Genomic DNA, 57,671 nt, shown 5'->3' with positions numbered 1-57,671 from the left:
CTGACGATAGGGATCCAGCTCGGACAACACATCATCCAGCAGCAGGATAGGATACTCCCCAATTTCCTCATGAATTAATTCTATTTCGGCCAGCTTCAAAGACAGGGCCGTCGTCCGCTGCTGCCCCTGAGAGCCATACGTATGCACTTCTCTGCCGTTAATGGCAAAGGCCAAATCATCACGATGGGGTCCCGCCAAAGTCATGCCACGGCGGATTTCCTGTTCCCTCATTTGGGATAACTTTATCATAAATCGCTCCAATAAGACAGCTTCATCTTCTTCCTCTGGCTCACCGAAGGAGGGAACATAGGTTAATTTTAACTCTTCTGTCCCCCCTGCAATCCCTTCATGAATGGCTTGGGCCCACTTTTGTAGCTTTGTTATAAATTGTTTCCGCTTTTTTACAATTTTAACACCATGCTCAACAAGTTGCTCATCCCATACCTCCAGCATCAGCTGCACGGACGCCATATCTTTACCCCAAGCTTGCTTGAGCAGATTATTTCGCTGAACCAGCACTTTCTGATATTGCTGCAAATGATACAAATATCCTGGCGCAACCTGTCCGATTTCCATGTCAAGAAACCGGCGGCGAACCCCCGGTGTTCCTTTGACAATTTCCAGATCCTCGGGCGCAAACATGACCACGTTTAACGAACCGATAAAATCGCTCAACTTTCGCTGCTCTAGCCCGTTGATCTTTGCTTTTTTGCCTTGTGTGGATAACGAGAGATCCAATCTGATTTTCCCGTATTTTTTATCCACATCGGCAGCTAGATGGGTGGAAGTAGCCCCGAAAGAAATTAATTCCTTATCGCGGGACGTTCGGTGACTTTTAGTCAAGGCCAATACAAAAATCGCCTCAACCAGATTCGTTTTGCCTTGCGCATTTTGTCCGATCAGCAAATTAACGGGCCCGAATTCATTCAGCTCCAACTGTTGATAGTTCCGGTACTGCTGCAAAACAATGTTGTTCACAAACACATAGGGTCCCCCTTGTTATTCCGCACCTAAAAGGAGTCCTTGCCGTTCAGGCGATCATGCTCCTGCCGTAACCTCGAAACGTCCAATGTCCTCTACTTCTACGGTATCGCCTGGGTACAATTTTCTCCCCCGACGTTCTTCTGGCTCACCATTAACGCGGACTTGTCCCTCCTGCAGCAGGGCTTTAGCCATGCCTCCTGTGGATACACAATCGGCTAATTTCAAAAATTGATCGAGCTTGATGTATTCGGTCTGTATAGATATTGGTTTCAAGGCCTGTTCATCCTTTCGCTTGTTCGGGTGGGTGACGCTAGTTGGTTGTGCGATATGGCAGGATGATGTACAGCGCATTGCTAGAATCTGCCGGTTTTAAAATAATGGGGCTCATAATGCCAGTAAAAGCAATCGTCAGCTGCTCGCTATCAATCACCTTCAGCACGTCGAGCATATATTTGGAGTTGAACGAGATTTTGAGTGGCTCTCCCTCAAATTTAGACACATTTACTTCCTCACGCACTTTACCAAGTTCAGATGAGCTGGAGGAAATCTCTAGATCACCGTTTTCCAACGATTGCATTTTTACAATATTCGTTTTTTCCTCACGGGACAACAAATAAGCACGGTCAATAGACTCGCTCAAACTTTTTGTGTCCACAACCAGTTCTGTTTTGTAGGAAGTCGGAATAATTCTAGAAGTATCAGGATAGGTGCCATCCAAGATGCGGGAATAAAATAACACGCGATCCACCTTAAATAATACCTGATTGTCCGCTACGACGATATCCACAAGCATATTTTGATCCGGAATAATTCTGCTCAGCTCATTGAGCGTTTTACCTGCAATGACAACATTGCTAAAACGCAAGCCTTCAGAGGTCTCCAAATGAGCGCTGCGGGTGGCAAGGCGGTGGCGGTCCGTGGCGACAAATTTCAATTCACCCTCAGCCAGATTCCACAATACACCCGTCAAAATAGGTGTCGTTTCATGGGTAGAGATGGAGAATACCGTCTGTTTAATCATATTTTTAAGCAAATCACCTGGCACAGAGATGACTTGATTTTCTTCAATGTTGGGCAGCACCGGGAATTCCTCAGGGTCCAAACCAACGATTTGAATTTCAGTAGCACCGGATGAGATAAAGGTTTGGAATTGGTCTTTTACCTCCATGCGGATCTCCTGAGACGGCAACTTTTTAATAATTTCGACAAAGAATTTAGCGGGCAGCACTACACTGCCAGGTTGTTCGATCTGAACGACAGTTTGGTCACCATCCTCCATCGGAATAAAGGATTGAATAGAGATGTCTGTATCGCTGGCGGTCAGTGTGACTCCCTGGTGATTCACATCCAGCTTAATACCACTCAGAATTGGAATGGTAGTCCGACTGGATATCGCTTTGGATACATGTTGTATAGCCTCGTTCAAAACGTTTTTCAGAATGCTAATCTTCATAAGTTCCTCCTACGGGTTTTAATCCTGCAAGCACGCGTTGACGCGGGCCTTATATAGGTGATGTATATCTTTAAAATATATTAGTAATAGTAATAGGCGCACTGAATATGTGGATAACTATCTGCAACCCTAATAAAATCAAGCCTATCCACATGTGTATAAATTGTGTATAGGCTCTGAACTTGTTCAGGTTGGATTTTTGATTTTTTCTATTAGGTTGTTGATAACTTTAAATAGATCCTGATCCACTTGAATGGATTTGGAGATTTTTTCGTGCGCATGAATGACAGTCGTATGATCACGACCACCAAAAGCTTCGCCGATTTTCGGCAAAGAATAGTCGGTTAGCTCACGGGAAAGATACATGGCAATCTGCCGTGGAAAAGCTACAGCCTTCGTCCGCTTACGTGCTTTGAAATCTTCCAGTCGTAGATTATAAAATTCCCCGACTTGATGCTGTATATCCTGAATCGTGATCATTTTTGGACGGCTGGATGGGATAATATCCTTTAACGCCTCAGCCGCGAGATGGCTTGATACATCCTGATTGGTTAAGGAAGAATAAGCGACAACGCGAATGAGCGCCCCCTCCAGCTCACGGATGTTTGTATCAATTTGATTCGCGATATACATCATGGCCTCATTAGGAATATCCAGGTTTTCTGCCCGCGCCTTTTTCCGAAGAATAGCAATTCTCGTCTCCAAATCCGGCGGTTGAATATCCGTAATAAGTCCCCACTCGAAGCGAGAGCGCAGCCGTTCTTCCAGCGTTGGAATTTCTTTAGGCGGTCGATCGCTTGAGATTATAATCTGCTTGCGTTCCTCATGAAGCGCGTTGAACGTATGGAAAAATTCCTCTTGCGTCGATTCCTTGCCCGCAATGAATTGAATATCATCAATGAGCAAAATATCAATGTTGCGATATTTATTCCGGAAACTCTCTCCGCGGTTGTCCCTGATGGCATTAATGAACTCGTTCGTAAACTTCTCCGACGATAAATAAACGACCTTGCTGGTCGGATTATGCTCCAAAATATAGTGACCGATAGCATGCATCAGATGCGTTTTCCCCAGACCTACACCACCGTATAGAAACAGCGGATTGTAAGCTTTGGCCGGCGCCTCGGCGACGGCCAGCGATGCCGCGTGGGCAAAACGGTTCCCCGATCCAATGACAAATGTATCGAATGTATATTTGGGATTCAGCATATGGGATACAGCTTCTTCTTGAACGACCGGCTGCTGCTGAGGTTGTTGCTGAAGGTCAACCTCGGCGGGCTTGTTCTCTTCAATAACGAACTTGACCTCTAAATGTTTGCCCAAAATCTCATAAACCGTTGCTCCGACTAACTTGGTATAGCGGCTTTCAAGCCATTCCACGGCAAAAGTTGTCGGTGCAGAAATCACAATGGAGTGGTCATTTAGTTTCGCTGCCTTGGTAGCCTTAAACCAAGTGTCGTAACTCGGCTTACTCAGCTTGGTTTGTATGATGGATAGAATTTGCTGCCATAGTTCAGAGGTATGGCTGTCCACAGACGTCACTCCTTTTAAATCCTGACATTTTGCCGAATTAAGCTGCAGAGAGCTGCTCCCGGCGCTTCGGCAAAACGCCTAAAATCACAAAAATATTGTTGAAGGCCATAAAAAGACATACCGCCGCCTAAATCATGCGGCAGTGTAGTGAGAGAACGCAGCACAAAATGCCCTGAAAAATAGTATTGGAAAATTCCACTGCTGATCAGCAGAAGAAAGGCGATATTTCTCAGGAGGGATGTGCGGCACGATCCGTTCTCTTGATCCCGCAGGCCAAAACGGGACTGCAATATGTCGAAATCAAATGAAAAATGTAGAATATATCCCCAGAATCCCGAATCCGCACAAAAATAAAAAGATGGATAAATTGAACTTGTTCACAACTTTATCCACAGGGTGTTGATAATATGGAGGGTAAAACAACATATTCACATTCAAAAGTAATATCATCATAGCAAAAGAAGCCTTGTATTTCAATGACTCGTGGTTATTTATCCACAAATTCAATCTGTTGTGTACAATTTTTATTCACAACACAAGATATTGTTTATAATTTGTTCAGTTTTCGACAATAACTCTTTTTTGCTCTAAAATGTTATGCACAGGTTATGACCATTTAAATCACAATTCCATTCTTTTTGTGGATCTGTGTATAACATCCGTTGCCTTTTGGTTACACCGGGTTGTTTTTGTGTTGAAAATTTCCGGTAACGTTTCCGACAATATTTTTGACGAAACTGATAGTGGGGATTTGGAACGGCCTGGATTGAAGCCGTAAATGAATAGATGAAAAAAAGGGCAGTTTTTAGATAGGAACGTAAGCTACAGTAAAATGCTGATGAATGTTGATCATGGAGAAGAAACGAAAAAATCGGGATTAAAGGGATAGAAAAGAGTAGAGTGGGTGATGCAAAAAGAGGAAGAGGGCTTGTGAATGTGAAAAAGAGGGAGAGAATTCAGAAGTACATTGACTTTGACCGCTATTTGTGGTTAAATGTACAAAGGTGTTTTTTGTGGAGATTGCTATGTTAGGTATATTCCATATAAAACGTATTCCTTGTAAGGAGGTGCAGCACAATGAGACCGACTTTCAGACCGAATGTCAGCAAACGTAAAAAAGTTCACGGCTTCCGTAAAAGAATGAGCACGAAGAATGGCCGTAAAGTTTTGGCAGCTCGTCGCCAAAAAGGTAGAAAAGTATTGAGTGCGTAATGCGTGCATAAAGACCACTACGGTGGTCTTTTTTTTCATAATTGAAGTATTTATGGATCGGATGCTTCTTCTATTGTAGAAATGTAGTGTAAAAAGAGGGACAAGTCCTACATCCTGCTCTATATTAGATGAAGTTTTTGAAAACGGATATAAAATAAGCGAGATTACCATGTTGGAATATTGTCCATACTTCTTACTATATAAGAGGTAAGGATTGCTTACCGATATGTGTAAAAGAAATGAGCAAGGAGAAGCGCCGTGCAAAAAAAATTGCGTCTACGAAACCGGGCGGACTTTGGGCGCGTATACCGCCATGGCAAATCTTTTGCCAACCATCAGTTTGTGGTGTACTGGTTCCGCCGCAGAGAGGTAGAGCAGTTCCGCGTCGGAATTTCGGCTAGCAAGAAGATCGGCAATGCAGTTGTACGCAACCGGATGCGCAGGATCGTTAAGGAAATCGTGCGCCATCATGAGCAGGAATTGGTGGAGCAGATTGACCTGATTTTTATCGTTCGTAAGGGTGCGGTTACAAAGTCGTATCAAGAGCTGGAGAAAAGCGTGCTGCACGTTTTGCGCAAAGCCTCGCTGCTCAAGTCTACGCGCCGATAGTCAGTATCTTTGTCCTACAGGATATGGTATGATTTACGTTGGAATGGATTGGTTAAGAAAGGGGTTATGAAGTGTCGCGTTTGAAGACTCAACGAGGAAAATGGTTCCTCCTGATTGCCTTATTGGCACTTGTTGCTGTGCTGTCCGGATGTACCCAGGCGGCTCACAATTCTTACACGACGGCAGACTTGGCCAATGGATCTTGGTGGCAAAGATATGTCGTTTACTGGTTTTCGTATGCGCTGGATACATTTGCCCAATGGTTCTCTGGAGAATATGGCCTGGCCGTACTGATTCTGGTGATCATTGTGCGTACTATTATTTTGCCGCTTACACTCAAGCAAGTACGCAGTTCCAGAGCAATGCAGGCTATTCAGCCGCAATTAAAAGAAATTCAAGCGAAATACAAGGATACACCTGAGCGAGTCCAGCAAGAAACGATGAAATTGTTTCAAGAAAACAAGGTTAACCCAATGGCGGGCTGTCTGCCTTTGTTAGTACAGATGCCCATTTTCATCGCGCTTTATAATGCCATTTATTATAACTCGGCATTGCGGGATCATGACTTTTTGTGGCTCCAGTTAGGTAAACCGGATCACTTCTTTATCCTGCCGATTCTAGCAGCGATTACGACTTTTGTCCAAACTTGGATGATGATGAAAATGAATCCGACACCGCAGCAAGGACCCATGCAATTTTTGCTGTATGTCTATCCGGTGCTGATTCTATTCATGTCGTATAACTTCCCGTCTGCTTTGCCGTTGTACTGGTTTTTCAGTAATATTTACACGATTGTTCAAAACTATTTCCTTTATCGGAATAATGATAAGGACGCAGCATTGGCTAATGTAAAAACAGCGAGTCTCGCGAAAACAGGTTCCTCTAATAATAGTAAGAAAAAAGGCGGCAAAAACACGAAGGGGGCTAAAAAGTCGAGATGACCAAAGTCGTGACATCAGGAAAAACCGTTGAAGATGCTGTAAGACAAGGACTCTCCCAGCTGGGAGTAAGCCGTGAACGGGTAACCGTAAACGTGTTGGAACAGCCGTCAAAAGGATTCCTGGGGTGGCTAGGGGCCAAAAAGGCGAAGGTGGAGCTTACGCTGCTTTCTGAGCCGTCTCCTGAAACCACACACACGGCTGAACCTCATGTATCGGCTCAAGCACCTTCTGACGTGGGACAGGCTGTATCACAAGCTGGGTCTGTTGCGCAGGAAGCACAGATGAACATGGAAGCATCCAGGGGACATATAGACCCTTATGAAGAGGCGGTGCGTTTCATCCGTGAAACAGCTGCAGGAATGGGACTCGACGTCGAAGTCGATGTCCGTCATCGCAAGGATGAAAGTACACTGGATATCTCCGGTCCATCGCTCGGTATGCTGATTGGCCGCAGAGGACAGACATTAGATGCATTGCAGTACCTGACGAATATTGTTGCTAACCGTCATTCTGATAAATTTATCCGAATTGTGCTGGATGCCGAGCAATTTCGTGCACGTCGGCGGAAAACGCTGGAGGATTTGGCGGAACGATTAGCGAACCAGGCTGTTCGTTACGGCAAGGAAGTGGTACTGGAGCCAATGCCGTCCCAGGAGCGGAAGCTGATTCATGCCAAGCTCCAGCAGCATGCGCTGGTTAGAACATACAGCAAGGGGGACGAGCCTAATCGGCGCGTTGTCATTGCCAAGAAATAATCCGACGCAATGGCTCTCTGCAAGCTGCAGAAGCCATTGCTTTTTTTCTTATATTTCACACTGAAACGGGTGCCGTCCTTGATGAAGGGCGGCAATGCCGTTTTTACTTGATAGGAGGTAGAAACGATATGCTGAGCGATACCATAGCTGCCATTGCAACGGCTGTCGGCGAGGGCGGCATTGCAGTTGTGCGGGTCAGCGGTCCAGAAGCGGTCACGGAAGTGGAGGCTTTGTTCCGTAGTAAAACGCCCTTAAGTAAGGCTCCAACGCACACGGTACACTATGGACATATTATAGATCCTCAAAGCCAAGAGAAGGTGGAGGAAGTTTTAGTTACAGTGATGCGGGCACCACGCTCTTTTACAACAGAAGATGTGGTAGAGATCAGCACTCATGGCGGGGTGGTAGCCGTTAAACGGGTGATGGATTTGTTACTACTGCAAAATATACGTCTGGCTGAGCCAGGTGAATTTACGAAACGTGCTTTTTTGAATGGTCGTATTGACCTGAGTCAAGCGGAGGGCGTTATTGACTTAATTCGTTCCAAATCGGATAAAGCCTTTTCGATGGCTCTGAAGCAGGTGGATGGGCAGCTGTCCCAGAATATTCGTCGTTTGCGTCATGTTTTGGTCGAGACACTTGCTCATATTGAAGTAAACATTGATTACCCTGAGCATGATGTAGAATCCTTTACGTCTGAGTTAATCAAGGATAAAAGCAGCCAGGTTATAGCGGAAATTGATCGGCTGCTGCATACAGCGGAGCAAGGGAAAATTTTGCGTGAAGGGCTGACTACAGCGATTGTCGGAAGGCCGAATGTAGGTAAATCGTCGCTGCTTAACACGTTGGCTCAGGGCGAACGGGCGATTGTGACCGATATTCCGGGTACCACCCGTGACGTTATCGAGGAGTATGTGACGATTAATAATATTCCGCTCAAGCTGTTGGATACAGCTGGAATTCGCGAAACGATGGACGTCGTGGAACGGATTGGGGTAGAGCGTTCGAGAACGGCAGTTAGTGAAGCGGATCTGTTGCTCATCGTTATGAATGCCAACGAACCACTGCACGAGGATGAAATGGCATTAATGGAACAAATCCGCGGTAGACAAGCGATTGTTATTATGAATAAAATGGACTTACCGGCCCAAATAGACCGGGATTTGTTGCTGCGCTATGTTCCTGAAGAGCTTATTGTGCCGATGTCTGTGAAGGAAAATGAGGGAGCAGATCGGCTGGAGCAGGCTATATCGAATTTATTCTTTAGCGGCAAGCTAGAATCAGCGGATATGACGTATGTCAGCAATGTACGGCATATTGCTTTGCTGAAGAAAGCGCGCCAATCGCTGGTAGATGCCTATGAGGCCGCTGATCAATTTGTTCCAATTGACATGATCCAGATTGATGTAAGGCTGGCATGGGAGCATTTGGGTGAGATTGTAGGCGATACTGCGCATGATGCGTTAATAGATCAAATATTCTCACAATTCTGTCTGGGCAAGTAGAACATTCAAGCATGGCTGTTTTAAGCCTGCTATCGTTATAGATACACAAGAGCATATTCAGGGTGAAGACTCGAATGTATAAGGAGGCAAGAGAGGTATGGGATATCAAGGAGGCGACTATGATGTGATCATCGTCGGTGCAGGCCATGCGGGCGTAGAATCCGCCTTGGCAGCGGCACGGATGGGCTGTCGTACATTGATGATCACAATTAACTTGGATATGGTCGCATTCATGCCCTGCAACCCGTCTATTGGTGGTCCCGCAAAGGGTCATGTAGTACGGGAAATTGATGCATTGGGTGGCGAAATGGGTCGGAATATCGACAAGACATTTATCCAAATGAGAATGTTAAATACTGGTAAGGGTCCTGCCGTGCATGCCTTGCGCGCACAAGCAGACAAGTTCTCTTATCAGCATGCGATGAAGGAAACGATGGAGAAAGAACCGAATCTGACCTTACGTCAAGGCATGGTTGAAGAACTGATTATAGAAGACGGCCAATGCGTAGGTGTGATTACGAAGACGGGCACAGAGTATCGTAGTAAAGCAGTTGTCCTGACGACGGGCACCTATCTGCGCGGAAAAATCATTATGGGTGAGCTGATGTATGAGAGTGGTCCGAACAATCAGCAGCCTTCGCTGAGACTTTCTGAACATTTGAGAGAGCTTGGGTTTGATCTCGTTCGCTTTAAAACAGGGACGCCACCACGTGTGCATAAGGATACGATTGATTTTAGCAAAACAGAAATACAGCCAGGCGATGATCAGCCGAAGTTCTTCTCCTATGAAACGAAGTCCTCGGATAATGAGCAGTTGCCTTGCTGGCTGACGTATACTTCAGTGGAAACACATCAGATTATTAATGATAATTTGCATCGTGCACCGATGTTCTCTGGTCTGATCGAAGGAACGGGACCACGTTATTGCCCCTCTATTGAAGATAAAGTGGTGCGTTTCAGTGATAAGCCGAAGCACCAAATCTTTTTGGAGCCTGAGGGTAAAAACACATCTGAATACTATGTTCAAGGCTTGTCAACAAGCTTGCCAGAGGATGTGCAATTAGCAGTACTGCGTACCATTCCAGGGATGGAAAAGGTAGAAATGATGCGTAACGGTTACGCTATTGAATATGATGCGATGGTACCTACTCAGTTGTGGCCTACTTTGGAAACGAAAAAAGTACCTGGCTTGTTCACAGCAGGTCAGATTAACGGGACATCTGGTTATGAAGAAGCTGCGGGTCAAGGAATTATGGCTGGGATTAATGCAGCTCGCAAGGTGCAGGGAAAAGAGCCCGTCGTACTGGATCGTTCTCAAGGCTACATTGGGGTTCTGATTGACGATCTGGTGACGAAGGGGACAAATGAGCCCTATCGCTTGCTGACATCCCGTGCAGAATACCGTCTGTTGTTGCGGCATGATAACGCGGATCTGCGATTGACTCCGATCGGGCATGATATTGGCCTGATTACAGATGAACGATACGAGCGCTTTTTGGATAAAAAACAAAAGGTAGAGCAAGAAATTGAGCGTTTACGCTTAGCTAAAGTTCGCCCGGTTGATGTAAATGAGATGCTGGAGCAAGGCGGATCTGCACCGATACAGGACGGCAGTAATTTGTTAACAGTGCTGCGTCGACCTGAGATCAGCTATGCACAAGTGGCACAAATTTCGCCTTCACCTGTAGCTCTTACTGAGGAAGAGCAAGAACAGGTGGAAATCCAAATTAAGTATGCGGGCTACATTGAAAAGCAATTAATGCATGTAGAACGCCTGCAAAAGATGGAGAAGAAGAGGCTCCCAGAGGATATCGCATACAATGAAGTTCAAGGCTTGGCCATTGAAGCCAAGCAGAAACTTGAGAAGATCCGTCCGATGTCCATTGGTCAGGCATCCCGTATCTCCGGTGTAACTCCTGCGGATATTTCCATTTTGCTGGTTTATCTGGAGCACTATAACCGTGTAACGGCAGCGAGGGGATCTTAATGGACGCGATACAACAGCAGTTTAAGCAGCGGCTGGCAGAGCATAGCATTGTGATTAATGACAGTCAGTTAGAGCAGTTTGAAACGTATTACCGTGTGCTGGTTGAATGGAATGAAAAAATGAACCTGACGGGCATTACTGAGCGAGATGCAGTGTACACCAAGCATTTTTACGATTCTGTTTCACTTGCCTTTTATGTTCCGTTAAATGATGTGGGGAGCCTGGCTGACATTGGGTCAGGTGCTGGTTTTCCTGGGATTCCCTTGAAAATATGCTTTCCACATATTCAATTGACCATTGTAGACTCATTGAACAAACGCATACAATTTTTAGCTCATGTTGTAGAGCAGTTGGGACTGGAAAATGTCGAACTGATTCACAGCAGGGCAGAGGAATTGGGGCGCAAAGCAGGATATCGTGATAGCTATGATCTGGTCACAGCTCGAGCCGTTGCCCGTCTCGCGGTACTAAATGAATTTTGTCTTCCTTTTGTCCGTGAAGGGGGCCACTTTGCAGCGATGAAGGGTAGCGACCCTACGGAAGAAATCAGGGAAGCCTCCTACAGTTTGAAGGAGCTAAAGGGAAAAATCAAGCATGTTCAGGCCTTTCAGCTACCTGTTGAGGATGCAGCCAGACATATGATTATTATCGAAAAAAGAGCAGCTACACCACGGAAATACCCGCGTAAGCCAGGTACTCCTTTGAAAACACCTTTAGTGTAAATGTTTGAAAAAAAGTGAATGTTTCACGTGAAACATTCACTTTTTTTATGGTTTATAAACTCCTTGCTTAAGATGACTCCTTGCCGAATGCCCTCTACATAATTTATTCTTTTATCCTTCTGAAAAGCTGTTAGAGACGATAGGATTATGACTGGAAAAGTGATAGAATAGAGATAATCGTTTTAGTGTAAGTTGGCTGCTTCCCGTACCCATGATTTCAGATATACATATAGGGAAATGGGACAACAAATGTCAGGGGAGTACGTGGAGTGTACCCGCTTACGGCGCTGTTTCATATAGAAGGGTCTACAATCCCCGTAAGGAACTGTTTTTCACGAAGCGCTGTTTGTATGGTGCTATTATGAAATTAGGTGGTATTATACGGAATGAAAGAACAATTTTCCAAGCTATTTGGTTTGACGGAGCGCTCCAATGGGGACGAAATAAAACAAATTCCAGTTCGGGATATTGTCAGCAGTCCTTATCAGCCCCGCACCATATTTGACGACGAAAAGATTGATGAGCTATGCCAGACTATTAAGACGCATGGTGTAATTCAACCGATTGTCGTTCGTTTCCGTAATGGACAATATGAAATTATAGCAGGGGAACGTCGTTGGAGAGCTGTCACCAAGCTGGGTATGGAGACGATTCCAGCCATTGTTCGTGAGTTTAATGATTCACAAGCTGCATCCATCGCGTTGATTGAGAATCTTCAGCGGGAGGGCCTAACTGCGATTGAAGAGGCTGTAGCTTATCAAAAGCTGATTGACCTGCATCAACTCACCCAGGAAAGCCTCGCTCAGCGACTTGGCAAAAGCCAATCCACTATTGCTAATAAGATACGGCTGCTTCATTTGCCGGAGAGAGTGAAAGAGGCTCTAATGGAGCGGAAGGTGTCCGAGCGTCACGCTCGTGCATTATTGTCGTTAGAGACCGAAGAGCTACAGTACAAGGTTTTAGATGAAGTGATTGCTAAGGAACTCAATGTGAAGCAAACAGAGGCACGAGTTGCCTTCTATAAACAAGTATCCACGATTAAGAAATCTAAGCGGATTTCCTTTACCAAGGATGTCCGGCTTGCGCTGAATACGATTCGTCAATCCATTGATATGGTGTCTGGCTCAGGGTTGGATATCAAAACAAAGGAATCTGATCATGAGGATCACTATGAGATTGTCATTCAAATTCCCAAACGTAAGTAAGGGATGAAGCGTACAGCGGCAGCAATTGCCGCTTTTTCTGTCTAACGCCAACATAAAACCGCAGCATACTCGTATTCTATTTTGAAATTGCCGTTATCCGTAAGTTAAGGACTAAGTAACGTCTTCATAGAGCTTTTGCAATCATGGAACGTAGCAGGATTCCGATTAAATTATGAGGTGAATGAAGTGTCAAAAATAATAGCCGTAGCCAATCAAAAGGGCGGAGTAGGCAAAACGACTACTTCCGTGAATTTGGGCGCCGGACTTGCTTCCCTCGGCAAAAGGGTATTGCTCGTGGATATCGACCCGCAAGGTAATACAACTAGCGGTGTGGGTATCAATAAGGCGGATGTGGCAAATTGTATTTATGATGTACTCATTAACGAAGTTGACCCTAGCGAGGCGATTATCAGTACACAGGTTGAGGGATTGGATATTATCCCGGCAACCATCCAATTAGCAGGTGCTGAAATCGAGCTGGTACCAACTATTTCTCGCGAATTGAGATTAAAAAGATCACTTCAACTCGTCAAGCATAATTACGATTATATATTAATAGATTGCCCTCCATCACTGGGGATTTTGACGCTCAATTCCTTGACGGCTTCCGATTCAGTCATTATTCCAATCCAATGTGAATATTACGCGCTGGAAGGATTAAGCCAATTGTTGAATACCGTGCGATTAGTGCAAAAACATCTAAACACCTCATTGCAAATTGAGGGCGTGTTGCTAACCATGTTTGACGCCCGCACGAACTTGGGTATTCAGGTGATTGAAGAAGTGAAAAAATATTTTCAAAGCAAAGTTTATCAGACGATTATTCCACGCAACGTGAGACTCAGCGAAGCACCATCACATGGCCAGTCCATTATTACGTATGATCCCCGTTCTCGTGGGGCAGAGGTATATATTGAGTTGGCAAAGGAAGTGGTATCTTATGAGTAAACGGTTGGGAAAGGGACTGGACGCACTTATTCCCTCCCTTACAGTCAGTGACGAGGATAAGGTTGTTGACATTCCGCTCAGTCAGTTGCGGGCGAACCCATACCAGCCTCGGAAAACGTTTGATGAGGAGTCCATTAAGGAATTAGCGGAATCCATTCGTCAGCACGGTGTTATCCAACCCATTATTGCGCGTAGTGTCTTGAGAGGTTATGAGATTATAGCCGGGGAAAGACGGTTTCGGGCCTCTCAATTTTGCGGGAATCCAACCATACCTGTGGTTGTTCGCAATTTTACAGATCAGCAGGTAATGGAGATTGCCCTGATTGAGAATTTGCAGCGTGAAAACTTAAATGCAATGGAAGTGGCGGTGGCTTATCAGGGGTTAATGGATCAGTTTTCTTTAACTCAGGAAGAGTTGTCCATGAAAGTGGGAAAATCACGTTCACACATTGCCAATTTTCTCCGTTTGCTCGCATTGCCTGAGGAGGTTAAAGATCATGTTTCACGTGGAACATTGTCTATGGGGCATGCTAGAGCAATTGTCGGGCTCAAAGATCCAGACATGGTAAAACAGCTGGCCATGCAATGTATTGAGCAACAGTGGAGCGTTCGTGAACTTGAGGAAGCCGTACAACAGTTGGATCATAAGCCTGGAGAAACAAAAGCTAAAGCCAAGGTGCGAAAAAAGGACCCCTATATTGACCATATGGAAGAGTCCCTGCGCGAGCGTTTTAAAACAACTGTAAAGATCAAGCACAATAAAGATAAAGGAAAAATCGAATTGAATTATTACAGCCAGCAGGATTTGGAAAGATTACTGGAGCTATTACAGTAGTCTGTAAAAATATGGACATGTCTCCTTGAGTGAAATGGAAAGTGAGATATGTCTTTGCTTTGTCTGGAATTGCAGGAATTAGAATGGTTTTGATGGATAAACTAATAGCCTTGTGTTATTTGTCTCGCTGTTCTCAAACGTTTAAAATAAAAGGTAAGCAAAGCAGTAACATGATTTTTGAGGTAGAGGGGTAGAAACAAACATATGGCTGAATTGAATGGACTAATCATGGAGCAGCTTGCTGGTATTGTTGCAGGGATCGTGCTTATTTTGCTTATCCTGTTGATTGTTGTTATTGTACAGGGATCAAAGCTGAAGAAGATGCGGCGAAAGTATGAAACCATGATGGCAGGCAGCGGGGTAGAGAATTTGGAGACGCTGCTGATTGATTTAAAGGTACAGATGGACACGATTGAAGATGAGCAGGAAGCCCACCGTGCAAGTATGAAATCACTACGCAGCAAACTGACTGGCTTGAAGGGACATATAGGCATCAAACGCTATAATGCCTTTGGTGAGAGAGGGAGCGATCTAAGCTTCTCTCTGGCTATTGTAGACGATAATCAGGACGGAATAGTATTGACCGGTATTTATAACCGGGATGGCTCATATGTGTATGCCAAGCCTCTGGAAGCGGGGCAATCTTCTTATTCCTTATCACCTGAAGAGAAAGAAGCTATTACTCTTGCGCAGCAAGTAGGACAGACCGGTAATGCCACTCCTTAATTGCGGAGTATAAGCTACTAGCTATGATATCTGATAATTTCATGACCAAATTTAGTCTCGTATTTTGCAACACAAAGTATTCCATGAAGCCGCCGACGTTAACGATACCAGTTAAATGGATATCGCCGACCGGCGGTAATTCTTTATTTACACCTGCTCCAGGCTTGAGAGGACCCTCTGCAACCTGAATGCATCCAACACTGGAGGTTTGTCCAAGACATGCGTCTATCCCAATGATATAAGGCTGTTCGTATCGGTCATGTATGCCGTTCAGCGTCGTTTGAAGGTTCATAGCATGTACAGGCTCATCTAATGTTCCATACAAGTTAAACAGGGGGCTTTTATAGCGTGACAAATGGGTACCAACGAGCGGACCAAGGCAATCTCCAGTAGAACGATCGGTGCCGATGCAAATGATGACGATATTTTGCAGACTCCGTGCCTGATGCAGATGGAACAGCAAACGATGGATGATGGCTGATTGGATCCCGGGATCGGTGTGTGATATTTTTAAGCTTAGGGGTTCTTGCCCCGGAATGAAGTCAGAATGAGTCATGGAATCTCCCTTTCGTCCTGTAATGGAGCGTGCAGGTTGTGCTCGCCTACTTTTAAGATTTCACTTGGCCTGCGGGTAACAATTATTCTCAAGATAGTAGCTAGTATATGGATAAACTTGCGTTTTTATACTCGGGAAAAGTAGATTATTCATAGTCGTATGTTTGAAGTCGGGAGATATGCTTATATAGATAGGAAATAGAATGTGGGAAATAGAAAGAGTGGTTCCCTGGTTTGAGGAGGAGTACAGCATGACCTTTATACATTGGTTGGCCGGTAATTTAGACACGGATGACGTAGTGCAAGGTGCGATTCATTGGAAGGATGCTGTATGGAAATGGCTTACAGATAGTGCGATGTGGTCGACCTTTTTGTTTGTGGTTTTGAAAATCGTAATTATTTTCATCATTACACGTATCTTTATTCGAGTTATTAATAAAATTATAGATAAGTCGATGGAGCAAAAGGGAGATAACGGCAGATTCCGATTGAATACCAGACGGTTAACGACTGTGGGCGAACTGCTGAAAAATGTAACAAATATTGTGTTCAATTTCATCTTGATTATGCTGGTGCTATCGCAAATGGGTATAAATCTAGGCCCTCTGATTGCTGGAGCTGGAGTGCTTGGGTTGGCTGTAGGTTTTGGGGCACAGAGCTTGGTTAAGGATGTAATTACTGGATTCTTTATTATATTTGAGGATCAATTTGCCGTAGGAGACGTCATTCAGACGGGAACTTTCAAGGGGACGGTAGAAATGATTGGGCTGCGTACAACCAGGCTGGTGAGCTGGAAAGGTGAGGTGTATATTTTACCGAACGGCTCCATTACGACGGTAACGAACTTCTCCATGTCCAACGCGTTGGCGGTGGTAGATGTGCCGATGAAGGCGGAGCGTAGTCTGGAGGAAGCCGTCAGCTTGGTAAAACAGGCGATCCAAGGCATCGAAGGGTCCAATGCGCAGATACTTAATATGCCGGATGTGTTAGGCGTTCAGTCCATGACTACATCAGAGTATATCGTACGGGTTGTGGCGGAATGTATGCCGAATACAGGGGCCTTGGTAGAGCGTGATATTCAGAATAATATCAAGAGGGCTCTAGAGGACGAGGAACATCGTCAGGCCGCACTGGAGACGGCGATCACCCTTGAAAAAGAAGATGAGTCAGGAAGAAAAGGGGGAGAGAAGGGTGGAGCGTAAGTCGTTTGAACTAGGGGATATTGTGCAGATGAAGAAGCCTCATCCATGTGGAACGAACGAGATGGAAATTATCCGGATGGGGATGGATATTCGAATCAAATGTGTCGGATGCCAGCATAGTGTGCTGATTCCGCGTGCCAAGTTCGAAAAGAATATGAAGAAAGTGTTGCGCTCAAAGTCCAGCGCTGGCGAGCAGAATTCGGAAACCATTTGAGCAGAGAAAGTGGATCATGGTGAACAAGAAATCAGCTTGCGTCATGGTAGCAATGATGATATAATTATCCTTGCTGCGGAAAGGTACCCAAGAGGTCCAAGGGGGCTGACTCGAAATCAGTTAGGCGTCGCAAGGCGTGCGTGGGTTCGAATCCCACTCTTTCCGCCACTAACTTCATGAACTTGATCAATCTCTTACGTCTGCTGACGTAGGGGATTTTTTGGTTTATGGAAATAAACCATTATTAGGTTATAAAAATGAATGTAGCGATATCGAAGAAATGATTAAGAACCTCTTGGTGAATGAATAAGGTGTTAAAGTAAAAGAAAAGCTCCTAACAGCGTTTGAAATAATTGCCGTCAGGAGCATTCTTTTGTTATAGCTGGTTAGGCGGGTAATGATAGCGTTTTGTTCTCTTTGAGCCAGAGATCATCAGAAGGATGGCAGCGATCAAATGGAGTGCCCAGCCAACAAAAGGAATCCAGGCTAGCAAGGAAGTGAGTACTCCCCAGACAGAACCGTAGATCGCTTCCTGATTGCGTAACGACAGGATAAGTGTTACTGCATGCAGGACAAGCATAAACCCCAGTGCTGAGTAGCCAGTCCCCATGACAATAGCTCCTCCCACAATCGGTACAGCCAGCACCAATTCGAATATACCTGATATCCACTTTAATATACGAGAATAGCTCATCTTTAAACCTCCGTAGATAGTAGGTCTTTGTACTTGGATATATTCTAGCAGAAGGAGCTGAATTAATCTGCATTTTACCAGCATATGCAAAAAGTCCGATAATGCAACAAAGGAGGACCACAAAGGTCCTCCATCGTAGGCGATACATTTTTAACAGGATACGATCTGTCCAATCACATCATGAAACTCGGTGTACTGACTAGCAATACCGTGTTGAAAAGACAGTGTCCTTTTACACAAACCTAACGCTTCTAATGCCCGGAATGGATCTCCTAACAGTTTGTAAGGCTACGTTGTCCAACGGAACCACACCTCTCTGTTGTATCGCCTAATCATAATATGGCCAGGATTCCGAAGAAATATACATTAGTGGACACGAGCTTTCGTTTTTTTCTTCCACTTGCGATTATGGTTGGTGGTCTTCGGAAAAGAATCGCCTCTTTCCAACGTTATTTGCTGCGGGTTTTGGATTTCAGTATGAAAGCTTTTTTCTCCAACCTCCATATATACGCCGTCATTTGGGACCTTATCCCCGGGTACGAACTCAGTCTTTTCACCCATACGGTTGTGCCTCCTTAGATAATGAATTTGGACTGCAACGGTTATTGTGCGCTGTCTTAAACAGAAACATGCGAAATCAGGGCACACAAATAGTAGTTAATCAAAAATGATTTCCTTTATATATGCAAAATTTGTGAAGTGATATAAAAATGTATAAAGCTAATAATAGGTTGTGTGTGAACAGCTTTTAGCCTTGTACTCGAAATTGCAGGTTGCATTCAGGTGCTCGATTTGGTAAACTGTTTTAGTGCGAGTTTAGGCTCGTTCCTTGCTCTCAACTGAGATTGAGGGCCTTATGTCCATAAGGAGGTGTAAAGAATGCGCAAATATGAAGTGATGTACATTATTCGTCCTGACATTGAACAAGAAGCTGTTCAAGCGACAGTCGACAAATTCCAAGGTATCATCTCTAACGGCGGTGGCGAAATTACGAGTCACGATGTAACTAAACGCCGTCTTGCGTATGAGATCAAGAAATTCCGTGATGGTTCTTTCGTTCTGGTAAACTTCACAGCAGAACCTGCTGTTGTTACTGAGCTTGAGCGTATCATGAAAATTTCTGACGAAGTAATTCGTTATCTCATTACGAACGACGTAGCTTAATTATTGTACGTGATTATGTAATGAACAACGCTCAAAGGAGGGGATTGGATTGTTGAACCGTGTCATTCTGATCGGTCGTTTGACCAAAGATCCAGAGCTGCGCTATACACCGTCTGGTGTAGCAGTAACCCAGTTCACCCTGGCTGTAGACCGTCCGTTTACAAGTCAAGGCGGCGAACGGGAAGCGGATTTCTTGCCGATCGTAACCTGGCGTCAGCTTGCTGAAACATGCGCTAACTATCTTCGTAAAGGTCGTTTGACGGCTGTTGAAGGCCGTGTACAAGTGCGTAATTATGAGAACAATGAAGGAAAACGTGTATACGTGACTGAAATTGTAGCTGATAATGTACGTTTCTTGGAATCTAACCGCGATAGCGGCAACGGTGGCGGCAATAGCGGTGGAGGTATGCGTGAGGAGTCTCCTTTCGGAGGCGGTAACAGCAATAGTGGGCGCGGGAATAATAACTCGCGAAACAATCAGGATCCTTTTTCCGATGACGGAAAACCGATCGATATTTCGGATGATGATCTACCATTTTAATTGGGAAAGGACTGACAAAGAATGGGCTTCAGACAAAGAGAAGGCGGAGACGATAACAAAAGACCAGCTCGTCGTGGTGGTCGCAACAAACGTCGTAAAGTATGTTTCTTCACTGTGAACAAAATTACTCACATTGACTATAAAGATACAGACCTGCTTAAAAAATTCATCAGCGAACGTGGAAAAATTCTTCCTCGTCGTGTGACTGGAACAAGCGCGAAATATCAACGTATGTTGACAATCGCTGTTAAACGTTCCCGTCAAATCGCATTGCTTCCTTACACTACTGAATAGTAGTGGGTGGAAAGAAAAGATGTTCCCAATTCTGGGGGCATCTTTTTTTATGATTTTTTTTATTGACAACAAGTGCCATCTATTGTAACTTACTAATAATACAATCCATGTTTACCCATTAAGTATGATTTACCTTTTAGTGGCTTAGGAAATTACAAGCTCCCCAACTCGCCAGAGTACACATTTCGATCATTCGGAATGTTATTTTATATTACATAACACTCATTTTTTTGTCATTTTCCACAAGTAAATTTCATAAACTTTACAAAAATAGATGTTTTGCAATTGCATATTACATAAAAAAAGATATTGACGTGATATTATTTTACACTTAAGATAAACCTTAATAAAAATGTAATGGTTGTCGGTGCACAAAATTGACCAAGGGTCTAAAACATGTGTTCTACGCTATCATTAGGAACAGTAAGGAGGATGTGCAAACTTCATTTTCAAACCTCAAGCTTTAACGAATCACCGCAGGAATGAGACAGGCTGTTAAATAAAGACCGACTAAGGGGGATTAACAGGATGGTGCAAACGAAGAAATGGGTTTCTTTGCTTATGGTGCTTACGATCGTTGGTGTTCTGTTTGCAGGATGTAGTGGAGGTGCTAATGAGGCACAGCCGCAGCAAGGTAATGCGGATAAGAAAACAGAGGGAAATGAAGGCAGCGCACCAGTTACAGAGGGTGTAATTAAAGCGACGGATTTGTCACAAAATCCTCCGGGAGCAACAAATCGGAAAGATAACATTGTAGTAGGTATGACATCACCTAAAGGGGTATTTAACCCGCTATTCTGGCAAACAACTTACGATTTATATGTAGTTAGAACGGTATTTGATTCCTTCTTACAGGTGAAGGCAGATGGTACATATGAAAATAGTTTGGCTGAGAAGGTTGATGTATCGCCGGATGGTCTAAAATACACCTTCCATCTGAAACCAGGTGTGAAGTATAGTGACGGCACTCCAGTAACCGTAAAGGATTATGCTTTTGTTCTCAAAGTGCTGCATGATCCGAATTATGATGGAGAAAGCGATATATTATCTTTTAAGATTAAAGGCGGTAAGGAATACCACGATGGCAAGGCGAATGATATCTCGGGTATCAAGGTCATCGATGATAATACAGTAGAGGTAACCGTTACAGAAGCAACAGCTTATACGAAGGATTATCTGGGTGAGCAATACTTCATGCCAGAAGCTTATTACGGAAAAGGGTTCAAGAAGGGTAACCTGGACAGCATCAAGGCGCTTAATAATAAACCAATCGGCTCCGGGCAGTATGTGCTGAAGAGCTTTTCCCCGGGTCAGCAAGTCGTACTTGAAGCGAATCCAAACTACTTCAAGGGCGCACCAAAGGTAAAATCGGTTATTTTCAAAACGACAACAGAAGAAACAAACCTGTCTATGCTGCAAACAGGCGAAACGGACATGGACAACATCACAGTTACGGAAGACAATGTAGAGGAATTAAAGGCTCTAGGCTTCTTGGACGTGAATATTATGCCGACCAATGGCTATGGATATATTGCATTTAATCACAAGGAAAAGAAATTCCAGGACCCTAAAGTACGTCAGGCTTTAACTATTGGTTTAAACCGTAAAGAGATTGTACAGGGCGTGTATGGCCCATATGCGAATGTCATTAACATTCCACAATCTACAGAATCTTGGTCTTATACGGATGAAGGCATCAACAAATATGAATTTGATACAGCGAAGGCGAAGGCTTTGCTGGATGAGGCAGGCTGGAAGGTTGGTGCTGACGGGATTCGCGAAAAGGACGGCGAAAAGCTGACCATTAACTTCTCCGCAACTGCTGATAATCCAGTAGTAGAGGCCTTGCTACCAATCATGTCCAATAACTATAAAGAGCTAGGCATCAAGCTGACTTCTGAAACTCTAGATTTTAACGCCATTATGGATAAAAAGGATACAGGCAAGTTTGATATGTTCTTTGCGGCCTGGGGCTTAACTCCAGACCCGGACACAACGACTTTTATTACGAATGGTGCACAAAACGATATCGGCTACTCTAATAAAAAGGTCGATGAATTAACGCTTGCTGGTAAGCATGAACTGGATCAAGAGAAACGCAAACAGATTTACAAACAGCTCTATCAAGAGTTGAACAAAGATCTGCCAACTATCTTTATGTACCAACGCAGAGATATGTGGCCAGTGAATGGACGTGTATCCGGCCTAGAAATTACGCCATACAAAGATTTTGAGTTCACTCTGCATAACGCTCAAATCGCTCAATAAGGGATGCCAACCGTATGCTCAGCTCTCACGAGCTGGGCATATCACTTTATTCGTCTGGAGGAATGAATATGAAGCAGTACATTATTCGAAGACTGCTGCAACTCATCCCCACACTTATTGGCATATCCATTATCGTTTTTGCGATTTCAGCCATGGTGCCGGGTGATTACATTACAGCCAAGCAGAACCCGAATATGACCGCCGAGAAGGCGCAGCAGCTACGACATATCTACGGGCTGGATAAGCCGGAATACCAACGTTATTTTATATGGGCCGGTAATATGTTAAAGGGAAATATGGGGGATTCATTACAGCATAAGCAGCCGGTAACGAAGGTCATTGGCAATTATGTATGGAACTCTTTTATTATCGCTTTTTTTAGTCTTATTTTTAGCTGGCTCATTGCAGTTGTTGCAGGGGTATTTTCAGCTAAGTTTCAATATTCCTTATTCGATAAGTTCGTGACGTTATTCATTTTCTTATGTATGTCGCTGCCTTCATTTTTTATTGGTCTATTGGTCATCAAAATATTTGCCCTTGAATTGGGAATTCTCCCGGTTGGGGGTATGACTACAGCAGGGATGGAAGCAGGTTCGTGGGCGTATATGGTGGATGTCCTCAAGCATATGTTCCTGCCGACACTCGTACTTACGATGCTGAGTACAGGAAGCCTGACTCGTTATTTCCGTACAGGCATGTTGGAGGTCATCCGTCAGGATTATATCCGTACCGCACGCGCCAAGGGCTTGAAGGAACGGACGGTTATTTTCAAACATGCACTGCGCAATGCCCTGATTCCAGCAATCACACTGCTCGGGTTCGAGCTTCCAGCCTTATTTGGTGGGGCAATGATCCTGGAAAAGGTATTTGTATGGCCGGGTGTGGGGCAGGTCTACCTGGAGTCGATTAGTATGCGGGACTATCCGTTTATGCTGGGCTTCACCATTTTCCTGGCTGTTCTCACGCTCATCGGCAATCTACTTTCTGATGTATTGTATGGCATGGCAGATCCAAGAATTCGCTTGAAGTAGGAGGGATACTATTGTCCGCAGAAACAGTCACGATTGAAACCAATCAAAAGGCGGCGATCCGTCCTGAAGCGTCTCCATGGAGAATCGCCGTTCGCCGTTTTAATCAAAACCGCTTGGCTTTGGCAGGTCTCGTTATATTAATTCTGATGGTTATCATTTGTGTATTTGGTCCCATGATTTCACCTTATCATTTAGATGATTACAAGCTATCTGACAAAAACTTATCCCCTAATGCGAAGTACTGGCTCGGTACGGATAAGTTTGGTAGAGATATTTTACTGCGTACGATGCTGGCTGGCCGTATTTCTTTGACAGTGGGGCTGGTCGCCACGTTTATTTCGGTCATGATCGGGGCAACGTTGGGTGCGCTGGCAGGGTTTTATCGTAAAGGCGTGGATACGGTTATTATGCGGATTGCCGATATTTTTATGGCGTTGCCTACATTGCCGCTGCTTATTATTTTAGGTGCTGTTCTATCGGATTTGAAGGTTGATCCGTCGAACCGTATTTATTTTCTGATGCTTATTATTGGGGTCCTGAGCTGGACGAGCTTGTCCCGTCTGGTCAGAGGGCAGATTCTTACGCTGCGTGAACAGGAGTTCATGCAGGCGACGGAAGCGCTGGGGTTGAGAGACCGCCGCAAAATATTCCGACATCTGCTACCGAACACGATTCCTACTATTATTGTTACGGCTACGCTTGGAGTGGCTGGTGCGATTATTACAGAATCTGCGCTCAGTTACTTGGGGATTGGCGTCGTGCCGCCCACACCTTCGTGGGGGAACATGATATCGGCTGCGAATAATCTGATTGACTTCCGCAAACGGCCCTGGATATGGGTACCACCGGGAATGTGTATTCTAATTACCGTTGTAGCGATTAATCTGATTGGTGACGGCTTGCGTGACGCGCTGGACCCTAAAATGAAGAAGTAGGAGACGAACGTTTATGGAAAATGCTTTGATTGAATTTCGTAACCTGAAAACCCACTTTCATACCTCTAACGGAACTGTCAAAGCGGTCAATGACGTCAGTTTTAAAATTCGTGAGGGTGAAACGCTCTGTGTGGTAGGAGAATCTGGCTGTGGTAAGAGTGTAACTGCGATGACAATGATGCGGTTGATTGATTCTCCCCACACCTCAGACGGACAAATCTGGTTTGAGGGCAAGGATCTCCTAAAACTCAATAAAGGGCAAATGCAGCAAATTCGCGGCAATGACATTTCGATTATTTTTCAGGAACCGATGTCTTCTCTGAATCCGGTGCTTACGATCGGGGAACAGATTACGGAGCCGTTGCTGATGCATACATTAATGAGTAAAAGGGAAGCACGCGCCCGGGCAATTGAACTAATTAATTTGGTGGGCATTTCGCGATCGGAGGAAATATTCAATTCCTATCCTCATGAGTTGAGTGGCGGTATGCGCCAGCGGATTATGATTGCTATTGCCTTAAGCTGTAATCCGAAGCTGTTGATTGCGGATGAACCGACAACGGCACTGGATGTAACGATCCAGGCACAGATTCTCGATTTAATGCGGGATTTGAAGGATAAGCTTAAAACGTCCATTATGCTGATAACACATGACTTGGGTGTCGTGGCAGAAATGGCCGATTATGTGGTCGTTATGTATGCCGGGAACGTTATTGAAGAGGCTCCTGTCATTGAGCTGTTCAAAAATCCGCAGCATCCGTATACTCAAGGACTATTAAAGGCAAAGCCTGTCATTAATCAGAAAATGGATCGGCTATATTCCATCCCAGGACAGGTGCCAAACCCCATTGAGCTGGGCGAAAATTGCCATTTTCATGATCGATGCGCACATTGTATGCAAATATGCAAGGATCAGGCCCCTCCCTTGAATGAAAAGGAGAATGGCCATAAGGTTGCCTGTTGGCTATATGAGAAAGAAGGAGGGCAACGAATATGAGCGAGCCTTTAATTCAAGTGGAAGGGCTGAAAAAGTATTTCCCAATCACAGGCGGGGTTTTTCAGCGTACGGTCGGACATGTCAAGGCGGTCGATGATGTATCCTTTCATATTCATAAGGGTGAATCGTTTGGTCTGGTAGGAGAATCGGGCTGCGGTAAAAGTACGATTGGACGTACGATTCTCAGATTGATGGATAAGACAGAGGGATCAGTACGGTACAAGGGCGAAGATTTGCACGCATTAAACAAGGAGCAGATTCGTGCGCTTCGTCCAAAGCTGCAAATCGTCTTCCAGGACCCTTTTAGTTCACTGAACCCGAGAATTAAGGTGGGTGAGGCGATCGGAGAGGCTTTGCTGGATCACGGGTTGATTGATCGTAATGAGCTACGGCAGAAGGTCAACGAAACGCTGAACATTTGTGGGCTGTCCTCATATCACTATGATCGTTATCCGCATGAGTTCTCTGGCGGTCAGCGGCAGCGGATCGGGATTGCAAGGGCCTTGATTTTGAATCCTGATTTTATTGTGGCTGACGAGCCGGTATCTGCTCTGGATGTGTCGATTCAAGCCCAGATCATTAACTTGTTAAGCGATTTGCAGCAGGAACGCCAACTGACGTACCTGTTCATCTCGCATGATCTGAGTGTAGTCGAGCACCTGTGTAGCCGGATTGGTGTGATGTATCTGGGCTCGATGGTAGAGTTGGCTTCCAAGGAGGAGCTGTTCAGCAATCCGCTACACCCATACACCAAGGCTCTGCTATCAGCAGTACCGATTCCAGATCCGACGATCAAAAGGCAGCGGATTGTGTTAAAAGGGGACATCCCGTCTCCGGCTAATCCGCCGTCAGGATGCAAGTTTCATACACGCTGTCCTATGGCGGAAGCGCGCTGTAGAACAGAGGCTCCAGTATACCGAGATGCGGGCGACCAGCATTTTGTAGCCTGTCACTTTGCCTGATACGACATACTGAAGAAGCAAAATATCCGTCATCCTGTAACAAGGATTGGCGGATATTTTGTCGTGAAATAAAAAAAGGTAAAAAAATTGTATCTTTTTTTCGAAAAATTGCAGACAAAATGGATTTTTCATCGTCTAATAAGATATGGAGGTTATTACGATGATGAAAAAACATTGGTTACGTTGGGCTATTGTCGTCCCGGTACTTATTATATTGATTTTTATTACTCTTGGACCCCGCTTGTTGATCGGAAAGCCGAATGTGGATGCAGACGCTGCAGTGCTGATGGACATGCACACCGGGGAATTACTGATGGATGTGAATGGCGATAAGCCTATGCCTTCTGCAAATATGTCCAAGCTCATGACCGAGCTGTTGGTACTGGAGGATATTCGGACCGGACGGTTAGGCTGGAATGATGAGGTGCGAATTAGTCGTTATGCCAGTACGGTGGGTGGTGTGAATCTGTCTCTTCGGTATGGGGAAAGAATGACCGTATCTGAACTGTTCCAAAGTATGGTTGTGTATTCAGCGAATGACGCCGCTGTAGCGCTGGCAGAGCGTTCATCAGGGAATGAGTCCGCTTTTGTGAAGCGCATGAATGAAAAGGCTGCTCAAATTGGGCTGTCACCCGGTAGTCGCTTTAGTAATGCCTCTGGGGCTGGTCAGAGTGAATTGGGGCCGAACCATCCTAAGGATATTCGCGGAGAAACAAAAATGACGGCAAGCGACACTGCAAAGTTGGCCTCTTACTTGATTACGTCACATCCTGAGATTCTCAGAACGTCCAGCCGCACACAGATGGAATTGAAGGATAAGGGCATTTACATCAGTAATACGAACTGGATGCTGCCTTCCTTGGCTGGACCGTACTCTTATGCGGGGACGGACGGATTGAAAGCAGGGTACACAAGCGATGCTGGATACTGCTTCACTGGTACAGCTGAGCAGCATGGCAAACGATTAGTTGCTGTAGTGCTGGGTGCACCGAGCAAGGAAGAGCGTTTCGCACAGACACGGAAGCTGTTTGATTATGGTTTTTCTCTGTCCACCTCTTTTCCGGTACGATTGCAAAATTTGGTGAAACTGTCTCTGCATTAAGATAAAAGATAACTTTGAAAGCTACATAGAATACTTATATAAACGTAAATGAGGGCTTTGACCGTAAGGGCAAAGCCTTTTTTGTCATGAGTTTGAGGAACTAACCACGCCATGGCACTTTTGACAACAAGGTAGCAGACCTTTTATGCTTTGAGGGGAAGTTTCCGCTTCATGAGGGATCAATCCGGTTTAATGAAGAGATGGGATTTGTGGACGAAAGAAGGAAGGAAGCCATGATGGAGAGAAGACATAAGAGAAGGACCCGTGGAAAGCCCAAAAAGAAAAAGAGGTTTACCGCTCTATATATTTCATGTATTGTCTTGCTTTTAGTTGCAGTAGGGGGCTATCTATTCCGCAAACAGCTGACGCTCGTGGCTTTTGACTGGTTTGTGTCACCGACGCTGGAAAGCAAGCTGGAGAAATCCTACCAGCCTCGTCAATCCAAGGAACAACAGCCCCAAGAGACCATTGCTTACCAGAAGGAGCCTTTTTCGGTGTTATTACTGGGGACAGATCAACGGCCCAATGAAAAGGCACGTGGTCGCTCAGATACGGTGATATATGCTGCTGTACGGCCCGCAGAATCGCGTGTGCTCTTGATTTCTATCCCAAGGGATACGTATGTACAGATTGCCGGACATGATTCCAATCGAGATGGCGAGGATGATTTTGATAAGTTGGGGCATGCTTATGCGTTCGGAGGCGAGGATATGTCCATGGGCACTGTAGAGAAGCTGATGGAGCATAAGGTCGATTATTATGCTACGATTAATTTCCAGGGTATTCAGGATGCCGTGAATGCAGTGGGCGGAGTAGTGTTACCTATCGACCAGCCCATCGAGAATAAAAACCCGCTGCATATCAAGTTCCGTATTGAGGCGGGCAAGCCGCTTTATAATGGTGAAGAAGCCATGTATTATGTTAGGTATCGGGAAGATAGCGACTTCAACCGCACAAAACGTCAGCAAATTTTTTTGAACGCAATGGCGGATAGGCTGCTGAATATCGACGGAATTACCAAGATCCCGGAGTTGCTCGATATCATGGGGGCCAATTTCACAACGGATATGGAACCTGCCTTTATTACTGGGCTTGGCAAGCAAGCTATTTCACAAGGGAATCCACAAATCTCAAGTTTTACGATTACGGGGGAAGGGTTCAAGAAGAAGGGCCTGTACTATGACCGGGCTAATGAACAGGAACTTGAATATGCTAGACTTATGATTGCGAACTGGCTAGACTCTGATACAACCCCGCAGACGCTGAGGCTTCCCGACAAACAGGACATTCAGTGAGTAATCAATGGATTTATATTTGGATTTTGAGGGGGATTCGTTTCTCATGAATATTGCTTTTTTCTTGCTTCCCAAACAAGAGGTCGCTTGTGTAACGGCGGATGCTACTCTACGACAAACATTGGAACGAATGGAATATCACCGGTTCACAGCGGTTCCTATTTTGGATAAGGAAGGTAGATATACGGGTACGGTTACAGAGGGTGACCTATTGTGGCATATGAAAGAGTCCGAGGGGAAAATCACCTTTGAAAACGCTTCTAAGTTTATGCTCAAGGACGTTCCGCTGCGGGTTTCGATGAAACCTGTATCCATTGATGCCAATATGGAGGATCTGATTAATTTGGCGAAGGTACAAAACTTTGTGCCCGTTGTGGATGATATGGAAAGGTTTATCGGTATCGTGCGCCGCAGCCAAATTATTGAGTATTGTGAGAAATTTGTGTCTAAGGAATCGCTTAATACTTCAAGCTAAAATAAGCAGCAAAGCCGCACTGAAGATTACTATTAGCCTAGGGGCTAACAGTGTTGACATGGGCTTATAATAAGTAGCAAAGCTGCTCTGTAAATAACGATTTACCCTATGGGGTAACAGTTATTTTCAAAATAGGATATGCTATAATGGAGAATAAAGCTTTTTCAGAGGGGTGTGACTCTTCATCATATGCCTAAAGAAATGGATGTAGTTAAACGAGCCAAGGTTATTGAATGGCTTAAAACAGAGGTGCTTGACCAAGTCTCCCGTCTGTTTAAGGCGATGTGGGAAGGCAGTACAGTCCGTATTGGTGACTGTTTGGCCAGCCTGGTGATGAGCAGTTATATTCTGGGGAGGCGTCTTGGGGTGTCTTACCGTGAATTGGATGATCTACTCATCGACAAGCTAAGAAAGCACAGAAAAGAAGGACACCAGCTGGAGGATTGGTATCAGGACATTTCCGCACTGGAAGAACATATGCGTAAGAGGTGAAAACGTTGAAATTCCGCTTGGCCACTGTAGCATGGAGCGTTATTTATTTGCTTCTGCTGCTGACTCTATTGACACCATTTAGAATTATTACCGTATTTTTTCTGATTGTGCCTGGCGCTGTATTGTTTTCATCGCTGCCTTTCAAAGGATTTCTGGTTCACGTCATACCGGTGCTTTTAATTATAGCGCTACTCGATGTGTATTCGCTGCTTCCTGCGATTTACTTTCTGATTCCTTCTATATTGATGGGACGGATATATAAAAAGGGAGGATCTGCTTTTCAGGCGTTGATGACCGGAACGGGCATTATTTTAGCCGAATTGTTGTTTGTACTGTTTATCGCTACGTATTCCTTCGGGTTTGATCTTTCGCAGTCCCTTCGGGATCAGGCTGAGATATCGGCCAGTATTGTACAGCAGATTTTAAGTGCGAATCCGATGTTTGCGAATATGAGCTGGACAGCTGAAGATACGCAGAAACTCGGTACAATGCTGATTGGTAAAGTTCCATATGTGATGATCGTCAGCTCGTTTATACTGGCAGTGATCACACATGCTTTGGCACGTCCAGCATTGAGCAGTCTCGATGTGCCGGTACGTAAAATGAAGCCTGCCCGCGAGTGGATGCTACCACGCACGCTGATCTGGTACTATCTGCTGGCAATTGTAATTGGATGGATAGCGGATTCCTCCGATAGCAGCTGGATTCAAACGGTTTCCATTAGTATGCTACCGCTGATCCATGCATGTTTTATTATCCAGACAATTGGTTTTGTATACTTCTGGACGCATAGCCGTAAAATGAGCCCAGTGATTGCGTTGCTGCTGTCGCTCGTCGTTCTGGTGTTCCAGCCGCTCCGCATTATAGGTATTATTGATTTGGCCTTTCCGCTGCGTGAAGCTATTACAAGATCAAAGAAATAGGGTGAACAGTCATGCCTAAATTTCTACAAAAACGCTGGCACGGCTATCAGACGGTCTGGGCGTTTTTACTGCTGCTGGTGCTTGTCATATGTATTTCCATGTACAACTGGGAACTGGGTGTGATAGGACTGCTGCTATCATTCTTGCTCGGCGGATTGATGCTGAAGACGGAGCTGGATTTCCGTCGGGAACTGAATCAATATATCAGTGGCCTTTCCTTCCGGATCAAGCGGGTGGAGGGAGAAGCGATCAGTACACTGCCGTTCGGTATCATTTTATACAGTGAAAATCGAACGGTAGAATGGCACAATCGCTTTGCCAGTGAGATGTTCGAGGAGCAATCGTTGATTGGAGAGCCCCTTCAAGATTTGTTTCCTCAACTCGCAAACGCTCTAAGCACTAAAAAGGAAACAAAAGAGTCTGCTCGTGAACTAAAGGTGGAATTACAGCATGATGAGCGTCATTATCAGTTTCTAATCGTGCCTGATGAGCGTCTGATATATTTGTATGAAGTGACGGAGCTCGCGGTACTGCGCAAGCAGTATGAGAACGAGCGGTTAGCGCTTGGTATTGTCATGCTTGATAATATGGACGAGGCTGCTCAGGGAATGGACGATCAGCAGCGTACCGCGCTTATTGCGAAGGTTTCCAGCGAGATTACGTCTTGGGCCAATCAATACAATATTTATTTGCGCCGGTTGTCATCTGAGCGTTATCTTATTATGCTGAATCATAAAGCACTCCAGGAGCTGGAGCAAAGCCGATTCGTCATTTTGGATACCGTGCGGGAAATGACAGCAGATTTGAAAGTGCCGATGACATTGAGCATTGGCTTGTCTTTCGGCGCAGAGAGTATCAAGGAGCTGGGCGAACTAGCTCAATCCAGTCTAGATATGGCGCTTGGACGTGGGGGAGATCAGGCAGCAGTGAAAGCGGGACAGCGCCTGTCCTTTTACGGAGGCAAGTCCAATGCTGTCGAGAAGCGTACCAGGGTGCGTGCCCGAGTCATTGCGCATGCGCTGCGTGATCTGATGCAGGAGAGCGACCGTGTGCTGATTATGGGACACAAAATACCGGACATGGATGCAATAGGAGCAGCTATCGGTGTGTGGAAGGCTGCGGCACTTTACAATGTAGAGGCCCATATCGTACTGGACAAATCCAATCCGTCTATTGACCGAATGATGGAGCAGGTAAACAAGGATGAGAAGCTGTCGCAAGCGCTCATGACACCAGAGCAGTCGCTTCAGGTGATGACCGAGCATAGCCTGCTGGTTGTGGTGGATACGCACAAGGCGTCAATGACGATTGAGCCGCGTCTGGTGCAGACGGCCAGCCGGGTGGTGGTTGTGGATCATCACCGTCGGGGCGAGGAATTTATTAATGATTCTGTTCTGATCTATTTGGAGCCATACGCGTCATCGGCCTGTGAACTGGTGACTGAGCTGCTGCAATATATCCATGAAAAGGTCCAGCTGACACCGCTGGAGGCAACATCACTGCTGGCGGGGATTACGGTGGATACCAAGCATTTCTCCCTGCATACAGGCTCACGCACGTTTGAGGCAGCTGGCTTCTTAAGACGTAGTGGAGCAGATACAGTGATGATCCAGCGCATGTTAAAAGAGGACCTGGATGAATATATTGCTAAGGCGGAAATTATTAAGCATGCTAAAATGATATATGGGCATATCGCAATTGCGGTGACCGAGCCCGGACAAAAAATACCGCAGCTCCTGATTGCTCAGGTGGCGGATTCATTACTCAATATGACGGATGTACTGGCCTCCTTTGTGGTCAGTGAACGTCCTGACGGTCTGGTGGGGATCAGCGCCCGATCACTCGGACGCATGAACGTACAGGTCGTCATGGAACGGCTAGGCGGCGGAGGACATCTGACGAATGCGGCGGTTCAGCTGGATTGCTCGCTGGAGGAAGCTAAGCGCAGAGTGGTCGACGTACTGGCCGAAATTGATGGGGAAGAGGGGTTATTTGAATGAAAGTAATATTCATTAAAGATATGAAGGGCCAAGGTAAGAAGGGGCAGGTTAAGGAAGTATCCGACGGTTATGCAGCGAATTTTCTGTTGCCGCGTGGGATTGCCCGTCCAGCAACGGAAGGAAATATGAAGACGCTGGAAAACCAAAATGCTGCTGAGGAGAAACGCAAGCAAGAGGAAAAGGAAGAGGCACAAGTACTCGGCAAAAAGCTGGAAGAGACTACAATTCAGCTCAAAGCAAAGGCTGGAGGAGGCGGACGTCTGTTCGGCGCGATTACAAGCAAGCAAATCGCAGAGGCTGTTGCTAAAACAGGCATCAAGCTGGACAAACGCAAAATCGAGCTGGAAGAACCGATTCGTACGTTGGGCGTGACTCAAATGACCGTCAAGCTTCATCCTGAGGTCAAAGCTACGCTGAAAGTACAGGTGACTGAAGAATAATTATGGGCGGCGAATTTTTTGATCGGATTCCTCCGCAAAATCTGGAGGCTGAACAGGCGGTTATTGGGTCTATTTTGCTTCAGTCTGAAGCACTGATTACCGCAATGGAGCGGGTGCAGACCGAGGACTTTTACGATAAAGCTCATCAAATGATTTACGAAGCAATGATTGAGCTGGGTGAATCCGGACAGCCGATTGACTTGGTTACGCTGACCTCGAAAATTCAGGACAAAGGTCAGCTGGAGGATATCGGCGGTGTCAGTTATCTGGCGAAGCTGGCTCACGGGGTGCCAACAGCGGCTAACGTGGATTACTATGCCCAGATCATTGAAGAAAAAGCGATGCTTCGTCGCTTGATTCGTGCAGCTACACAGATTGTGAGCGAAGGCTATAGCAGTGGCGAGGATGTCGCCGGTATGCTGAGTGATGCTGAGCGCAAGATTATGGAAATCTCCAACGGGCGCTCAGGCAGTGGTTTTATCGCCATCCGCGATGTCGTGATGGAAGTGTTCGACCGCGTTGAATTGCTGCATCAGAACAAGGGAAACACGACCGGAATTCCGTCCGGATTCGTTGACCTGGACAAGATGACGGCGGGTTTCCAGCGCAATGACCTGATCATTGTGGCTGCCCGTCCATCTGTAGGTAAAACGGCATTCGCCCTGAATATTGCACAAAACGTTGCAGTACGGGCAAAAGAGACGGTTGCCATCTTCAGTCTGGAGATGTCGGCGGCTCAGCTCGTGCAGCGGATGATCTGTGCCGAGGCTAACTTGGACGCGAACGTCATGCGGACAGGTGAATTTAAAGGCGACGACGATTGGGCGAAGCTGACGATGGGCATTGCAGCCTTGTCAGAGGCGGAAATCTATATCGATGATACGCCCGGCATCACTGTGGCTGATATCCGTGCCAAATGCCGCCGTCTCAAGGCGGAAAAGGGATTGGGTATGATCGTTATTGACTACTTGCAGCTCATTCACGGACGCGGCAAAGCGGGCGAGAACCGGCAGCAGGAGGTATCCGAAATTTCACGGACATTGAAACAAATCGCCCGTGAGCTTGAAGTGCCTGTAATTGCCCTTTCCCAGCTGAGCCGGGGTGTGGAGCAGCGTCAAGATAAGCGGCCCATGATGAGTGACTTGCGGGAATCGGGTTCCATTGAGCAGGATGCTGACATCGTTGCGTTTCTGTACCGGGATGATTATTATAATCAGGAAACAGAAAAGAAGAATATTATTGAAATTATCATTGCCAAGCAGCGTAACGGCCCGGTCGGTACGGTAGAGCTGGTATTTCTCAAAAATTATAATAAATTCGCTAATTACGAGCGTGCCCATTCGGATGCGTTCGCCGGTTAATATAGTTGTATGATTAGAAAAGGCTCTTTCGACGCGGGTATCGCGATTACGAGAGAGCCTTTTTTATAGAATTCATATATTTTCATAGAACGATTGAAACTCTCAATTACGAACAATACTATTTTCATGTAATATAATGTTCGCTTTTTATTTGACTTTGAAAAATGGTACTGGTACACTTATAGTGCTGCTTCAACGTAGTGGGGAGATCATTACGCCCGGGGCTTTCCGAACTTACGGAATGTCTGCGACGGACGTTTTTTCCTGCTGTCCGAGAACGCTCCATACCTGCCCGCTGAGGCGGTTGAAGCCAGATATGTGTTAGCGCGTCAGCTCAAAATCAGAGTGTCTGTGGGCACTCCACGGAGGAATGAAACATGTCAACTGTAGTCGTTGTGGGGACACAATGGGGAGACGAAGGCAAAGGTAAAATCACGGACTATCTGGCGGAAAGCGCTGAAGTAGTGGCCCGTTACCAAGGCGGAAACAATGCTGGTCATACGATTCTCATTGACGGTAAAAAGTATAAGCTGAGCCTGATTCCATCCGGCGTTTTTTATGAAGATAAAAAGTGTGTTATTGGCAACGGCATGGTAGTGAATCCAGCCGCTCTTATTGAAGAAATTACTTATATTCATGATAATGGATTTTCCACGAAAAATTTGGTCATTAGTGACCGCGCACATGTCATTATGCCTTACCATATGACGTTGGACGTGCTGGAAGAAGACCGCAAAGGTCCTAACAAAATTGGTACTACCCGTAAAGGGATTGGCCCTGCTTATATGGATAAAGCTGCTCGTAACGGTATTCGTATTGCTGATTTGCTGGAAGCAGAAGAATTCGAAAAGAAACTGCGCCATCTAACGAAGGAAAAGAATCAAGTGATTGAGCAAGTATACGGCGGCGAGCCGCTGGATGTTGAAGAAATATTGAAACAGTATCTGGAATATGCTGAGTTTATTCGTCCTTATGTAGCGGATACGTCTGTTGTGCTGAACGATGCAATTGACGCCAATCGTAAGGTGTTGTTTGAAGGTGCACAAGGCGTTATGCTCGATATCGACCAAGGTACGTATCCATACGTTACGTCCTCTAACCCGTCGGCTGGCGGCGTATGTATCGGTTCTGGTGTAGGCCCATCCAAAATTCAACAAGTGATCGGTGTAGCTAAATCGTACACAACTCGTGTAGGGGATGGACCTTTCCCAACGGAACTACACGATGAAGTCGGCGATTACATTCGTGAAACAGGCCATGAGTACGGTACGGTTACAGGTCGTCCTCGCCGCGTAGGCTGGTTTGACAGCGTCGTTGTGCGCCATGCCCGTCGTGTTAGTGGATTAACTGGTCTTTCCCTGAACTCGCTGGACGTATTGACAGGCCTGAAAACAGTTAAGATCTGTACAGGCTACAAATACCGCGGCGAGATCATCACGCATTATCCAGCTAGCCTGAAAATGCTGGCAGAGTGCGAGGCGGTATATGAGGAAATGCCAGGCTGGAACGAAGACATTACTGGCGTGAAGACGCTGGAGGAACTGCCGGAGACTACCCGCCATTACGTACAACGCGTATCCGAGTTGACAGGTATTCCAATCGCTATTTTCTCGGTTGGTCGTAACCGCGATCAAACGAACCAAGTGCTTCCGATTTATTTGTAAAATATCCGTAGGATTCTATGAGGGCGTCATGCCTGTTTAATCATATAACTATTCCTGCTAAATCAAGGGGAGAGGGGCAATTCATGCCTCCCTCTTCTTTTTTATATGGATGTGTTGGTGCTAGTTTTACATATTCCAAGGGTTAAAAATCGTCATATCTCGTCAATACTGGTCTATATGCACTTCATGATGTACACATGGCAAGATGCGTATAAGGAGGTAACGGGATATGAGGTGGCTTGGATGGCTGCTTAAAAAAGGAATGACGGTGGTGCTGGTCAGCGCGCTGACACTGGCAGTGACCGGTGTGGTCGTGAATGCTTATGTTCAATCGCTGTTACGGCAATTTAACATTCAGCTCGATCATCAGCCGATATGGGGATGGGGCTGGCTAAAAGGCAGCGCTGGTACTGATCAAAGTACAGGTACAGGGAGGAGCAAGACGACAGGGAGCGACTCTGGAAGTGTAACACCGCCTGATAATGCTTTGCCTGTCATGGGACAGGGCTTAGAAGAAAGCGGAAATAAGACAGGTGGTGCATCCAATGACAAGGGATCTCAGGAAGGGACCACGTCGGCCGGAACACCAGACAGTGAGCCGCGTCAGCAGGCAGAAGGTACAGCTACACCTGAAACGAGTATCGAAGGCCATGATTTGGTCATTACGCCCGACCATCTGACGGAGAAAAAGAACAATTTACCGGCGGCTCAGAAGCAGGAGATTTTTACGATTCTTATGAATAAACTGCCGCCGGAAGAAATGCAGAAAATATCAGCTGCGATGGAAGGCGGTCTCACCGAGCAGGAGCTGCAAGATATTCAGCAGGTGCTTGCGAAGTATTTGACCAAAGAGGAATATAACAAATTGATGGGTATGCTTAAATAATGCATAAATAAAACGCATAAATGTATGGGCAATGTTAATGCTCAAAACAGGACTGTAGAATCCGCGCCGGGCGCGGATTTTTTTGCGTGCTAGGAAGTAATTGGAGTGCAGTTGAATTCTTTGTAAAAGCTATGTTAAAGTAAACTGTGTTGTGAAAAGGTTAAATTTTTGAAACCTTTTACATAACTATGCAATGCTAGATAGCGACTATTATCATAGATAAGCTTGTAAAATGGCTACTTTTATCATGTAAAAGGACAATAATGAACGCATTTAATAGAGATAGGATATGCTGAAAAGGAGAGAACCATGGAGGTTTCTAAGGGGAAGTTATCACCAGACCACAGGAATGGAAATTCAAGCGTTGAAAGCAATTCTGCTGATAAAGCAGGGAAAATAGCAACATGGTGGAACGGACGGAAAAGATGGTTAAGTTGGACGGCAGGCGGCATTGTGATTGTTGGCGGTCTTATTTTTGCTAGCAATCAGTATGTTGGTGCCAATACGGTTCCTTATTATAAAGTGTATGTTAAAGGCGTTGAGGTCGGCAGTATCCTGAATGAACAACAGCTTAAGCAACTGTACACAACGAAGAGCAAACAGTATAAAGACAAGTATCCTGACGTGCAAATGGTGCTCAATACGAGCGCGGTCACGACGAGCACGGAAAAGGCATATAAGGCAGATATCGATAGCGCAGCCACGTTGAAGAAGCTGGATGGCATGCTGACTGCCTATGCCAAAGGAGTAGAAGTGAAGGTCAACGGACAGACGGTTGGCATTGTAAAGGATAAAGCGACGGCACAAGCGGCTTTAAAGCAAGTGCAGAAGAAATACACACCTGCGGGTGAAGGTACGGCTTCAGGCATCAAGGGGCTAGTTCGCAAAACATCCGTGGGGAGTAGTCATGCTAGCGCAAGCACGAAGGCGCCTAAAGCATGGCTGGAGTCTACCAGTATCCGTGAAAAGATTGCGTATGAGCCGGTGAAAGCAGATCCGAACAAGGTGCTGACGGAGGCAGAAGCGGTTAAGGTATTGACCGAGGGACGTGAAGCTCCTACAACCTATACGGTGCAAGAAGGCGATTCTTTGTCGTCGATTGCTACGAAGTTCGATACGACGGCTTGGGAGATTAAGCAGAACAATCCCGGTCTGCGTGAGTTGTATTTGCAAATTGGGGACGAGTTAAAGGTCACAGCTCCCAAGGTACCTGTTACGGTACGAACGGTAGAAAAGGTCGTCGAGCAGATTGCTATCGAGCCTGAAGTAGAGATTCGCCAGAGCGATGAATTGAAGGCAGGAGTTACGAAAGTGGTCAGACCGGGACAAGCAGGTCTTAAAGAGATGGACTACCGTTTGACCAAGGAGAACGGTGAGGTCGTGCAAGAGGAATGGCTCGGTCAAAAGGTGTTACAGCCGTCTGTTACCGAGGTGGTTCTGAGAGGAACGAAAGTCGAGGGGGAAGGCTCGGGCCAATTTGCCTGGCCGACTGCGGGTGCAATCATGACGAGCAGCTTCGGAGGACGTTGGGGACGTATGCATGAAGGTGTTGACTTGGTCGGCGATCATACGATTCAAGCATCTGATGAAGGTGTCGTCACATTTGCCGGTCAGCAGAATGGCTATGGTAATGTCATTATGATTGATCATCGCAACGGCTATCAAACAGTATACGGGCATTTGAACAGTATTGGTGTCCATGTGGGACAGGTTGTTCAGCAAGGTGAAGCGATTGGTATCATGGGAAGCACCGGACGTTCCACAGGCACACATGTTCACTTTGAGATTCGCAAAAATAATACGCCACAAAATCCAATGACGTATTTAAGATAGATTGGATGTTTAAATCGAGAGTTATGTGATTCGATGAGGATCAAGGAGGAAGACCATGTTTTCTGCATGCTTAACAGCCAGGTGCAGGCATGGTTTTTTCTGCGTAAAGAAAAGGGTCTGGAAAAGTAATGGAATAGCGTACGGGTATGATAGAATAGAATAAGCATCTTATGGGTACTGACAAACGAAAGTTAATAATAGATGATGATCCGTGAGAAGAGGTGAACGCTGTATGCAAGGGACGATTCTAGTAGTGGATGATGAACAACCTATCGCTGATATTTTGAAATTTAATTTGGAAAAAGAGGGCTACGAGGTCATTTGCGCCTTTGATGGAATCAGTGCGGTGGATATCGCGGTTAAGCAACAGCCAGACCTGATTTTGCTGGACCTGATGCTGCCGGGCATGGACGGTATGGACGTATGCCGCGAGGTGCGCGGACATCAGCTTCAGACGCCAATTATTATGCTGACTGCCAAGGACGGGGAAATCGACAAAGTGCTAGGGCTGGAGCTGGGGGCGGACGATTATGTGACGAAGCCGTTCAGCACACGGGAATTGCTGGCACGGGTAAAGGCACAGATGCGCAGACAGCAACGTGGTATGGCGGGCACGCCGGAAAACCGCTCACAGGAGGAAAAGCAGGGGCTGCGTGTAGGCGATCTCTTTTTTGATGCAGATATGTATACAGCCTATAAAAATGGAACTCCACTTGACCTGACGCACCGCGAGTATGAACTTCTGTATTATATGGCGAAAAATGCAGGCAAGGTCATGACTCGCGAGCATTTGCTTCAAGCGGTATGGGGATTTGAATACTACGGGGATGTGCGGACGGTAGACGTGACGATCCGGCGGCTGCGCGAGAAGATTGAGGAAAACCCGAGCAAGCCGGAGACCATCCTGACACGCCGCGGCCTCGGATATATCGTTAGCGGGGGCAAAGGTGGCCTGCGGGCATGAGATGGCTGTCCTTCTTTCGTACCATTCATGCCAAGCTGATTATTATCTATGTGCTGCTAATCTTGGTGGCCATGCAGTTGATTGGAGTCTATTTTGTCAGCTCGATGAAGAACTCGTTGACGAGTAATTTCACGCAGGATTTGCAAGCACGGGCGGAGATGCTGTCCGTGCTGGCGGAGCAGGATCTGAGTGGCAGTGATGGCAAAATGGAGGAAGATAGCGTCGAAAGTCTGCGTGCACGCGTGAATAACTTGTTTGACTTCAGCGGCGCGGAAATTCAGGTGCTGGATGCCAGTGGCAAAGTACTGATTACTTCTCAAGGCTCTCATGCTGACTATGTCGGACGTAAAAATACGCAGACAGTGGTTAGCCGCGCACTCCAAGGAATCCGTGATAACGAGGAATATATGGTGGACGAAGATAACGTCCGCAAGAAGGTCGTCGCCAAGCCTGTCATCAGCCAAGGCAAAATCGTCGGTGCTGTGTACATCGCTGCTTCCATGGCTGAGCTGTACGATACGATGAAACGCATTAACAATGTGTTTCTCTCAGGTATGCTGATTGCGCTCGCGTTGACGGCTGTGCTGGGCGTGGTGTTGGCCCACACGATTACGCATCCAATCAAAGTGATGACACGTCATGCAACGGAGGTCGCTGAGGGCAAGTTTGACCAGCAGATGCCAGTGTTTGGCGAAGATGAAATCGGTAGGCTGAGTGTGGCCTTTAACTATATGACAGGACGTCTACGTGAGGCCCTGTCGCAGAATGAGGAGGAGAAGGAAAAGCTCTCCTCCATCTTGACCAATATGAGCGACGGTGTGGTCGCTACCGACGATCATGGCCGGGTCATTCTGGTCAACCGCCGGGCCAGCGCCATGCTGGGCGTGAACGAGAATGAAATGACCGGTAGACATATCGCGGTACTGCTGGGGATCGACCCGGAGGAAACCGAGGCCCTGTACAGCGGATCGTCCGCTTCTACGCTCTTGCAGCTGGAGCCGGCCGGTCAGGATGAACCCATCGTCATCCGCGTGACCTTTACACCCATTCATCGGCGCGAATTTGGCATTACGGGCACGATTGCTGTGCTTCAGGACGTGACGGAGCAGGAAGAGATGGAGACGACGCGGCGGGAATTCGTCGCTAATGTATCTCATGAGCTGCGCACACCGCTGACGACGATCCGCAGCTACGCTGAAGCGCTGGATGACGGCGCGATGGCTGAGCCGCAGCTCGCAGAGCGTTTTGTAGGTGTCATCCGTAACGAGACGGAGCGTATGATCCGGCTGGTTACGGATTTGCTGCATCTGTCGCGGCTCGATTCCAATGAGGCGCCTCTGCGGATGCAGCCTGCCGATGTGATGGAGATGCTGGACGAGGTCGCGGATCGGTTTTCCTTTCAAATGAAGCAAAAACACATTCGCTCAGGGATGTTCGTAGAGCAGGGGATTGGCAAGGTCGTGATCGACCGTGATCAGATTGATCAGGTGCTGGACAATCTGATGTCCAATGCGTTGAAATATACGCCGGAAGGTGGAAGTATTCGGATCGAGGCTCGCCGCAACCATGAGGGAATGCTGGCTATTTCGGTGCAGGATACCGGAATTGGTATTCCCAAAAAAGATCTGGACCGGATTTTTGAACGGTTTTATCGTGTGGACAAAGCGAGATCGCGCAATATGGGTGGCACAGGACTGGGACTGTCGATTGCCCGGGAAATTGTAAAGGCCCATGGAGGTCAGATTTTCCTGGAGTCTGAATATGGTCAGGGAACTTGTACAACCTTTACGCTGCCTATGTCGGGTGAAGGGAGGGAAGCACAGTGAAGGAACGTTTGAAGTCCTGGACGCTTGTTTTGCTGGTGGCTTCCAGTCTGGTTCAGACTTATTTTTTGATCTACCGTCTTCCGGGCAGTGATTCTGTACTCACTTCAGAAACGAACTATGTCAAAACTGAAAGCATGGGGCAGGAGAAAAAGATTGAAAATCTTGTATTCCCTGATAGGATGCTAATTCATCAAGGTGAGAAGAAACATACCGTTTTTTATCCGGGGGTTACTTTTTACGATTTGATTTATACACGGCTGGAAAGCCGAAGCTTTAACAATTTCCAACGCCGGAGTATCCAGTCAGCGGACTGGGCACGGATTCGCAGTGAGAATGAGGGGATCGAATTATCATTTTCCGGCGGGGTTCCGGTTTCATTACTGGAACGAGTCATGCGTCTGACGCCGGATTCAGTATTTCAGGGGGAGACGATTAACCGCATCTGGATCTATATCGACGAAAAGAATGCCAAGCCGCACGCGCTCTTTTTTAGTGCCAGAGGCGATGTGGTGTATGAGGCGAACCAGTTCGATATGACGGTAGAAGACATTCGGCAGCATGTGAATTTTGGGAAAAACGCCCCGTTGTACAAGCTGGTGAATAATCAGTATTACATTCCCGTGGATGACCTGGAGACTGTACAGCCTGTGGTATATGCCGGGTTGTTTACGACAGAACAGATGCAGCGGAATTTATTTTTCGATCCGGGCATTACGCGCAATATTCAGGAAAAAGACGGTTCCCAGATTTATACAGATAGCAAGCGTAGCTTACAGATCAAGCAGGATCAACGTTGGATGAGCTATACCGATCCTAGTGCACCGGGAGCGGATGGAAGCAGCCCAATTAGGGACGTGTTGGCCGCAGTTGATTTTGTAAATCAGCATGGCGGTTGGGATGCTGCGTATCAGATGAAATTGAGAAGCAGCGATGAAAATCGCACGAGTGTGATGTTCCAGCAGTATTATGGCGCTTATCCGGTGCTGGATACGCCATCGTTCCGATTTGGTACGATCTCCTTGCAAATCCAGCAGGAAACGGCATCTGTCTATGATCGTTCGTTGCTGTATCTCAAGGGTGGGGAGCAATCCTCGAAGAAAGTGATGCTCCCAGGCGGTGAGACCTTGGAGAAGCAACTGCAAACGGTAGGCGACGGCAAGTCGATTAGAGATCTGACTCCTGTATATCAGCCAGAGCTGATCAATGACGGATTGAAGCTCATCCCAGAGTGGCGTGTTACGTTCAGCGACGGTTCTGTTGCAGAGATTCATGCTGTTCCTGTAACGACAGCATCCAATACAACATTAAAAAAGTCAGACCAAGAGACAAAGTGATAATAGGAAGGGGGAACGGGAATGGATTGGAGCCGCGCTAAAAACGTACTGATCTGTACATTTTTGCTGCTCAATGTGGTATTGGGTTATCAACTGTGGCATGATGCGCAGGAAACGGCCGGGCCGAATCTGGATTTTACTTCACTGGATGAAAACACGCAGCGTTTAATGGAAGAGAAAAGCATTCAGGTGCTGGCTCCGATTCCCGGAGATACCCCGCAGCTGCCCAAGCTGTCTTACACCTATGTCCATAGTGGAGAGAAAGATGAACTTGTGCAGCTGCTGAGACCAGTGGACAGCAAGCTGGTATTCACTCATGATGCGCTAGTGGAGGCATTGGAGCCGCAAATCAAGGATATCGATAGCTATCAGTATGATCCGCTGGATGTCCAGGAGGAGCTTGTATCCGGACAGGCAGATGCTTTTGTACTGCATCCGTTGGTACAGGGCAAGTGGCCGCTCTTTAATGTGAAGCTGGCTCTGTTTTACAGCAATCAGAAGATTACAGGGTATCGCAAAATTCAAGTGGAGCTCCAGCCCTCGGATGAGGCAAAGAAAATGCTGCCTGCGTCCAAAGCCTTGGCGAGGCTGATCGATGGCTATTTGCCGCGTGACTCCGTAGTGAAGGATATCCGGCTCGGATATTACGGACAGACCTTTAACTCCGATAGCCAGGTGGCTGCTCCGGTGTGGCGGTTTATGCTGGACAACGGAAAAGGCGTGTATTATGTACAGATGAACGGAGATGTCATTAGTCCAAAGACAGAACATACAGAAGGGTCTTGAACAGATATGGGGATTTCTTTTACCGTGCTGTCGAGCGGTTCGACCGGCAACGCTACCGTTGTACGGAACGAAGACACGACATTGCTCATCGATGCAGGTCTCAGCGCAAAGCGTATTGACGAATTGCTGAAAGAACGCGATCTGAGCGGAGAAGAGTTGGATGGTATTTTGGTCACGCATGAGCATTCCGATCATGTTAAAGGACTAGGCGCCATGGCGCGTAAATATAATTTACCTATATATGCTAACGAGAAGACATGGTTTGCCATCAGCAACGCTGTTGGGCAAATCGCGGATGATAACCGCAGAATATTGGAGACAGGCGCGACACGGGAATTTGAGTCATTGCGTGTAGAGTCTTTTGGCATCTCCCATGATGCGGCTGAGCCCGTAGGATACAGCTTTTATGATGGGGCAGAGAAGCTTAGCGTAGCGACCGATCTCGGCTATGTCAGCGATAAGGTAAAACAAGCGATATCAGATGCAGATGTATTGGTGCTAGAGGCTAACCATGATGTAGAAATGCTGCGTATGGGCCGCTATCCTTGGAACATCAAGCGCCGTATACTCAGTGATATCGGCCACTTATCCAATGAGATGGCAGGTGCGATTCTTAGCGAGCTGTTGACCGGACGGACAAAGCGGACGTATCTGGCACATTTGAGCCGCGACCACAATATGATGGAGCTTGCGAAGCTGACCGTACGCGGGGCAATGGAAGACCGCGGCTGTTTTTACAAGGATAGTGAGTTTCGATTGTGTGATACGTATTATGATCGTCCTACACCTTGGGATAAGGTAAGTGAGCCATAAAGCTGTCCAACTCGGCGGCTTTGCGCTCGACCTCTTCACGGGTCACTATGCCTTTGTCCACCAGTAGCTCAATCAATGTACTTAGCGCCAGTGTATTACGGTAGTGCTCGTCTTTCAAATCCGCAAGCTTGGCTGCCATGCGAACTTCATCCATAGCGGAACGATGGGAATTCATCCTATATTCCTCCTGTAAAAATATTTTTAAAATGGCGTGCAATAAGCTTGGTTCTGCCTGTGGTTTTGCCAAGTGCTGTGATACAATAAAGCTAACAACAGAAAGCTTTCTGAAGGAAGGCTCTCATCGAAAGTATAGGCTGCTTTAAGCGGACGGGAACAAGCCAGAACGTCTCTATGAGACGATCATTTTGTAATAGAATAGAAGACTTGTTACTATTGTAGTCCATTGGTTTGGAAATCATTCCTCTTTTTTCCTCTATTCGGGGTCAGATTCGGCGTGTATGCTAATTTATGAGATTTGGTTGCTTAGGAAGGTTCCATTTGTGGTGATTAATAAGTAGACCGGAACGATTAGTTGCTGAATTCCGATGGTAGGGGATATTCAATCCATTTGAGATGTTCAACGGAGCAGGTTCTCTGTAGCATAGGTTGGCGCAAGCCCGAATAGCCCTAATTTTTTAGTGAGTGTCGGTGCATGACAACGAAGGGGAGAGGATTAGCATGGGCTTGTTTGATGATGATTTTTATTCAACGAAGGTGTCCACACGTGCGGCTAAAAAAACGGCATTTAAGGCGCGTCGCGGAGGACGAGGACGTTGGCCGCACAGGAATCGTCGGGTAAGTCCGGTGCAGGCTGCTGTCATTAGCGGTGCGGTGAGTGCAGTGGTTTCCGTGCTGCTGTTCAGCTTTGTTACAGGTCTGCCCTCCACTACAGCGGTAACCGGAGCAAGTCATTATCCCTTGCGGCAAGCAGCGGGCGATCCGTATGATCGGATTGTGCAGGCGGCAGCCAAGGTACGCCCAGCCGTCGTCAGCATCGTAAACCTGAAGGGGGAAGACGGTAAAAGTACGGAACAATCCGCGCTTGGATCGGGCGTCATTTTCCGTGTGAGCTCAGGCAAAGCCTTTATTATGACAAACAACCATGTCATTGAAGGATCGGATGATCTGGATATTATAACCGTAGACGGTGTCAGAAAAGAGGCGAAGCTGGTCGGAAAGGATCGCATTAGTGATATCGCTGTACTGGCCGTTGATGATAAAGGCATTAGCACAGTGGCGGATATCGGGGACTCCAGCAAACTTCGTCTGGGCGAGACGGTCATTGCGATTGGCAACCCGCTCGGATTGGGAGACACCCTGACCTCCGGCATTGTGAGCTATACGAATCGCATCATTCCAATCTCCATTAATCAGGATGGTGTATATGACTGGGAACAGCATGTGATTCAGACTGATGCGGCGATTAATGAAGGAAACAGCGGCGGAGCGCTGGTCGATCTTGACGGACGGGTGATTGGCATCAATACGATGAAAATCGCCGATACAGGTGTTGAAGGACTGGGCTTCGCCATTCCTGCTAATGAGGTAATGAAGACGGTGAATGAACTGGTTGAGGATGGAAAGATTACCCGCCCTTATCTGGGGGTGTACACGGTGGACCTCAATAATGAATATGCACCTTTGGATGAAACTCAGCGCAAGGAACTCAAGCTGCCTGACAGCGTCAAGGATGGAGCCGTTGTTCTGGAGGCCCATGGTCCTGCCAAGGAGGGCGGCTTGAAGCTGAACGATGTCATTACAGCGTTTGATAGCGAACCGATTAACTCTACGCTTGATTTGCGTCGCTACCTGTATGATAACAAGAAGATTGGCGATGAGCTTAAAGTTACCTTTTACCGGGCAGGCAAGGAAGAGTCAGTGACGTTAAAATTAACAGATAAGCCGGAAGGCTAAGGTTGAATGATAGACTTAACTATAAAGAAGGCGCTCTCCGGCTTATTTCCGGGAACGCCTTTTTTTGATTTCTGCAGTACCTTGGATTAAGATGTCGTACCCGTCACGCGGGTTCCGCTCTTGGTGATTTTGTATGTCACTACATCGCCGCTCCAGAAGTGGAACTTCAACGTGACTTCACCATCCTTCACACTGTTGAAAAATTCAGGCAGCAGCTTGATGCCATTCGTATCATAGGCAGGGGCAAAAGTATTGCCAAACTCTTTATAAGGTGTCCAATCCTGTGGACCGGCATTGCCTCCATTCGTATACACGGCTTCCATCGTCGCAAGCTGGCTACCACGGAAGTCTGTTGGAATGGTAAAGGCTTGTGTAGTCCCTTCGACGGCACTTAATTTCGGTGTATCATACACGACGACTCTAAAATTCCAATCAGCCCCCTTATTAAACTTGGTGTTAATAACGGCATTCTCACCATATTTACCGGAAGTAATTAGGCTGGTGAGCAAGCTGGCTTTGAAGGTTAATGTGTCTCCACTCAGCGTATAGTCGGTGCCCTGTTTCAACTGCTTGCTGTTGGCATTGAGCGATTTCAACTGGTTGCCGTTCAGGTTTAGGGTGATCTTGGTATCCTGAACAGAAGAGCCTTTCTTCAAGTGAATGAGGTCACTAGCTGCATTGGAGGAACGTCCTTTCAGGCTGGCCTTAATGACATTAAAGAGTTCAGGATCAGACCACTTGTAAGTGCTCCGATTCAAGTGCTGGCCGTTATCCCAGAGCATGCCTGTTACTTTCTTCTCTTTCATGTAATAAGTCAAAAATTCAAAAAACTTCAGCTTTTCGCCCTGTTCAATAACACCTGTATGTTTATCAAAACCGAGCAGGCCATATTCACCGACAATAACCGGGATTCCCTTGGCTACAAAGGTGTTATAGACATTATCAAAGGTTTGAACAATATCGTTTTGGGCAGCTTTATCAAATGTTGTATTCCCGGCAATGTTTACACTGAAAGGCCAAAAGCCATAATAGTGAACGGTTGCAATCAGGTTGGGATCGTTCAGCTTGGTTATCGTGTTATACAGTTCGTTGATTTTGGCCTGAGCAGGTGAAGTATCTAATCCAGGCAGAACAAGGGGACGCGTGGCATTCTTACCACCGGAGGCGCGAACGATTTTATGGAAGGATACATTTAGCTCATGAAGCATCTGATTCATTTTCGCTTCATCCGTTGTTCCCCCTTCAGAAAAGCGGGGCTCGTTAATGCTCTCGAACATCAGCTTGTGAGGCTGATTTTTAAAGCGGTCGGCAATTTGTGTCCATAATGCGTTATAGCGTGCTAACACTTCATCATGCTTGGGCTCCATACTGCTTACCCACGTCCATGAATCATGATGGACATTGATCATGACGTACAGATTGGCATCCAGTGCCCAGCGAACAACCTCTTCCACACGGTTCATGTAAGCAGATTCAACGGTATAATGGGGTGCGGCTCCAATATGCTTATCCCAGGTGACGGGAATCCGAATACTTTTGTACCCTTGGGCAGCAATTTGCTGGATCAAAGCTTGGGTAATGCGCGGATTGCCCCAGGCGGTCTCATCCGCCCCGACAGCATCCAGCGAATTTCCTAAATTCCATCCAGGCTGCATGGCTTCCACGTATGACTGCATATTGCTTGTTGCAGCAGTTGGCTGTGCTTGTCCGTCCGTTTCAGCAGCGGCCACGGATGCGAATGTGGATAATAATAGGGTAATGGCAAGCGTCAACGACAGCAATGAAATGGGTCTTCGTTTTAACATAACAGGCCCCTTTACAAAGTTATTTTTGAAAGCGCTTTCTAATAAAACACTATCATACTAATGCAATATGGAATACCTGCATAATTCAAGTAAAAATCATGTGTGAATTAGTTATTTTACAATTGTAAGCGTTATTATTGAAAAAATACAGAAATGAGTGTAGAATCTATGACCCTACGCGAAAGATGGATTCGCAAAGGGCTAATGAGTACGGAAGGGAGATGGAGCTAAATATGGGGACATGGAACACCGAAGAGGCCATTCGACGCTGGAATATGCATGCGGAAAATTTTACTGCTAAGTACACTGAAGAAGGGGATCGGTCTCGTGAAGTGCTGCTAAATCCTGCTTTGCAAGAGTGTATGGGACTGATCGCAGGCAAAAAGGTGCTGGATGCCGGCTGTGGCGAAGGTTATCTGAGCCGGAAAATGACCAGGGCGGGTGCTTTGGTGGAGGCTGTCGATTACTCGACAGAGATGCTGAGGCTAGCCAAAGAGCGAACACCAGCAGCGTTGGGAATTACATATCACCATGGCAATCTGGAGAAGCTGGAGATGTTCGGGGACCAGAGCTTTGATCTGATCGTGTCTAATATGGTCATACAGGACTTGGCTCATTATGAGCAGGCGATTGCCGAAATGCGGCGATTATTAGTTCCAGGGGGCCGCTTTATTTTTTCTATTTTACATCCATGTTTCCTGACGCCGCAGAGTGGGTGGGTAAAGGATGAGACAGGAAAAAAGCTGTATTGGAAAGTGGATCAATATTTCAACGAAGGCCCTTTGGAGCAAGCCATTCCTTATGATCAGGAGGAAAAGCTTTTGTATTTTCACCGTACGCTGGGCAGCTATGTACAGACCATTGTTGAGGCTGGCTTGTTGTTGGATGGGATGGCCGAACCGAAGCCGTCTGCTGACATGTTGGAGAAATATCCCCATTTCCGTGAAGACCTGAACGTCAGTAATTTTCTCATTTTTAAGACCAAACGTCAGGTATAGTGGGCAAGCCCTTTCCTTTCCGCGTCAAGTGTGGTAGAACAAAAGAAGGCGGTTTTGACACACCTACAACAGGAAGAGCTTCAAACGGAAAGGGATGCAACTGGAATGTACGTGGTATGTAAAGAGCATGTGGAACTGGCAATTGATATGTTCGTCGATGAATACGAGGATGCACCGGATGTCGTCGATCTCAAAGAAACGAAATTTTCGGATTGGGACCCTCCAGTGAAGTGCAAGGAATGTGAGAAAAAAGCAGAGTTTTTGGTCGTCTAAACAACAAGCACGGGCGTTTCGGGCAGAAACGTCCTTTTTGTATACATCCCCACCATGTACTGAGACAGGAGTGAACGTTGGATGGACCCTTTGCTGCATTCACTGTTTCGTCCGCTTCAGGTCAATGGAAGTGATCCCTATACATATTATATTGAACAAAAGCCGTCTGCTGCGCTGAGAGCTTACGTAGCCTGCTATTGGGAGTCGGGTCCGGCTACTAGAGAAGTTTATGAACGGAATATGGCAGTATCGGATAGAGACGAAGCTTCATTAGGCTGGCTGGAGGAAGAAGAGGCAGTGGACCGGGTATTACCTGATGGTTGTACGGATATTCTATTAGAATACGACCCGGTGAGTAAGCGTCAGGAACTCTCATACTGCGGGACATTTACGCATCCGTTCGTGTCTACCAGACAAGCAGGGTCCGAGACACGCATTTTTGCAGTAAGATTTTTCCCTGGTGGAGCACATTATTTTCACGGCATGTCGACTCATTTGTTTACAGGCGGTAATTATCGCTTGGAAGAGATATGGCCCGAGAATGTCGAGATCATAGGTGAGCGCATTTTGGAGGCACGAGACTTTAATGAACGGGTGCGCATCATGGAGGAGTATCTTAACCAGCTTCTAATGCGCCAACGCACGAACGATTGTGACCTGATGAAAAACTTGCTGCATCGCATCTTTGTGAACGGCGGGAGTGTGGGGGTTAAGGAGCTTGCGGAGCGTGAGGCAATCAGTGAAAGACGGCTCAACCGCAAATTTGGGCAATGGATTGGGATCAGCCCCAAAAAGTTCAGTGAAGTCGTCCGCTTCCAGAGCGTTCTGCACAGTATTCAGAATGGTGATTCTGTCGATTCGATGGAGTTGGCATTGAAGCATAACTTTTTTGACCAAGCGCATCTAATCCGTGATTTTCGCAGATTTTATGGAGCTTCCCCGCTTACTGCGGCTAAGGACTTTCGGAAGTTGTCCGATTTTTACAATACACGTTCGGAACCCTCGGCTATACTCAAAATAGGAAGAAGAATGGCAAAGGAGAGATGAGGATATGAGTGGAACGCTGCAGGTTCGCGATCATCTGCTGAATGAGCTGGAGACCGGGGTACGGACGGGGGAAGCCTTGATTCGTAAAATACGTCCAGAGGATTGGAGCTTTCGCCCACAGGACAATTTCCGTTCGCTGCTGGAGTTAGTGCACCACTTTGTGCTTATTCCAGCTTCGGATCTTGCGATTATGCAGGAGAAGTCCGAGGTAGAAGTAGGAGAGATTGAAAATAGCCTGTCCGGAGTGGAAGATCCCGAGCGCTTGGCTGAGACTTTTAAGCAGAATTTTGAGGCATATAAGGCTTACATTCTTTCGCTTAGCGAAGACGATTATCTGAATCGTTCGACGAAGGCCTTTTATATGGAGCATGGGCATTTGCAGGTTCAATGGCAAATTGAGACTGTGACCCATGTGTTCCATCACCGCTCGCAGATCTACAATTATCTGAAGCAACTGGGACATGAAGTGAGCTTTTTTATGTTGTATGCTTAAGTTTTTTATATAAAAAGGTTTGAGGGCACCTGTGGGGTGCTCTTTTTGGTTTTATTTAAGACTTTTCAGGGTGGAATGGCTTAGTCGAACGCACGTGAAACTTCTTTACTAACACGACTAAGAATCCTGATTTGTTCTTCGTTCAATCTGCTGGTCAACGCAACAAACTCATCTATGGCCTCTTGCCGAATCATTTCGTCTGCAGTCATATGTTCTTCGGAAAACATTAATTCACTGATAGACACGTTTAAGGCGGTTAGCACTTTCTCCAGGGTATCAATCGAAAAGTTTCTCTCTCCACGCTCTAGTGATCCGATATATGCATCATCTAATCCTGAAAGCTCCGCAAGTTGTTGCTGTGTTAATCCCTTAGCCTTCCGAATTGCTTTAATTCTTTCCCCAACCGAATTTCGTAATTTTGTTATATTAACCACCTCATAACAAGCTTATGGAAGATGAAGTGTAAAAGTCAGGTAGAAGGGAATAGTTCAAATCTTTTTATGCTGTAACTCAACTAAACCAACAATGTTTTTAGTAATAGTAGTAAGAATTTCGAGTTCTGTTGTTTCTCTTGAATTTATGAGTAACATAAGTTCATTTATGATTTGTTTTCGATCCGTAGGTTCATCGAATTGAAAAAGTTCAAAGGCTGGAACTTTTAGCGCTAAAATAATTTTTTCCAACGTCTCCAATGAAATATTTCGATCTCCACGTTCAACTCCGCCAATATAACTGTAATGAAGTCCTGCGGCTTCTGCCAGTTGTTCCTGTGTCCATCCTTTAGCCTTTCTTAGCTCCCGTATCCGGTTTCCGACACTTTCTGGTAAACTCATGTGATCACCTCCACTTAAGGTTAGAAGAGGAGAGAATATCGTTACAGACCATCTTATGCAAAATAAAAACACATAAAATTGTACTTTTAAGTACTTTTTATATTGACCTCCTATTCCAATTTCTATACAATTGGCTGTACATGGGAATATGAGGAGAGGCTACTCTTGGAAACTTCTATCCTGAAATCACTCAAACCGGATATCATTGTTGAAATGTTGGAGATGGCTGTGGCTTTTGAAAATTGGAAAAAGGTGATGGAGACGGCGGATATTTTGTACCAATGTGTCCAGCGTATCTACGAAGAAAGGCAGTATTATAAAGCAATGAAATTACCCATCCCGCATGTCAATTTAGAACGTCCGTTGGTATATTATTTTGGGCTCAGTCACCTGATGTGCGGAATGGCTCACCAGAATCAGGGTGCATATGAGCAGGCAAGGGAGTGCATCTATAAGTATGCTGAGCTAGGGTGGATGGAGGATTTAGAGGAAGAAGACAATCAGGTTGTCGAGGAATTCAGGTTTTTAGCCAAAACTAATTTATATGCAGTAGATATTTTATCTGGAAATATAGAGCTGATCGAGGAATATGTAGCCTTTTTGCAGGATAATCTAGAGGAAATATTACCGGGGCTCAATACCATATTACAGGCAGCGCTTATGTATCATTTGGATGTGGCAGATATTTTACATACGTTTGCAGAGCAGATTAATGAATTCGAGAGTTATGAAGACGCAGAGAACATATCTTACTATTATAGCTACTGCTATCACTTGGCTTTGTACTATCGGAAGTGCGGCAGATTACAGGATGCAGTGGGACTTACTGTGCGGGCGATGCAACTAGCAGATCAGTCAGGTAACGATCGTAATTTCAAGAAATGTACGGCATTGTTCGAATCATTACGGGAATCAGCAACAGCGGAGCAAATCAGCGAATATCAACAGATGCTAATATGGTGTCTTGATGAATACGGAACTGAAAGCATTCCATTGTGATGAGGCCTAAATGAATGATCCGCTATAATCTGAACAGGGAATAGGCTTGTAACGGAGAGGAAATAGATAGGTAAGAGACGTTTCAGGTGCTAAAATAACTATGATACAGGTATGTTTCTAAGTTAGGGATCGTAAATACGATTTTACATTATCATTCGACATAGATAGGGGTATGGAATTTGTTTATTCAGCTTATAGGTGTGGGCAAGTTAAAAGAGAAATATTTGGTCATGGGCATTCAGGAATACGCTAAACGGCTGGGGCCATACATCAAGTTTCAAATGATCGAGGTAGCGGATGAAAAGGCCCCAGACACACTAAGCGAGGCGGAAGTCCGACAGGTTAAGGAGCGAGAAGGCGAGCGTATTTTAGCCCATGTGAAAAGTGAAGCACACGTGATTGTACTTGCCATCGACGGCAAACTCTGGAGCTCGGAAGAACTCGCAGAGGAATTGGACAAGCTCGGCACCTACGGTACAAGCCATGTTGTCTTCGTCATTGGCGGAAGCCACGGTCTCTCTGACGAAGTTCTCCGCCGCGCCCAGCAGAAGCTGAGCTTCGGAAGGATGACCTTGCCACATCAGCTGATGCGATTGGTACTGGTGGAACAGATTTATCGGGCGGTGAAGATTAATCGGGGGGAGCCATATCATAAGTAGCGGCAAGTTTTTTTGGTGGAGATCGAGCAGACTCCTTACGGGGCAAGGCTTTTCGCAGGTGCATCCGTGTGACTCCCTTCGCGTTTTGACTTGCGGGTAGCTTGTTGGAAAGGCCGCACCCGTACCACAACCCACGTAGACACAGCTTTGTTAGTGTCAAAAGTGTCAGGACTGACAATCCGCCGCAATTGACGCAACTGACGCTTGGGAATCGTATGGGTTCAGGTTGTGATTGTCTGTTGTACGAAGTACAACACGTACACGGCGCGTCGGGGACAGTGTGTCTGTTGTTTGGGCAAGCTGCCCCTTTTCTTCATGCTGGTATGGCCTTGCTGCGATAACCATTACCCAGACATTTGAGCCCTCGTTCGTCGAAGGTATTTCTGAGTTTGTGAATCAGTAGCTCCTCTGTGTTTAGTCTCTGATTGCAATTTAGTTCAGCCATTGTTCTGCCTCCTCATCAAGTGTTCCGACTATTGCGAAAAACGTGACCCAAAAATCGTTATCCAGCATCAAGACCATTCTGTACATTTCAATGTCTCCAAGGTCGTAGATTTCTACAAACTCGAAGGTGTGTGTGAAGAGATCGTCACCGTGCAATCCAGCGTAGCTGAGATTGTAAAGATGTCGCCTGATTCGAGAAGGATGATGGGGCTGTGTTGGTCGATGGTGGAGGTGTCGTCTTCGTCACTGGAGAGTTCGGATTGTAGGTGTTGGAAGTATTGATTGATATGAGCCATAAGCGCATGGTTAATATTGGGATTTTGAGACGGCTTCTGAATGTCGTGGTAGATACTGATGCTTCGAAAAAAAGTTCATCCTTTCATTTATAGAAGTCTTCTTTTTATTAAAAAGTAGGAAAATTTACCCAGTAAAAGAAATGGGTTTTCACCACCATTAGGAGTTCACAAACTAACAAATCAATTAGACCTAGACAAAAAGTGTTTCTTTAATTGTTGTGTGTGTATTTAAAATTAAGAAGTGCATATTTTGCCCAGAGATTCAGACAGTAAAGTTTGTGGTGAAGATCCATGAAGGTGACAAAAAGGAGTTTATTGTAAAGGTCGTAAATAATATAATGTGGATATAACAACACGACAGGAGTGTTTAAGTGAGTTATTCTGATTGGAAAGAAATAAATGTAAATGTTGCTCAAGTGCTGCTTGATTACGATAATCCTCGAGTTTTCATTGATAAACCTACTCAAGAAAATTTATTAAGATTTTTGGTTAACGAAGAAGATTCTATTGAACTAGCAAACAGTATAAACACTAACCAAGGACTACCTCCGGCAGAAAAGCCAGTAGTTATTCTTGAAGATGGTAAGTATGTTGTTGTGGAAGGGAACCGAAGAATATCTGCTTGTAAGTTACTCTACAATCGCTCGCTTCTTTCGACTAATGAGTTTAATAAGGTGCCTGATATTGACTCATCTATGAAGGAATATCTTGAGAATCTTCCAGTGGTTCTTGCTCCAAGTAGAGATGCGGCGGAACCCTTTATTACAAGTCGTCATGCAGGAGAAAAAGGGATTAAACGATGGTCTACTATTGCCACAACGAAAAGATATATTAATAGGTATAGAAAACAAGAGTCTATCAATCACATTGCTAGAGTTTTGGGTGAAACTCCTTCGATCGTAAGAAAAGGAATTCGTTTCTTTTATTTTTTGGAATATGTGAGAAATGAACTGTCATGGACGGATGAAGAGAAAAGAAATTTGGAAATTTTTAAAATGGAAACAACAAAATTAGATCGTTTTTTACCATTTTCTAAAAAAGCCAGAGAAATTCTCAAAATTGATTTTTTGCCAAACCAAAGAATTACGACGGAATTGCCTGTGCAAAATTTCAATGCTGCACTTAAAGATATAATAGAACGTATATACTTACATAATGAAATTGATACACGTTCTACTGTAGAGGAAGTGTTTGATTCTCGAGTTGTTAGTATGAGTCAAAGAGATTTAAACACTGCGAAGACAGATATGGGAAATGGAACTGGAGAAGCGCCGAAGGGTGGAACTGGAGAAGCGCCGAAGGGTGGAACTGGAGAAGCGCCGAAGGGTGGAACTGGAGAAGCGCCGAAGGGTGGAACTGAAGAAGCACCGAAGGGTGGAACAACGAAAGGCGCTACAAACTTAGAAAAGTATACTTATTTGACTAAAGCATACCCTTTTACAAATCGTTATAAATTAAACAAGAGGATTAATGTTTTGATTAAAGAACTTAAATCGACCAAATATAAGGAGAATCGAATGGGATCGATGTATCTAGTTCGTTCTTTACTTGAGACATACACACATGAATACATTGACTATTTTGTCCATCAAGATGGAGAAAATAGACTGAAAGGAGTAGCCAAAGATAGAACTAAAAGAAACCAAACTTTGAGAGAATTAATATTTGATCCTATTAAAATTCATTTGAAGAAATCATTTCCACAGTATGAAGAACAAATAGAACTGATTGATGTTACTTTCACTGAGAATAACAATACTGCAGTTACAAGAATCATAAATTTTTATATTCATTCACAAACGCAAACTCCTGATTATCAGGAGCTTCTAGATTGTTGGAAAAAAGTATCTATGATTCTCGATTGTTTAGACGATATTTTGGCAACGCAAAATTCAATTAAGATTTGAATATCAGTTTCGCTAAATTGATTGATGTGATATGCTATAATTTAGGTTTTCATCAATCTAGTGCTAGTATTATCCCATGATTTTCGCTCAACAATTGCTGGGGAATGTACATTTCTTTAAGGGAGGAGGAAACAACTTTGCCATTAACATACTCGCCTCTTCGCTATCCTGGAGGGAAATCACAATTATATAAATTCGTAAGAAATGTAATTGAGCAGAATGGAATAGAAAATCCTATTTACGTAGAGCCTTTTGCGGGTGGTGCTGGCCTCGCAGTTGAACTACTCTTAAAAGAGAATGTACATTCAATTGTAATTAATGATTTTGATAGAGCCATTTATAACTTTTGGTATAGTGTTTTAAACGATCCAGAAAATTTAATTAACTTAATTTTAACTACACCTATAAATATAGAAGAGTGGGAAAGACAAAGAGAGATTTATAATAATCAACACAAATATGGAACTCTCGAAATTGGATTTGCAACCTTCTTTTTAAATCGTACTAACCGCTCGGGGATAATTAAAGGTGGCCCGATAAGCAGGGATGAAAACGGTAAGTATCCATTGCATTGCAGATATAATAGTAGTGATTTAGTGGACAAAATTAGGCGTATATTCAATCTTAGGGATAGAATTCAGTTATACAATCATGATGCAGTTTATTTTATACAACGTATTTTACCAAACTATGCGGCAAATCGGCTCTTTATTTTCTTTGACCCTCCATACTATAAGCAGGGAAAGAACTTATATACCAATTTTTACAGTCATGATGACCATAGAGAACTTTCCGAATCAATTAGGGGAATAGTAAATAGTCACTGGATCACTACTTATGATTACATTGACAAAATTTCTGAAATATATGAAGACGTGCCTACAAAGGTGTATCAGCTTCAATATTCTGCAAATAGGAAAAGAAAAGAGAGAGAATATTTATTTCACAATGACAGGACTATTGTAACTTCTTTCGACAAAGTTCAGTTTATAGAAGAATTAGAAGGTTGATCCTAGACTGGGTCAACCTTTTTGATTGTAACTTGACGTTACAGACAGCGTGGAGAACCGTATCATAAATGACGGCAATGTGTAAGAGATAGCAGGGCCATTTCTAATTGATGTTGAAGCTTTAATATAAAAGTACGTGCTTAACTATTACGGTATATATTTTTATGCTAAACACAATAATTAATGCTAGACAGGGTTATTTATGGAGAAGTATAATGAGATTGTCGGTATGGAAAAAGCAGGGAAGGTGGTTATAGTACAGGAGAAGGTTATTAAAAAATGGGATTAAAATGAAAATGTAAAGAAACCGTTGAGGTTATTAAGAGTGAGAATAAGGACCGTTTGGGTCGTTGAAATGTAAAGAAACCGTTGAGGTTATTAAAAGTGAGAATAAGGACCGTTTGGGTCGTTGAAATGTAAAGAAACCGTTGAGGTTATTAAAAGTGAGAATAAGGACCATTTGGGTCGTTGAAATGTAAAGAAACCGTTGAGGTTATTAAAAGTGAGAATAAGGACCATTTGGGTCG

At 45.5% G+C, this 57,671-nt stretch carries 58 protein-coding genes and 1 tRNA gene (1 of these 59 running past the window's edge); 47 read left to right on the top strand and 12 right to left on the bottom strand.

Going from position 1 to position 57,671, the window contains the following annotated elements; genetic code table 11:
- The 4 genes from recF to dnaA all read right to left on the bottom strand — a co-directional run.
- Nucleotides 1-984, bottom strand: partial view of a DNA replication/repair protein RecF gene (recF, locus tag MMB75_RS24390; RefSeq protein ID WP_045244810.1) — the 5' portion only. 132 nt of this gene lie to the left of the window's left edge; 984 of the gene's 1,116 nt are visible here — the first part of the coding sequence; the start codon lies at nt 982-984; its stop codon lies off the left edge, out of view.
- Nucleotides 985-1,038: 54 nt separating this feature from the next.
- Nucleotides 1,039-1,257, bottom strand: a complete 219-nt coding sequence (yaaA, locus tag MMB75_RS24385; RefSeq protein ID WP_016822440.1) for a S4 domain-containing protein YaaA — start codon at nt 1,255-1,257, stop codon at nt 1,039-1,041.
- Nucleotides 1,258-1,294: 37 nt separating this feature from the next.
- A complete protein-coding gene (dnaN, locus tag MMB75_RS24380; RefSeq protein WP_016822441.1) occupies nt 1,295-2,437 on the bottom strand; it encodes a DNA polymerase III subunit beta in 1,143 nt (380 codons plus the stop codon).
- 186 nt (nt 2,438-2,623) lie between these two features.
- Nucleotides 2,624-3,970 carry a chromosomal replication initiator protein DnaA gene (gene dnaA / locus MMB75_RS24375; RefSeq protein WP_013368644.1) on the bottom strand — a complete coding sequence of 449 codons (1,347 nt, stop codon included), beginning with the start codon at nt 3,968-3,970 and terminating at the stop codon, nt 2,624-2,626.
- Nucleotides 3,971-5,047: 1,077 nt separating this feature from the next.
- On the opposite strand from dnaA, the gene rpmH reads away from it, so the two are divergent.
- The 11 genes from rpmH to MMB75_RS24320 all read left to right on the top strand — a co-directional run bounded on the left by rpmH (nt 5,048) and on the right by MMB75_RS24320 (nt 15,415).
- The gene (rpmH, locus tag MMB75_RS24370; RefSeq protein WP_007433250.1) at nt 5,048-5,182 is read left to right on the top strand and encodes a 50S ribosomal protein L34; all 135 of its coding nucleotides are present in this window, start codon (nt 5,048-5,050) and stop codon (nt 5,180-5,182) included.
- Nucleotides 5,183-5,440: 258 nt separating this feature from the next.
- Nucleotides 5,441-5,791 (top strand): ribonuclease P protein component, encoded by a 351-nt coding sequence (rnpA, locus tag MMB75_RS24365; RefSeq protein ID WP_013373922.1) that lies wholly within the window; start codon nt 5,441-5,443, stop codon nt 5,789-5,791.
- A gap of 71 nt (nt 5,792-5,862) precedes the next feature.
- Entirely contained in the window at nt 5,863-6,732 is an 870-nt protein-coding gene (locus tag MMB75_RS24360; protein WP_016822442.1) for a YidC/Oxa1 family membrane protein insertase, read from the top strand.
- Complete coding sequence (gene jag, locus MMB75_RS24355; protein ID WP_277511221.1) at nt 6,729-7,487, top strand: RNA-binding cell elongation regulator Jag/EloR; 759 nt, start codon at nt 6,729-6,731, stop codon at nt 7,485-7,487. The genes MMB75_RS24360 and jag overlap by 4 nt, the downstream gene beginning before the upstream one ends.
- Nucleotides 7,488-7,615: 128 nt before the next feature.
- On the top strand, nt 7,616-8,992 hold the full coding sequence (gene mnmE / locus MMB75_RS24350) for a tRNA uridine-5-carboxymethylaminomethyl(34) synthesis GTPase MnmE (protein ID WP_019689096.1): 1,377 nt from the start codon (nt 7,616-7,618) through the stop codon (nt 8,990-8,992).
- Between the two features lie 97 nt (nt 8,993-9,089).
- Entirely contained in the window at nt 9,090-10,979 is a 1,890-nt protein-coding gene (mnmG, locus tag MMB75_RS24345; protein ID WP_045244809.1) for a tRNA uridine-5-carboxymethylaminomethyl(34) synthesis enzyme MnmG, read from the top strand.
- The gene (rsmG, locus tag MMB75_RS24340) at nt 10,979-11,701 is read left to right on the top strand and encodes a 16S rRNA (guanine(527)-N(7))-methyltransferase RsmG (RefSeq protein ID WP_044786764.1); all 723 of its coding nucleotides are present in this window, start codon (nt 10,979-10,981) and stop codon (nt 11,699-11,701) included. Before mnmG ends, rsmG begins: the two co-directional genes overlap by 1 nt.
- A gap of 386 nt (nt 11,702-12,087) precedes the next feature.
- Nucleotides 12,088-12,906, top strand: a complete 819-nt coding sequence (noc, locus tag MMB75_RS24335; RefSeq protein WP_013373916.1) for a nucleoid occlusion protein — start codon at nt 12,088-12,090, stop codon at nt 12,904-12,906.
- A gap of 186 nt (nt 12,907-13,092) precedes the next feature.
- Complete coding sequence (locus MMB75_RS24330) at nt 13,093-13,854, top strand: ParA family protein (protein ID WP_013373915.1); 762 nt, start codon at nt 13,093-13,095, stop codon at nt 13,852-13,854.
- Nucleotides 13,847-14,689, top strand: a complete 843-nt coding sequence (locus MMB75_RS24325; protein WP_016822448.1) for a ParB/RepB/Spo0J family partition protein — start codon at nt 13,847-13,849, stop codon at nt 14,687-14,689. Before MMB75_RS24330 ends, MMB75_RS24325 begins: the two co-directional genes overlap by 8 nt.
- A 204-nt stretch (nt 14,690-14,893) precedes the next feature.
- Nucleotides 14,894-15,415 (top strand): DUF4446 family protein, encoded by a 522-nt coding sequence (locus tag MMB75_RS24320; protein WP_016822449.1) that lies wholly within the window; start codon nt 14,894-14,896, stop codon nt 15,413-15,415.
- On the opposite strand, the gene yyaC is transcribed toward MMB75_RS24320, so the two are convergent.
- On the bottom strand, nt 15,369-15,971 hold the full coding sequence (gene yyaC / locus MMB75_RS24315; protein ID WP_019689093.1) for a spore protease YyaC: 603 nt from the start codon (nt 15,969-15,971) through the stop codon (nt 15,369-15,371). The two genes, MMB75_RS24320 and yyaC, sit on opposite strands and share 47 nt — an antisense overlap.
- A 250-nt stretch (nt 15,972-16,221) precedes the next feature.
- Between yyaC and MMB75_RS24310 the strand changes: the two genes are divergently transcribed.
- From MMB75_RS24310 to MMB75_RS24300, 3 genes are all read left to right on the top strand, one after another.
- Nucleotides 16,222-17,172 (top strand): mechanosensitive ion channel family protein, encoded by a 951-nt coding sequence (locus tag MMB75_RS24310; RefSeq protein WP_016822451.1) that lies wholly within the window; start codon nt 16,222-16,224, stop codon nt 17,170-17,172.
- Nucleotides 17,162-17,386, top strand: a complete 225-nt coding sequence (locus MMB75_RS24305; RefSeq protein WP_016822452.1) for a DUF951 domain-containing protein — start codon at nt 17,162-17,164, stop codon at nt 17,384-17,386. The genes MMB75_RS24310 and MMB75_RS24305 overlap by 11 nt, the downstream gene beginning before the upstream one ends.
- 77 nt (nt 17,387-17,463) lie before the next feature.
- Nucleotides 17,464-17,554, top strand: a tRNA-Ser gene (locus tag MMB75_RS24300).
- Between the two features lie 208 nt (nt 17,555-17,762).
- Here MMB75_RS24300 and MMB75_RS24295 read toward each other — a convergent pair.
- Entirely contained in the window at nt 17,763-18,080 is a 318-nt protein-coding gene (locus MMB75_RS24295; protein WP_016822453.1) for a hypothetical protein, read from the bottom strand.
- Nucleotides 18,081-18,446: 366 nt separating this feature from the next.
- On the bottom strand, nt 18,447-18,641 hold the full coding sequence (locus tag MMB75_RS24290; RefSeq protein WP_013373906.1) for a YjzC family protein: 195 nt from the start codon (nt 18,639-18,641) through the stop codon (nt 18,447-18,449).
- A gap of 318 nt (nt 18,642-18,959) precedes the next feature.
- Between MMB75_RS24290 and rpsF the strand changes: the two genes are divergently transcribed.
- The 24 genes from rpsF (at nt 18,960) to MMB75_RS24170 (ending at nt 44,466) form a co-directional block, all read left to right on the top strand.
- Nucleotides 18,960-19,244, top strand: coding sequence for a 30S ribosomal protein S6 (rpsF, locus tag MMB75_RS24285; protein ID WP_025366259.1), 285 nt, complete (start codon nt 18,960-18,962; stop codon nt 19,242-19,244).
- A gap of 49 nt (nt 19,245-19,293) precedes the next feature.
- Nucleotides 19,294-19,785, top strand: a complete 492-nt coding sequence (gene ssb, locus MMB75_RS24280; RefSeq protein ID WP_010346813.1) for a single-stranded DNA-binding protein — start codon at nt 19,294-19,296, stop codon at nt 19,783-19,785.
- Between the two features lie 21 nt (nt 19,786-19,806).
- Nucleotides 19,807-20,079 carry a 30S ribosomal protein S18 gene (gene rpsR / locus MMB75_RS24275; protein WP_013312800.1) on the top strand — a complete coding sequence of 91 codons (273 nt, stop codon included), beginning with the start codon at nt 19,807-19,809 and terminating at the stop codon, nt 20,077-20,079.
- A 528-nt stretch (nt 20,080-20,607) separates the two neighbouring features.
- A complete protein-coding gene (locus MMB75_RS24270; RefSeq protein ID WP_019689090.1) occupies nt 20,608-22,347 on the top strand; it encodes an ABC transporter substrate-binding protein in 1,740 nt (579 codons plus the stop codon).
- 68 nt (nt 22,348-22,415) lie between these two features.
- Nucleotides 22,416-23,378, top strand: a complete 963-nt coding sequence (locus MMB75_RS24265; protein ID WP_045244808.1) for an ABC transporter permease — start codon at nt 22,416-22,418, stop codon at nt 23,376-23,378.
- An 11-nt stretch (nt 23,379-23,389) separates the two neighbouring features.
- On the top strand, nt 23,390-24,313 hold the full coding sequence (opp4C, locus tag MMB75_RS24260; RefSeq protein ID WP_016822456.1) for an oligopeptide ABC transporter permease: 924 nt from the start codon (nt 23,390-23,392) through the stop codon (nt 24,311-24,313).
- Between the two features lie 13 nt (nt 24,314-24,326).
- Nucleotides 24,327-25,310 carry an ABC transporter ATP-binding protein gene (locus tag MMB75_RS24255; RefSeq protein WP_016822457.1) on the top strand — a complete coding sequence of 328 codons (984 nt, stop codon included), beginning with the start codon at nt 24,327-24,329 and terminating at the stop codon, nt 25,308-25,310.
- Entirely contained in the window at nt 25,307-26,272 is a 966-nt protein-coding gene (locus MMB75_RS24250) for an ABC transporter ATP-binding protein (RefSeq protein ID WP_016822458.1), read from the top strand. Before MMB75_RS24255 ends, MMB75_RS24250 begins: the two co-directional genes overlap by 4 nt.
- Nucleotides 26,273-26,432: 160 nt before the next feature.
- On the top strand, nt 26,433-27,374 hold the full coding sequence (locus tag MMB75_RS24245) for a D-alanyl-D-alanine carboxypeptidase family protein (RefSeq protein WP_016822459.1): 942 nt from the start codon (nt 26,433-26,435) through the stop codon (nt 27,372-27,374).
- Between the two features lie 233 nt (nt 27,375-27,607).
- A complete protein-coding gene (locus MMB75_RS24240; RefSeq protein WP_045244807.1) occupies nt 27,608-28,669 on the top strand; it encodes an LCP family protein in 1,062 nt (353 codons plus the stop codon).
- A 46-nt stretch (nt 28,670-28,715) separates the two neighbouring features.
- Complete coding sequence (locus tag MMB75_RS24235; RefSeq protein ID WP_013373897.1) at nt 28,716-29,144, top strand: CBS domain-containing protein; 429 nt, start codon at nt 28,716-28,718, stop codon at nt 29,142-29,144.
- 189 nt (nt 29,145-29,333) lie between these two features.
- Complete coding sequence (locus MMB75_RS24230; protein ID WP_013373896.1) at nt 29,334-29,636, top strand: MazG-like family protein; 303 nt, start codon at nt 29,334-29,336, stop codon at nt 29,634-29,636.
- 5 nt (nt 29,637-29,641) lie between these two features.
- Nucleotides 29,642-30,559: a DUF2232 domain-containing protein gene (locus tag MMB75_RS24225; RefSeq protein WP_016822461.1), complete on the top strand. Its 918-nt coding sequence runs from the start codon at nt 29,642-29,644 to the stop codon at nt 30,557-30,559.
- A gap of 11 nt (nt 30,560-30,570) precedes the next feature.
- Nucleotides 30,571-32,559, top strand: a complete 1,989-nt coding sequence (locus MMB75_RS24220) for a DHH family phosphoesterase (RefSeq protein ID WP_016822462.1) — start codon at nt 30,571-30,573, stop codon at nt 32,557-32,559.
- A complete protein-coding gene (gene rplI / locus MMB75_RS24215; RefSeq protein WP_045244806.1) occupies nt 32,556-32,999 on the top strand; it encodes a 50S ribosomal protein L9 in 444 nt (147 codons plus the stop codon). The genes MMB75_RS24220 and rplI overlap by 4 nt, the downstream gene beginning before the upstream one ends.
- A 2-nt stretch (nt 33,000-33,001) precedes the next feature.
- Nucleotides 33,002-34,360, top strand: coding sequence for a replicative DNA helicase (dnaB, locus tag MMB75_RS24210; protein WP_013373892.1), 1,359 nt, complete (start codon nt 33,002-33,004; stop codon nt 34,358-34,360).
- Between the two features lie 377 nt (nt 34,361-34,737).
- The gene (locus MMB75_RS24205) at nt 34,738-36,024 is read left to right on the top strand and encodes an adenylosuccinate synthase (protein ID WP_016822464.1); all 1,287 of its coding nucleotides are present in this window, start codon (nt 34,738-34,740) and stop codon (nt 36,022-36,024) included.
- A 229-nt stretch (nt 36,025-36,253) separates the two neighbouring features.
- Complete coding sequence (locus tag MMB75_RS24200; RefSeq protein ID WP_045244805.1) at nt 36,254-36,910, top strand: hypothetical protein; 657 nt, start codon at nt 36,254-36,256, stop codon at nt 36,908-36,910.
- Nucleotides 36,911-37,219: 309 nt separating this feature from the next.
- The gene (locus MMB75_RS24195; RefSeq protein WP_031462538.1) at nt 37,220-38,743 is read left to right on the top strand and encodes a M23 family metallopeptidase; all 1,524 of its coding nucleotides are present in this window, start codon (nt 37,220-37,222) and stop codon (nt 38,741-38,743) included.
- Nucleotides 38,744-38,975: 232 nt separating this feature from the next.
- The gene (gene yycF / locus MMB75_RS24190; protein ID WP_017425992.1) at nt 38,976-39,707 is read left to right on the top strand and encodes a response regulator YycF; all 732 of its coding nucleotides are present in this window, start codon (nt 38,976-38,978) and stop codon (nt 39,705-39,707) included.
- Nucleotides 39,704-41,533 carry a cell wall metabolism sensor histidine kinase WalK gene (walK, locus tag MMB75_RS24185; RefSeq protein WP_025366252.1) on the top strand — a complete coding sequence of 610 codons (1,830 nt, stop codon included), beginning with the start codon at nt 39,704-39,706 and terminating at the stop codon, nt 41,531-41,533. Before yycF ends, walK begins: the two co-directional genes overlap by 4 nt.
- The gene (locus MMB75_RS24180; RefSeq protein WP_019689082.1) at nt 41,530-42,867 is read left to right on the top strand and encodes a YycH family regulatory protein; all 1,338 of its coding nucleotides are present in this window, start codon (nt 41,530-41,532) and stop codon (nt 42,865-42,867) included. The genes walK and MMB75_RS24180 overlap by 4 nt, the downstream gene beginning before the upstream one ends.
- Nucleotides 42,868-42,888: 21 nt before the next feature.
- On the top strand, nt 42,889-43,653 hold the full coding sequence (gene yycI / locus MMB75_RS24175; RefSeq protein ID WP_013373885.1) for a two-component system regulatory protein YycI: 765 nt from the start codon (nt 42,889-42,891) through the stop codon (nt 43,651-43,653).
- Nucleotides 43,654-43,659: 6 nt separating this feature from the next.
- A complete protein-coding gene (locus MMB75_RS24170; RefSeq protein ID WP_016822471.1) occupies nt 43,660-44,466 on the top strand; it encodes an MBL fold metallo-hydrolase in 807 nt (268 codons plus the stop codon).
- Here MMB75_RS24170 and MMB75_RS24165 read toward each other — a convergent pair.
- Nucleotides 44,435-44,641: a hypothetical protein gene (locus MMB75_RS24165; RefSeq protein ID WP_013373883.1), complete on the bottom strand. Its 207-nt coding sequence runs from the start codon at nt 44,639-44,641 to the stop codon at nt 44,435-44,437. The genes MMB75_RS24170 and MMB75_RS24165 overlap by 32 nt on opposite strands.
- Nucleotides 44,642-45,144: 503 nt before the next feature.
- Between MMB75_RS24165 and MMB75_RS24160 the strand changes: the two genes are divergently transcribed.
- Nucleotides 45,145-46,380: a S1C family serine protease gene (locus tag MMB75_RS24160; protein ID WP_045244804.1), complete on the top strand. Its 1,236-nt coding sequence runs from the start codon at nt 45,145-45,147 to the stop codon at nt 46,378-46,380.
- 86 nt (nt 46,381-46,466) lie between these two features.
- On the opposite strand, the gene MMB75_RS24155 is transcribed toward MMB75_RS24160, so the two are convergent.
- Nucleotides 46,467-48,185 carry a cellulase family glycosylhydrolase gene (locus MMB75_RS24155; protein WP_045244803.1) on the bottom strand — a complete coding sequence of 573 codons (1,719 nt, stop codon included), beginning with the start codon at nt 48,183-48,185 and terminating at the stop codon, nt 46,467-46,469.
- A 233-nt stretch (nt 48,186-48,418) separates the two neighbouring features.
- On the opposite strand from MMB75_RS24155, the gene MMB75_RS24150 reads away from it, so the two are divergent.
- The 4 genes from MMB75_RS24150 to MMB75_RS24135 all read left to right on the top strand — a co-directional run bounded on the left by MMB75_RS24150 (nt 48,419) and on the right by MMB75_RS24135 (nt 50,996).
- Entirely contained in the window at nt 48,419-49,183 is a 765-nt protein-coding gene (locus tag MMB75_RS24150) for a class I SAM-dependent methyltransferase (protein ID WP_103042642.1), read from the top strand.
- A gap of 105 nt (nt 49,184-49,288) precedes the next feature.
- Nucleotides 49,289-49,456, top strand: coding sequence for a CxxH/CxxC protein (locus MMB75_RS24145; protein ID WP_013373879.1), 168 nt, complete (start codon nt 49,289-49,291; stop codon nt 49,454-49,456).
- 81 nt (nt 49,457-49,537) lie between these two features.
- Nucleotides 49,538-50,503 (top strand): AraC family transcriptional regulator, encoded by a 966-nt coding sequence (locus tag MMB75_RS24140; protein ID WP_103042641.1) that lies wholly within the window; start codon nt 49,538-49,540, stop codon nt 50,501-50,503.
- A gap of 4 nt (nt 50,504-50,507) precedes the next feature.
- Nucleotides 50,508-50,996, top strand: coding sequence for a DinB family protein (locus MMB75_RS24135; RefSeq protein ID WP_016822477.1), 489 nt, complete (start codon nt 50,508-50,510; stop codon nt 50,994-50,996).
- An 80-nt stretch (nt 50,997-51,076) separates the two neighbouring features.
- Here the strand turns inward: MMB75_RS24135 and MMB75_RS24130 are convergent, their stop codons facing one another.
- Nucleotides 51,077-51,430 carry a helix-turn-helix domain-containing protein gene (locus MMB75_RS24130; RefSeq protein ID WP_016822478.1) on the bottom strand — a complete coding sequence of 118 codons (354 nt, stop codon included), beginning with the start codon at nt 51,428-51,430 and terminating at the stop codon, nt 51,077-51,079.
- Between the two features lie 54 nt (nt 51,431-51,484).
- Nucleotides 51,485-51,829, bottom strand: a complete 345-nt coding sequence (locus tag MMB75_RS24125) for a helix-turn-helix domain-containing protein (RefSeq protein ID WP_016822479.1) — start codon at nt 51,827-51,829, stop codon at nt 51,485-51,487.
- Nucleotides 51,830-51,994: 165 nt separating this feature from the next.
- On the opposite strand from MMB75_RS24125, the gene MMB75_RS24120 reads away from it, so the two are divergent.
- Nucleotides 51,995-52,828: a hypothetical protein gene (locus tag MMB75_RS24120; RefSeq protein ID WP_016822480.1), complete on the top strand. Its 834-nt coding sequence runs from the start codon at nt 51,995-51,997 to the stop codon at nt 52,826-52,828.
- Between the two features lie 179 nt (nt 52,829-53,007).
- Nucleotides 53,008-53,487 (top strand): 23S rRNA (pseudouridine(1915)-N(3))-methyltransferase RlmH, encoded by a 480-nt coding sequence (rlmH, locus tag MMB75_RS24115; protein WP_013312768.1) that lies wholly within the window; start codon nt 53,008-53,010, stop codon nt 53,485-53,487.
- Nucleotides 53,488-53,800: 313 nt separating this feature from the next.
- Here the strand turns inward: rlmH and MMB75_RS24110 are convergent, their stop codons facing one another.
- Nucleotides 53,801-53,932 carry a hypothetical protein gene (locus tag MMB75_RS24110; protein WP_260846419.1) on the bottom strand — a complete coding sequence of 44 codons (132 nt, stop codon included), beginning with the start codon at nt 53,930-53,932 and terminating at the stop codon, nt 53,801-53,803.
- A gap of 666 nt (nt 53,933-54,598) precedes the next feature.
- Here MMB75_RS24110 and MMB75_RS24105 point away from each other — a divergent pair.
- Nucleotides 54,599-56,134, top strand: a complete 1,536-nt coding sequence (locus MMB75_RS24105; protein WP_277511208.1) for a ParB N-terminal domain-containing protein — start codon at nt 54,599-54,601, stop codon at nt 56,132-56,134.
- Between the two features lie 137 nt (nt 56,135-56,271).
- On the top strand, nt 56,272-57,144 hold the full coding sequence (locus MMB75_RS24100; protein WP_045244798.1) for a DNA adenine methylase: 873 nt from the start codon (nt 56,272-56,274) through the stop codon (nt 57,142-57,144).
- Nucleotides 57,145-57,671: the final 527 nt, after the last annotated feature.

Origin of the sequence: Paenibacillus sp. P2(2022) (genome assembly GCF_029522175.1) — a bacterium.
Lineage (GTDB): Bacteria > Bacillota > Bacilli > Paenibacillales > Paenibacillaceae > Paenibacillus > Paenibacillus polymyxa.
This window is presented reverse-complemented; position numbering and strand designations above follow the sequence as displayed.

What these genes read in the sequence shown, in the direction of transcription:
- dnaN (WP_016822441.1), bottom strand. Translation starts at nt 2,437, where the DNA reads ATGAAGATTAGCATTCTGAAAAACGTTTTGAACGAGGCTATACAACAT.
- rpmH (WP_007433250.1), top strand. Translation starts at nt 5,048, where the DNA reads ATGAGACCGACTTTCAGACCGAATGTCAGCAAACGTAAAAAAGTTCAC.
- jag (WP_277511221.1), top strand. Translation starts at nt 6,729, where the DNA reads ATGACCAAAGTCGTGACATCAGGAAAAACCGTTGAAGATGCTGTAAGA.
- mnmE (WP_019689096.1), top strand. Translation starts at nt 7,616, where the DNA reads ATGCTGAGCGATACCATAGCTGCCATTGCAACGGCTGTCGGCGAGGGC.
- mnmG (WP_045244809.1), top strand. Translation starts at nt 9,090, where the DNA reads ATGGGATATCAAGGAGGCGACTATGATGTGATCATCGTCGGTGCAGGC.
- rsmG (WP_044786764.1), top strand. Translation starts at nt 10,979, where the DNA reads ATGGACGCGATACAACAGCAGTTTAAGCAGCGGCTGGCAGAGCATAGC.
- noc (WP_013373916.1), top strand. Translation starts at nt 12,088, where the DNA reads ATGAAAGAACAATTTTCCAAGCTATTTGGTTTGACGGAGCGCTCCAAT.
- MMB75_RS24325 (WP_016822448.1), top strand. Translation starts at nt 13,847, where the DNA reads ATGAGTAAACGGTTGGGAAAGGGACTGGACGCACTTATTCCCTCCCTT.
- MMB75_RS24320 (WP_016822449.1), top strand. Translation starts at nt 14,894, where the DNA reads ATGGCTGAATTGAATGGACTAATCATGGAGCAGCTTGCTGGTATTGTT.
- yyaC (WP_019689093.1), bottom strand. Translation starts at nt 15,971, where the DNA reads ATGACTCATTCTGACTTCATTCCGGGGCAAGAACCCCTAAGCTTAAAA.
- MMB75_RS24310 (WP_016822451.1), top strand. Translation starts at nt 16,222, where the DNA reads ATGACCTTTATACATTGGTTGGCCGGTAATTTAGACACGGATGACGTA.
- MMB75_RS24295 (WP_016822453.1), bottom strand. Translation starts at nt 18,080, where the DNA reads ATGAGCTATTCTCGTATATTAAAGTGGATATCAGGTATATTCGAATTG.
- MMB75_RS24290 (WP_013373906.1), bottom strand. Translation starts at nt 18,641, where the DNA reads ATGGGTGAAAAGACTGAGTTCGTACCCGGGGATAAGGTCCCAAATGAC.
- rpsF (WP_025366259.1), top strand. Translation starts at nt 18,960, where the DNA reads ATGCGCAAATATGAAGTGATGTACATTATTCGTCCTGACATTGAACAA.
- rpsR (WP_013312800.1), top strand. Translation starts at nt 19,807, where the DNA reads ATGGGCTTCAGACAAAGAGAAGGCGGAGACGATAACAAAAGACCAGCT.
- MMB75_RS24270 (WP_019689090.1), top strand. Translation starts at nt 20,608, where the DNA reads ATGGTGCAAACGAAGAAATGGGTTTCTTTGCTTATGGTGCTTACGATC.
- MMB75_RS24265 (WP_045244808.1), top strand. Translation starts at nt 22,416, where the DNA reads ATGAAGCAGTACATTATTCGAAGACTGCTGCAACTCATCCCCACACTT.
- MMB75_RS24255 (WP_016822457.1), top strand. Translation starts at nt 24,327, where the DNA reads ATGGAAAATGCTTTGATTGAATTTCGTAACCTGAAAACCCACTTTCAT.
- MMB75_RS24250 (WP_016822458.1), top strand. Translation starts at nt 25,307, where the DNA reads ATGAGCGAGCCTTTAATTCAAGTGGAAGGGCTGAAAAAGTATTTCCCA.
- MMB75_RS24245 (WP_016822459.1), top strand. Translation starts at nt 26,433, where the DNA reads ATGATGAAAAAACATTGGTTACGTTGGGCTATTGTCGTCCCGGTACTT.
- MMB75_RS24240 (WP_045244807.1), top strand. Translation starts at nt 27,608, where the DNA reads ATGATGGAGAGAAGACATAAGAGAAGGACCCGTGGAAAGCCCAAAAAG.
- MMB75_RS24235 (WP_013373897.1), top strand. Translation starts at nt 28,716, where the DNA reads ATGAATATTGCTTTTTTCTTGCTTCCCAAACAAGAGGTCGCTTGTGTA.
- MMB75_RS24230 (WP_013373896.1), top strand. Translation starts at nt 29,334, where the DNA reads ATGCCTAAAGAAATGGATGTAGTTAAACGAGCCAAGGTTATTGAATGG.
- MMB75_RS24220 (WP_016822462.1), top strand. Translation starts at nt 30,571, where the DNA reads ATGCCTAAATTTCTACAAAAACGCTGGCACGGCTATCAGACGGTCTGG.
- rplI (WP_045244806.1), top strand. Translation starts at nt 32,556, where the DNA reads ATGAAAGTAATATTCATTAAAGATATGAAGGGCCAAGGTAAGAAGGGG.
- dnaB (WP_013373892.1), top strand. Translation starts at nt 33,002, where the DNA reads ATGGGCGGCGAATTTTTTGATCGGATTCCTCCGCAAAATCTGGAGGCT.
- MMB75_RS24205 (WP_016822464.1), top strand. Translation starts at nt 34,738, where the DNA reads ATGTCAACTGTAGTCGTTGTGGGGACACAATGGGGAGACGAAGGCAAA.
- MMB75_RS24200 (WP_045244805.1), top strand. Translation starts at nt 36,254, where the DNA reads ATGAGGTGGCTTGGATGGCTGCTTAAAAAAGGAATGACGGTGGTGCTG.
- MMB75_RS24195 (WP_031462538.1), top strand. Translation starts at nt 37,220, where the DNA reads ATGGAGGTTTCTAAGGGGAAGTTATCACCAGACCACAGGAATGGAAAT.
- yycF (WP_017425992.1), top strand. Translation starts at nt 38,976, where the DNA reads ATGCAAGGGACGATTCTAGTAGTGGATGATGAACAACCTATCGCTGAT.
- walK (WP_025366252.1), top strand. Translation starts at nt 39,704, where the DNA reads ATGAGATGGCTGTCCTTCTTTCGTACCATTCATGCCAAGCTGATTATT.
- yycI (WP_013373885.1), top strand. Translation starts at nt 42,889, where the DNA reads ATGGATTGGAGCCGCGCTAAAAACGTACTGATCTGTACATTTTTGCTG.
- MMB75_RS24170 (WP_016822471.1), top strand. Translation starts at nt 43,660, where the DNA reads ATGGGGATTTCTTTTACCGTGCTGTCGAGCGGTTCGACCGGCAACGCT.
- MMB75_RS24165 (WP_013373883.1), bottom strand. Translation starts at nt 44,641, where the DNA reads ATGAATTCCCATCGTTCCGCTATGGATGAAGTTCGCATGGCAGCCAAG.
- MMB75_RS24160 (WP_045244804.1), top strand. Translation starts at nt 45,145, where the DNA reads ATGGGCTTGTTTGATGATGATTTTTATTCAACGAAGGTGTCCACACGT.
- MMB75_RS24155 (WP_045244803.1), bottom strand. Translation starts at nt 48,185, where the DNA reads ATGTTAAAACGAAGACCCATTTCATTGCTGTCGTTGACGCTTGCCATT.
- MMB75_RS24150 (WP_103042642.1), top strand. Translation starts at nt 48,419, where the DNA reads ATGGGGACATGGAACACCGAAGAGGCCATTCGACGCTGGAATATGCAT.
- MMB75_RS24145 (WP_013373879.1), top strand. Translation starts at nt 49,289, where the DNA reads ATGTACGTGGTATGTAAAGAGCATGTGGAACTGGCAATTGATATGTTC.
- MMB75_RS24140 (WP_103042641.1), top strand. Translation starts at nt 49,538, where the DNA reads ATGGACCCTTTGCTGCATTCACTGTTTCGTCCGCTTCAGGTCAATGGA.
- MMB75_RS24135 (WP_016822477.1), top strand. Translation starts at nt 50,508, where the DNA reads ATGAGTGGAACGCTGCAGGTTCGCGATCATCTGCTGAATGAGCTGGAG.
- MMB75_RS24125 (WP_016822479.1), bottom strand. Translation starts at nt 51,829, where the DNA reads ATGAGTTTACCAGAAAGTGTCGGAAACCGGATACGGGAGCTAAGAAAG.
- MMB75_RS24110 (WP_260846419.1), bottom strand. Translation starts at nt 53,932, where the DNA reads ATGGCTGAACTAAATTGCAATCAGAGACTAAACACAGAGGAGCTACTG.